Genomic DNA, 57,671 nt, shown 5'->3' with positions numbered 1-57,671 from the left:
CCCGGGTCAGCGCCGCCGGGTCGTCGACGCCGACCACCACCCCCGCACCGGCCTCCGTGAGGTGCACCATGGAGGCCAGCTCGGCCGGACCGAAGCCCAGCACCGGTCGGCCGGCGGCGAGGTACTGCGGGATCTTCGTGGACAGCGAGTAACGGGTGTAGGCGCGGTTGTTCTCGGCGAACGACTCCACATGCACAAGGATGTCGGCGCGGCGCAGCACGGCGGCCACCTCGCTGCTGGCTAGCGACCGGCCGAGGCATACCGCGGGTAGGTCGGCCAGGCGGCTGGCGTACCGGGTGACGTCCTGGGCGGGCGTGTGCACGGTCAGCCGGGCGGACACACCGTCAGGGGCGAGCCGCCCCAGTGCCTCCCCGACCCGCCGCAACGACCGCCAACGCTCCAGGTGCAGGCCGCCTACGTAGACCAGCTCGATCGGCGTCGTGACGGGCCGCGGTTGCGCAGGGTCGACCGGATCGGCGAAGTCCGCAACGTCCACGCAGTTGCCGAAGGCAGCGAACGGTAGCCGGTAGCGCCGCTCGTACTCGCGAGCCATCGGGCCGCTGATGCCCAGTCCGTACGAGGAGTGACGCAGCACCGCGCGCAGTTCGGCGCGGACGGCCCACCGGGCAAGACCCAGCGTCTGCCCCTCCTTGTACAAAGTGGTGGGCCAGTCGTCCATGAAATGCGGCACCAGTGGCACCCGACACTCGCGGGCCGCCGCCACCGCCAGCCGCATCATCCGGATGCTCCCCATTGTCGCGTACAGCACCTCGGGCCGCTGCGCCCGCAGCCAGTCGCGCACCTGGGGCGGCACCCGGATCGGAGCCAGGTCGAGAAAGGCCCGCAGCTCCGACAGCAACCGCGCACGGACGGGCCCTGGATCGGGCTTCGCGGCGGCCGTCCCGTCCGCCCCCGCACCGCCAACCGCCGCCGTCCTTCCCGCACGTCGAGTCCGCGCCCGCAGCCGGTACAGGTGGTGCTCCACCGGGGCGAGTTCCGGACCGACACGCGCAAATGTGGCACAGACGTCCGTCACCGGCTCCCCGTCCTCGGTGTAAAGCTGGGCGAGTCGGTCTCGGGGCCAACCGGCGAACAGGTTCGACAGCGTGATGCCGATGCCGGAGGCGCGACTGAACACCGCCGCTCCGACCACGAGCACCCGGGGATGTTCCTCAGGCAGCAATCCGCTCATCCTTCCCCTCCTGCGCAGCCGGCGCGCGGTGCATCCGCAGTGTCCGGCGGTATCCGTAGAGCGCGGCCGGCAGGACGGTCAGCGCATACCCCGCCGCCCCGGCCCAGGGCACCGCGGCGGTGCCGAACCACCGGGCGCCGTACCACTTGCCGAGGACAGAGAGAGCCAGGAACGCTACCCAGCCCACCAGTTGCGGGACGACCACACCAGCCGCGTTCTGCACCATGAAACGCGGCGAGAGCGCCGCCTGGAGCACCCACCACACCGCCAGACCCGCGAGCAGCCATCGGTCACCGCCGATCGAAACCGGCAGCCACGCGGCGAAGAGCCAGTCCCCGAAGAACACCAGGGCGACCGACGGCACTGCGGCGGCGAGCACGGACAGGGCCGTCATCCGGCGGGTCGTCCGCCGCACCCAGGAGAGCTGTCCCTGGGCCAGCGCGTCCCCGTTGGCCGGCCACAGCGGCACGTTGACCAGGACGACGAGCTGGCCAAGCTGAGCCAGCAGCTTCGCCGGGACCACGAAGCCGGCAACCGCGGACAGCCCGAGCGCGTGCGCGATGATCAGGGTGTCGGTGTTCGTCGCGAATGACATGACGACGGTCAGCATGAAGAACAGCCCGCTGAGGCGGGTCAGTTCCCAGGCCGCGCGGGCATCGACGGCGCCCAGCCGGGGTCTGATCCGGGTCTTTTTCCCGCCGAAGAACCACACCGTGTTGACGAGGTTTACCAGCAGCGGGGCGGAGACCGAGGCTACGATCACGAACATCGGGGACAGGCCCGCACCCACGACGGCAAGCACCAGGACGAGCCCGCTGAGGCTGGCCGTCGCCTGCCAGATGTTGCTGCGTCCCACCTGTTGATAGGCGTACTGCACCCGGGTGATCAGGGAGAGCGGCACGTTCACCAGGAACGCGGTGAGGCAGACGAGCGCGATCAGCCGGGTCTGTCCCGGGGTGACCTCGCCGCTGACGTTGAACACCGACACCCAGGGGATGTCGTCGGCGAGCAGCCAGAGCATGGTGGTCGTGACGGACGCCAGGAGCAGGAGGGCAAGGTAGGCGCTGGAGATATAGCGCTGGGCGCGCTCGTCGTCGCCGTTGGCATGGCAGGGGGCCAGTTTGGTCATCAGGCCGCCGCCCAGTCCGAGGTCGGCGAAGGACGCCATGCCGACCAACGCGGCCACCGCCATCCACAGCCCGTACAGGTCGTTGCCGAAGTAGGGCAGGGTCACCGGGACCAGCACGATCGGTGCAACGAAGCCGGCGGCCCTGCTGACCAGGGCGGTGGCCACGCCGGAGACCAGACGCCGGGTGCGATCCGGCGGGCGGCGGTGGGCGGCGGGCGCGGGCCTGATCTGCTCGGCGAGCCTCGAGGACACGCTCCCGCTCCTACTGGCCGGCAAGCACGCGACCGGCCATCCAGGACAGCGTTTCCCGCAGGCCCTCACGTAACGGGGTCGGCCGCATCGTCGGAAACAACTGGCGCAGCCGGGTGCAGTCCGCCTGAGAGTCGCGGACGTCCCCCGGGCGCGCCGGCTCGTGGACCCGCTCCAGCGGCCGACCGAGCAGCTGTTCCAGTTCACCGATGACCTCGAGCAGCGAGATCCTGGCGCCGAAGGCGAGGTTGACCACGTCCGGGGCGGACACCCGGCGGACCACTGCGTCGACGATCACGGAGGTGACGCTGCCGACGTAGGTGAAGTCGCGGGTCTGCCGCCCGTCGCCGTGCACGCGCAGCGGCTGCCCGGCCAGGGCGGCGGTGGCGAACCGGGGCACCACGGCGGCGTAGGCGTGGTGCGCCGCCTGCCGGGGGCCGAAGACGTTGAAGAAGCGGAGGGGCAACACCGGCAGGCCGTAGCAACTCGCGTAGGCGACGGTGTACGCCTCGGCGGCGAGCTTGGAGACGGCGTACGGGCTGACCGGCCTCGGGCGCAGCCCTTCCTGCCTGGGCAGCACCGGGTTCGCGCCGTAGACGGAGGACGAGGAGGCGATGATCACCTGCCCGACGTCGTGCCGGCGCGCCGCCTCAAGCACCATCAGGGTGCCGGTGGCGTTGGCGTGATGGCTCGGCAACGGCCGGTCGATGGACCGCGGCACCGAGCCGAGCGCGCCCAGGTGCACCACGCTGGCGGCATCGGCAAATGCCTTGTCAAGCAGGTCGGGGTCAAGCACGGTGCCACGCAGCAGCGGCACCGGCAGGCCGTCGAGGTTCTCCAGGAGCCCGGTGGAGAGGTCGTCGACCGCCACGACCGAGGTGACCTCCGGGGTATCCACCAGCGCCCGGACCAAATTGGCGCCGATGAAGCCCGCGCCACCCGTCACCACTACCTTCACGGTCGCCTCCGTCCCATGGTGCGCCGGCCCGACGGCCGGCGCGGCTAACCAACGGGACAACGAGCGCAGCAGGTAATGAGTCACGCGAATCGGGCGACGTGGGTGGGCGTGAACCAAATCGAGGACCTGAAGACGAACGCGGCCCGGCCGTAGAACCTGCTGAGCCCGGGCACACCGGCGGCGTGTCAGGATTTGGGAGCGGCAGCTACCGCAGCGGATCGGTCCGCCGTAGACGCAGTTGGCGGCGTGGCCAGCGCGGCGAGGAACTCGTGGACGCGCCGCCCCTGGGCCGCCGGACTGCGGGTCAGACGGACGAACTCCCGGCCTGCCGCGCCGCGCCTGGCCGCCTCCTCGGACGGAAGCGCCAGCGCGCGGGCGAGGGCGTGGCGCAGCCCCTCGACCGTGTCCGGCTCGGCGAGCATGAGGTGCGGCAGGTAGTCGGCAGGAATGCCGGGCAGTCGCGTACTGACCACGGGCACCCCCGCCGAGAGGTACTCGATGGTCTTGGACGGAAACGAGTAGTGGACGAAGCTCTGCCCGACGGGGCGAGGGTTCACCAGCACCGCCGCCCGGGCGAGACGGCCCGCGAGCACGTCACGGTCGACCAGTTCCGGCGGGGCGATTCGCGGATCAGCCGCAGCCTGCTCCCGCAGCCAGGGCGTCAACTCCCCCCGGCCGAACAGCCGCAGCCGCAGTTCCGGGCCGGGCAGGGCGCGGAACGCCTCCACCAGCCGGTCCACCCCGTACGCTCGGCTGAGTCCTCCGGCGTACACCACGTCGCGAGCGCCGGGGGCGACCTCGACACGCGGGCGAACGCCAGCGGGCGGGTGGAAGATCCCCTCCACCACCAGGTGAGGCCGACCCGGCGCAAAGTCTCCGGCGAGCGGGCCGGTCAGTGCGATGACCCCGGCGCAGCGGCGCAGCGCGGCCCGGACAAGGGCGACGTCGAGCCCGCGCAACAGCCGCACCAGCCGCCCGTCGGTGGGCAGGGCGACACCCGGTGGGTCGGTGAGCACCGGCACCACGCGCACCCCGCGCCGGCGGGCGAGCAGCACGCCGGCCCACAGGAACGGGGTGTGCACTCCGTGCACCAGCAGCACGTCGCCCTCGCCCGGCCCTCGGGCGAGCCGGCGACGGGCCGCCGCAAACCGGGTGAGGTGCTTGAGTCCGAGCACGTTGACAAAACCCAACAGTCGACCGTCCACCCCGTCGTGTCGGAACCGTCCGCCACGGAACAGCAATCGCCGGTTGCGCGGCCAGGTGGAGACCGGCACGACGGAGAGCAACCGCACCCGGCATTCGGCCGCGCGCATCGCGGCGACCAGTGCCCAGCCGAAAGCGTGGGTCTGGTCGGCGTGCATGGCGTCACGGGCCATCACGTCCGCCAGCACCTCGTCGGGCACGGTGAAGCCGAGCAGCGTCACCTCCAGGCCGGTGCGGGGCGTCACGGGCGCACCGCCAGGATCCGGCGGTAGACCGCGTCGAGCGTGCCGAGCATGGCGTCGAGGCTGTAGCGGTCGCGGACCCGACGGCGAGCGCGAGCACCCAGGTCGCCCCGGGCGGCCGGTTCGTTCAACAGGGGCACCAGGGCGTCTGCGAGGGCGCGGGAATCGCCGGCGGGCACGAGAACGCCCGCGCCGTCGCGCAGCACCTCCACGTTACCGCCGACCGCGCTCGCCACCACCGGCAGCCCGTGGGCCATCGCCTCCAGCAGCGCGTTGGATAGGTTCTCGTGCAGCGTCGGAAAGACGAACAGGTCGGCCGCCGCCAGCAGATCCGGCACGTCGGCGCGGGAGCCGAGCATCCGTACGTTGAGCACGTCGGGACCGAAAGGGCCGGCGGCGTCGCGCAGCGCGGCAGCGACGCCAGGTCGGTCCGGCCCGTCCCCGGCCACCAGCAGCACCAGCCGCCCCGGTACGACCGGCAGCTGGCGCAGCGCATCGGCGAGCACCCGGTAGCCCTTTTCCCAGCTCAGCCTTGCGACAGTGATCATCACAACGTCTTCGGGGCGCAGGCCGAGGTCGGCGCGGACCCGCTCGCGGGGCAGCGCCGGGTCGGCCGGCACCGGCACCCCGTTGGGGATCACCCCGACGAAACGGTCCCGGTGGCCGCGCAGGAAGTCGCGTTCGGCGGCGTACTCGCACACGGTGGCGACGTGCGTGGCGGCGCGCAGGGTGAACGGTTCCGCCGCGTGCGCCAGCAAGCCGCGCCGCAGTGGCCAACCGGGGTGGCGCAGGTCCCGGACGGTGCCGTGCACGGTAACCAGGATGCGCGGGCAACGGGCCAGACGTGCGGCGAGGACGCCGTGAAAGCCCTCGTTCTGCAGGCCGCGCACGTGTACGAGGTCAGGACGGACGCGACGCAGCAGCGCCACCCACTCGCGCAGCAGCGGCATGTTGAGGGCGCCGTTGCCCCGCTCCTGGTGCATCCGCACGAAGTCGTACTCGTCGCCGAGCCGGGAAGCGAGCACCCGCTCGACCGCGGTAAGCGGCCCGTTGGCTCCCGGGCTCCCGGCCGAGTGCTGGACCACGACGGGTCGGGCCTCGGCGCCGGGCGGCGTGCGGTCGAGGCCGGCGACGGCGCTGGTCGGGTCCACAGTCCCTCCACTTTCTGTGCACGCCGGAGCGGATGCCGGCGACGGGGGTCCATCGGTGACCTACACTATCGGGCGGAATTTCAGAGGAAATCCACATTTAGTATGAATGAGGTGGACGCATGCCCGAGTCACCAGCGCCAGCGGATCGGGTCGTTCCGGCCGGTTCCGGCCCACCACGCCTGCTCGTGCTGGCCGCGTACCGGTTCCCGAACGGCGATGCCATGTCCAACCGGCTGCTCCACCTGGCTCGATCGGCGACCGCACCGGGCACCACCACCGTCGTGGTCAACGACTGGCCCGCCGATGGGACCCGGTCGCCGGTGGATCCGCGGCTGCCGGAGGGGATCCGGTTGCTGACCCTGCCTCCGATCACCGGGGGCCGGGCGGCCCGCTGGTGGTACCGGCATTGCCGGCCGCTGCGGGTGCTGGCCGCACTGCGCCGGGCCGGCGTACGGCGGGCCGACCTGAGCGCGGTCTGTCTGCCGCTCGGGCTGTGGACCCTGACCACCTGGGCCGTTTTCCGCGTCGCGGTGCGCCGCCCGGTCACCGTCGATGTGCTGGAGCGGCACGACCCGGGGCAGTTCGCCTGGCGCTGGCTCTACCCCTACTTCATCCGGCACCGGTGGAACGCGTTCCTCGCCGCCCGGCTGGCCGACCGGATCATCACCGTCTCCACCACGCTCTGGGACGACTTCGCCCACCGGCGCCCCACCCTGGTCGTGCCGCCGCAGGTCGACTGCGCCGACTACGCGCCGCCCGCGCCGCCTCCGCTGGCCGACGGGCTGCGTCTGCTCTACGCCGGCACCGCTGGCCCCAAGGACCTGCTTGCCGTGGTGGTGGAGGGGATCCGGCGGCTGCCCGAGGCGCAGCGGCACCGGGTCCGCCTGACGATCGCCGGGGTTGCCCGCGAGCAGGCGACCCGCCTGTCCGACCTGGACTCAGCCGGCCTGGCCGATCTCACCGACCAGGTCACGTTCCTCGGCCGGGTGCCGCGTGACCGCGTCCTGGCCGAACTGGGCAGCGCGCACTTTTCGGTCCTGGTCCGTCCGGACGCCGGGTACGCCCGGGCGGGGTTCCCCTCGAAGGTGCCGGAGAGCCTGGCCGCGGGGTGCCCGGTGCTGCTGAACCACACCAGCGACCTCGCCCGGCACGTCACGGACGGCAGGGAGGGGCTGGTGCTGCCTGGTCCGGGCCCGGACGACGTCCGCGACGGCCTGATCCGGGCACTCGCCTTGGGCGACGCCCGTTGGTGGCGGATGAGCCGAGCCGCGCGGGAGCGGGCCAGCGACTTCGACTACCGCTCCTGGGCGTCGGCTGTCAGCGACTTCGTCGTCGGCGCCGGACGCGGCGCCGGCACGGCGAACTCGGCGAGCGTCGCCAGCTCAGCCGGGGGCAGCCGCTGATCCGGGGGGTAGAGGGCGCGTTCGTGGGCGGCGATCGTCTCGACCGGCCAGCGCAGCCGGACGACCCGGGCCGGACTGCCGGCGACGATTACGTACGGCGGCACCGACCGGGTGACCACCGCCCCCGCCCCGATCACCGCGCCCCGCCCGACGGTCACTCCGTGCAGGATGATCGCGCGGGTACCGACCCAGACGTCGTCGCCGATCACGACACCCCGGTCGTGGTCCTCGTCGCCGGGCCCCTTCTCCACGGCGATCATCGGTACGCCGACCCGGTCCACCCGATGGTTGCCGCCCCGGATGGTGACCTCCGGGCCGAACATGACGTTGTCGCCGATCCGGATGCGGGACCGGGCAGCCATGAGGACCGGCCGGTGGCCGAGGTCGACGTTGCGTCCCACCTCGATCGTCTCAAAGGTGTAAACGCCGTCGGGGTCAAAGACGAACCCGTTGCCACGGGCGGCGAACCGGTCCGCCATGGCCAGCCCGCGCACCGCGCGGCGGGCCCGGGAGCCGGTCGTGATGACCCGATCCAGCAATCGGGCCAACGGGCCGAGAATGCGACCGGGCCGGGTCGTGTCCACCTGCATCAGGCTCGCCTCCCGACCGTCACGCGCCGCCGCGTCGGCACCCCGACGGAGACACCGTTGTCCCGAATGTTCCGGAGCATGCTCAACACCTATCGTCCACCTCGGATTCCGCCGTACTCGCCGGGTGCAACGATGCCGCGCCGCCGGAGTGACCGGCACGGTCGGATCCGCCTCGGCTCGGCGCACGACCGAGTGCGGCGGGGCTACCACCTCCACTCGCTGCACTGCTCGACTACGCCGAGCAGGTGGCGGACGCCATCGCGCACTCCGCTGGTCTCGCTGGACATCGGCTTCGACGGCGCCACTTTCACCTCATCGAGTTTCGTTGCCTGCACTTCGGCACGGTGACCGCGAGGAGTCGCCCCACCACCACGTACGCGGCGGCGTGGCGGCGGGTCCCAAGCGGTGCGACATCGAGGCGGTATTCAGCGAGGCGATCATGCGTCACCTGGCGGGTTGCGCATGATCGCTGGCCCACCTGACCGGCCGGCCGTGCCGGTAGCCGACGGGGCCGGGTGCGCCCGCGGTCCCCGGGCCACCAGCGCACCTTCCGGTAAGCCCGCCCGGAAGCCCCCGGATGTGGTGAGCTGTAGGCATGGACCGGAGCCGGCTCGGGCTGGTGCTGCACCCCACCCGGGACGTCTCCGCGGTGGTCGACACCATCGTGACCTGGGCCGACCGGCACCGGATCGCCCTGGCCGTACGCACGGAGGACCGGCACCGGGTGCCGGCCACGGTCGAGCCGCTGCCGGTGGGCGAGGTGGCCGCCCGGTCGGACGCCCTGATCGCCATCGGCGGGGACGGGACGATGCTGGGCGCATTGCGCGCGGCCGTCCACGACCCGAAGCCGGTGCTCGGCGTGCATGTGGGCAAGCTCGGCTTCCTGGTCGAGGTGGAGCCGCCGGAACTGTCGACTGCGCTGGACCGGCTGGTCGCGCGGGACTTCACGGTGGAGAGCCACAGCTGCCTGGTCTGCGACATCTGCGGGGACGACCTCGTCGCGTTCAACGACGTCACACTGATCCGTCAACCCGGCCTGGGCTTCGTCGACGCCTCCCTCGCGGTCGACGGGCAGCAGTACGGCTACTACCGCTGCGACGCGCTGGTGATCAGCACCCCGACCGGCTCGACCGCCTACAGCTACGCCGCCGGCGGCCCGCTGGTCTCGCCGGCCGCCGACGTGGTGGTGGTGACCCCGTCCGCCCCGATGGCCGGCATCTCCCGCGCGGTGGTGCTCTCCCCCGACGAGACGATCCGGCTGGAGCTGCGCGAGGGCTCCGGGCCGATCGCGGTGGAGATGGACGGCCTGGTGATCCGGGACGCGTCGACCCAGGGGTCCGTGCAGGTGCGCTACCGCCGCGACGCCGGCCTGGTCGTCCGCCTGGACCCGCGCCGCTACCAGGAACGCAACCAGCTCAAATTGAGCCTGCTGGACCTGCCGCTGCTACCCGAGCAGCTTCGCGAACTGCTTCCGGAGAGCCTGCGCGACCGGCTCAACCGCCGCGAACTGCCCCCGCCCCGCTGAACCGGCCGCTGCGCCCGCCACACGCCCGCCGCCGTGCCCGCCGCCGTGCCCGCCGCACGCCCCCACATGCCCGCCACGCCCGCCTGTCGGCTCGCAGTCGGCTCCGCGTGCCGGGCTGGATCTGCTGGACGTCAGCGAGGGCGACGGTACGCGATCCGCAGCAGTCGCCCCCTACCGTCAGGGTCCCGCTGCCGGGCACGCCGCGATCGTGCGGACCGGCGTCGGTGGGGGTGGCGTAACGCTGTCGAGCTGCCCCGTGCATGCGACCAGGCCGGTCTCGGCGCCTCCCGCCGCCCGACTGCGCCTGGAATTCCGCCCGCACCCGAGGCGACAGCCGAAGCCGGCCGGCCCCTGCCCCATGCATGGGGCAGCTCGACAGTCGAGCACGGCCCCTCGGCCCGGACCTGGCACCCCGGCCCGGCATCCCCGGCCCAGCACCGCATGGCCCGAGCCTGCACCGCCCAGCCCTGCACCGCACGCCGTGCACCCCGTGCCCAGCACCGCACGGCCCAGCGCCGCACGGTCCAGCGGCAGGCGGTCCCGGCTCTGGGCAGGACGGGAAGGCCGGGCCAGGCGTTCAGGCCCGCTCGAGGACCCCCGAGACCAGGTCCTTCGCCTCCTGCTGGATCCGGGCCAGGTGCTCCGGGCCCTGGAAGGACTCGGCGTAGATCTTGTAGACGTCCTCGGTGCCCGACGGCCGGGCGGCGAACCAGCCGGACTCCGTGGTCACCTTGAGCCCGCCGATCGGCGCGTCGTTGCCCGGAGCGGTGGTGAGGGTCGCGGTGATCGGCTCGCCGGCCAGTTCGGTGGCGGTCACCTGCTCCGGCGAGAGCTTGCCGAGCACGGCCTTCTGCTCCCGGGTCGCCGGCGCGTCGATGCGGGCGTACGCGGGCGCGCCGAAGCGCTCGGCCAGTTCCGCCCAGTGCTGGCTGGGGGTGCGGCCGGTCGTCGCGATGATCTCGGCGGCGAGCAGGCAGAGCAGGATGCCGTCCTTGTCGGTGGTCCAGGTGCCCCCGTCGCGGCGCAGGAAGGACGCGCCGGCGCTCTCCTCGCCACCGAAGCCCACCGCGCCGTCGAGCAGACCCGGGACGAACCACTTGAAGCCGACCGGCACCTCCAGCAGCGGGCGACCCAGGTCGGCGGCGACCCGGTCGATCATCGAGGAGGAGACCAGGGTCTTGCCGACCGCGGCGGCCGGCCCCCACTGCGTCCGGGTGCGGAACAGGTGGGCGATCGCCACCGCGAGGTAGTGGTTGGGGTTCATCAGGCCGCCGTCGGGGGTGACGATGCCGTGCCGGTCGGCGTCGGCGTCGTTGCCGGTGGAGACCTGGTAGTCGGCGCGGGCGGCGATCAGGGAGGCCATCGCGTTCGGCGAGGAGCAGTCCATCCGGATCTTGCCGTCGCCGTCCAGGGTCATGAACCGCCAGGTCGGGTCGACCGTCGGGTTGACCACGGTCAGGTCCAGGCGGTGCCGCTCGGCGATCTCGCCCCAGTAGGCCACGCTCGCGCCGCCGAGCGGGTCGGCGCCGATGCGCACCCCGGCGTCGCGGATCGCGTCGATGTCGATCGCCGCCGGCAGGTCGTCGACGTAGCGGGCCAGGAAGTCGTACGACCCGGTGGTGTCGGCGGCGCGGGCCCGGGCGTACGGGATCCGCCGGACCTCCTTCAGGCCGTCGGCGAGGATGGCGTTGGCGCGGTCCTGGATCCACCTCGTGACGTCGGTGTCCGCCGGGCCGCCGTGGGTGGGGTTGTACTTGAAGCCGCCGTCGTCGGGCGGGTTGTGCGACGGGGTGATGACGATGCCGTCGGCGAGGCCGCTGGTGCGCCCCCGGTTGTGGGCGAGGATGGCGTGCGACACCGCCGGGGTGGGCGTGTAGCCGTCGCGGCCGTCCAGCAGCACGGTGACCTCGTTGGCGGCGAGCACCTCGAGCGCGTCCACGGCGGCCGGGGCGGAGAGCGCGTGGGTGTCGCGGCCGAGGAAGAGCGGGCCGTCCAGGCCCTGCTCACGGCGGTAGTCGCAGAGCGCCTGGGTGACCGCGAGGATGTGGTCGGAGTTGAACGCGTGGCGCAGGCTCGACCCGCGGTGCCCGGACGTGCCGAAGGAGACCTGCTGCACCGGGTCCTGCGGATCCGGGTGCTCGGCGTAGTAGGCGGTCACCAGCCGCGGCACGTCGACCAGGTCGGCGGGCTGGGCGGGCTTGCCGGCCCGGGGATGACTGCTCACGGTTCCACCTTCTGTCCCTTGCCGATCACCACGATGCCGTTGTCGGAGACGGTGTAGCGCTGCCGGTCCTTCTCCAGGTCGACGCCGATCTCGGCCCCCTCGGGCACGATCACGTTCTTGTCGAGGATGGCCCGGCGGACGACCGCGTGCCGCCCGATGTCGACCCCCTCCATCAGCACCGCGCCGTCCACGTGCGCCCAGGAGTGCACCTTCACCTTGGGCGAGACGATCGAGTTCTCCACCAGCGAGCCCGAGATCACCGCGCCGGGCGAGACCATCGAGGCGACCGCCCGGCCGACCCGCTCGCCCCACTGGTGCACGAACTTGGCGGGCGGGTAGGTCAGCTGCCCGGTGTAGATCGGCCACTCGAAGTTGTAGAGGTTGAACACCGGGTGCACGTTGATCAGGTCCATGTGGGCGTCGTAGAAGGAGTCCAGCGTCCCCACGTCGCGCCAGTAGCCGCGGTCCCGGTCGGTGCTGCCGGGCACCTCGTTGTCGCGGAAGTCGTAGACGTTGGCCTCGCCGCGCTCGACGAGCATCGGGATGATGCTGCCGCCCATGTCGTGCTTGCTGGTCTTGTCCTCCGCGTCCCGCTCGACCGCCTCGCAGAGCGCCTTGGTGCTGAACACGTAGTTGCCCATCGAGGCGTAGATCTGGTCGGGGGCGTCGGGCAGGCCGACCGCGTCGGTGGGCTTCTCGCGGAACGCCCGGATCCGCCGGCCGTCCTCGCCGACCTCGATGACGCCGAACTGGTCGGCCATCGACAGCGGCTGCCGGATGCCGGCCACGGTGACGCCGGCGCCGGAGGCGATGTGGTCCTCCACCATCTGCCGGGGGTCCATCCGGTAGATGTGGTCGGCGCCGAAGACGATCACGTGGTCGGGCTGCTCGTCGTGGATGAGGTTGAAGCTCTGGTAGATCGCGTCGGCGGAGCCGGCGAACCACCACGGGCCGCGACGCTGCTGCGCCGGCACCGGGGTGACGTAGTTGCCGAGCAGGGTCGACATCCGCCACGTCTTGGTGATGTGCCGGTCCAGCGAGTGGGACTTGTACTGGGTCAGCACGACGATCTTCAGATAGCCGGCGTTCGCCAGGTTGGACAGGACGAAGTCGACCATGCGGTACATCCCGCCGAACGGGACGGCCGGCTTGGCCCGGTCCGTGGTGAGCGGCATGAGGCGCTTGCCTTCTCCGCCGGCCAGGACGATCGCGAGCACCTTGGCAGCCATGTCCAGACGCTATCCATCCCCGTGGGACTTCACCACTCGTACGGGCACACTTCTGCACTAGGGTCCGTGGGATGACGGAATCCGCACCGCTGCGCGTCGATCTGCTGACCCGGGAGTACCCGCCCGAGGTGTACGGCGGAGCCGGCGTGCACGTCGAGTACCTGGCCCGTGAGCTGCGACGACTCGCCGACGTACGGGTGCACTGCTTCGGCGCGCCGCGCACCGAGCCGGGTGTCACCGCGTACGCCGAACCGGCGGGCCTGACCGGCGCGAACGCCGCGCTGCGGACGATGGGCGTGGACCTGGAGATGGCGGCGGCGTGCGCCGGCACCGACGTGGTGCACAGCCACACCTGGTACGCCAACCTGGCGGGGCACGCCGCGAAGCTGCTGCACGGCGTGCCGCACGTGGTGACCGCGCACAGCCTGGAGCCGCTGCGGCCGTGGAAGGCCGAGCAGCTCGGCGGCGGCTACGCGCTCTCCTCGTGGTGCGAGCGCACGGCGTTCGAGGCCGCCGACGCGGTCATCGCGGTCAGCGAGGGGATGCGGCGCGACGTGCTGACCGCCTACCCGGCGGTGCACCCCGACCGGGTCCGGGTGGTGCACAACGGCATCGACACGGCGCAGTACGCCCCGGACCACGGCACGGACGTGGTGGACCGGCTCGGCATCGACCCGGCCCGGCCGAGCGTGGTGTACGTGGGGCGGATCACCCGGCAGAAGGGCCTGCCCTACCTGCTGCGCGCGGCGCGCGACCTGCCGCCGGACACCCAGCTCGTGCTGCTCGCCGGCGCGCCGGACACCCCGGAGATCGCCGCCGAGGTGGAGGGTCTGGTGGGCGAGCTGCGGGCGAACCGGTCGGGCGTGGTGTGGGTGGCCGAGATGCTGCCGAAGCACGAGGTGATCCAGGTGCTCACCCACGCCACGGTCTTCGTCTGCCCCTCGGTCTACGAGCCGATGGGCATCGTGAACCTGGAGGCGATGGCCTGCGAGACGGCGGTGGTGGCCACCGCCACCGGCGGCATCCCGGAGGTGGTCGCCGACGGCGAGACCGGGCTGCTGGTGCCGATCGCGCAGGCCACCGACGGCTCCGGCCGGCCGCTGGACCCGGGCTGCTTCGTCGCCGACCTCACGGCGCGGATCAACGAGGTGCTCGCCGACCCCGGCCGCGCCAAGGAACTCGGCCTCGCGGGCCGGCGCCGGGCGGTCGAGCACTTCTCCTGGGACGCGCTCGCCAGGCGGACGCTGGAGGTGTACCGGTCGGTGGGCGCCACGGGCTGAGCCGCGCGCGAACCGATCTCGCACAGTAGGTTGGCGGGGTGACTGGACGGTTCCCGATCGAAGACGTCTCCCCCGTCGTCTCCTGCGGTCGCTACCCGGCCAAGGCGGTGGTCGACGAGCTGGTGCCGGTGTCGGCCCGCGCCTACCGGGAGGGGCACGACGCGCTCGGCTGCAACGTGGTCTGGCGGGGCCCCGACGGGCGGGCCCGGCCGTTCACCCGGATGCGCCCCGGCGAGCCCGGGCAGGACCGCTGGCACGCGGTGATCCGCCCCGACGCGGTCGGCGAGTGGGTCTTCACCGTCGAGGCGTTCCAGGATCCGTACCTGACCTGGCAGAACGCGGTCACCAAGAAGATCGCCGCCGGTCAGGGGCCGGAGGACCTGGCCAACGACCTCGCCGAGGGCGCCCGGGTGCTGTCCGCCGCCGCCGGGCTGGTGCCCGCGGCCGACGCCGACCGGGTGACGGCGGCGGTGCGGGCGTTGCGCGACGAGCGGCGGGAGTTGCCCCGGCGGGTCGCCCCGGCGCTGGAGCTGGCCGACCTGCTCTGGGAGCACCCGGTCCGCGAGCTGGTCACCACCGGCGAGGAGCACCGGCTCTGGGTGGACCGCCGGCGGGCGCTCTTCTCCGCCTGGTACGAGTTCTTCCCGCGCTCCGAGGGGGCCATCCCGGCCACGGTCGACGCGCCGGCCCGCTCCGGCACGTTCGCCACCGCCGTCGAGCGGCTGCCGGGCGTCGCGGCGATGGGCTTCGACGTGCTCTACCTGCCGCCCATCCACCCGATCGGCCGGGTCAACCGCAAGGGCCGCAACAACTCGCTCACCGCCGGGCCGGACGACGTCGGTTCGCCGTGGGCGATCGGCGCCGCCGAGGGCGGCCACGACGCGATCCACCCCGACCTGGGTACGCCGGAGGACTTCCGGGACTTCGTCGCCGCCGCCGCCGAGCAGGGCCTGGAGGTGGCGATGGACCTGGCGTTGCAGTGCGCGCCGGACCACCCGTGGGTGACCGAGCACCCGGAGTGGTTCACCACCCGGGCCGACGGCAGCATCGCGTACGCGGAGAACCCGCCGAAGAAGTACCAGGACATCTACCCGCTGAACTTCGACAACGACCCGGAGGGCATCCGGGCGGAGGTCCTGCGGGTGGTGCTGCACTGGGTCGGCGAGGGCATCCGGATCTTCCGGGTGGACAACCCGCACACCAAGCCGTTCGACTTCTGGCACTGGCTGATCGCCGAGGTGAAGCAGGTCGACCCGGACGTGCTCTTCCTCGCCGAGGCGTTCACCCGGCCGGCGATCATGCACGGGCTGGGCAAGATCGGCTTCACGCAGTCGTACACGTACTTCACCTGGCGCACGTCGGCCGCCGAGATGCGGGCGTACTGCGAGGAGCTGGTCGAGGCGGCCGACTACATGCGGCCGAACTTCTGGCCGAACACGCCGGACATCCTGCACGAGTCGTTGCAGCACGGCGGCCCGCCGATGTTCAAGATCCGGGCGGTGCTGGCCGCGCTGCTCTCCCCCTCCTGGGGCATGTACGCCGGCTACGAGCTCTTCGAGCACACCGCCCGCCCCGGCGCGGAGGAGTACCTGGACAACGAGAAGTACGAGCTGCGCCCCCGCGACTGGGCCGGCGCGCAGGCGCAGGGCCGCTCGCTCGCCCCGTTCATCGCCGTGCTCAACCGGGTACGCCGGGAGAACCCGGCCCTGCACCAGCTGCGCAACCTGGTCTTCCACGAGATCGACAACCCGGCGCTGCTCTGCTGGTCCAAGCACGACCCGGACACGGGCAACACGGTCCTCGTGGTCTGCTCGTTCGACCCGCAGGGCGTGCAGTGGGGCAACACCACGCTGGACATGCCCGCGCTCGGGCTGGACTGGCACGACCGGTTCACGGTGCGCGACGAGCTGACCGGCGCCAGCTACGACTGGGGGCAGCGCAACGCCGTGCGCCTCGACCCGTACCTGCAACCGGCGCACGTACTGACCGTGCGCCGGCCGACCCCGGACCCCGCCGCCGGTCCGGCGTCGGCGAACGGGGCGCCGGACCTGACCGTCACGGACGTTCCCGACGACCTCTCGGGCGGCACCGCGCCCACCGCTCCCGCCCAGAAGGACGACGCCCGATGGACAAGCTGATCGCCGGCGCCACGCACGACCCGCACGCCGTCCTCGGCGCGCACCCGGCCGACGGGCGGACGGTCGTCCGGACGCTGCGCCGGGGCGCCACCGACGTCGCCCTCGTCGTCGACGGCGAGCGGCACCGGATGCGGCGGGTGCACGACGTCGGGGTGTTCGAGACGGTGGTCGCGGGCGAGGTGCTCGACTACCGCGTCGAGGTCGACGGCCGGGTCCACGACGACCCGTACCGCTACCCGCCCACCCTCGGCGAGCTGGACCTGCACCTGATCGCCGAGGGCCGGCACGAGCGGCTCTGGGAGGCGCTCGGCGCCCGGGTCTTCGACGAGGGCGTGGCATTCACCGTGTGGGCGCCGAACGCGCGCGGGGTCCGGGTGGTCGGCGACTTCGCGGGCTGGGCCCCGGACGACGGCTGGCCGATGCGCTCGCTCGGCGGCAGCGGGGTGTGGGAGCTGTTCGTCCCGGGCGCGGGGGCGGGCGCCCGCTACAAGTACCGCGTCCTGGGCGCCGACGGGCAGTGGCGGGACAAGGCCGATCCCCTGGCGGCGTACGCCGAGGTGCCGCCGGCCACCGCCTCGGTGGTGCACCATTCGACGTACGAGTGGGGCGACGCCGACTGGCTGTCGCGGCGGGCCCGGCGGCAGCCGCACCAGGAGCCGATGAGCGTCTACGAGGTGCACCTCGGCTCGTGGCGTCCGGGGCTGGGCTACCGGGAGCTGGCCGAGCAGCTGACCGCGTACGTCACCGAGCTGGGCTTCACCCACGTGGAGTTCCTGCCCGTGATGGAGCACCCGTTCGGCGGTTCCTGGGGCTACCAGGTCACCGGCTACTACGCGCCGACGTCCCGGTTCGGCGACCCCGACGAGTTCCGTCACCTCGTGGACGCCCTGCACGCCGCCGGGATCGGCGTGATCCTCGACTGGGTGCCGGCGCACTTCCCGAAGGACGAGTGGGCGCTGGCCCGCTTCGACGGCACCGCCCTCTACGAGCACCCCGACCCGCGCCGGGGCGAGCACCCCGACTGGGGCACGTACGTCTTCGACTTCGGCCGGCCCGAGGTGCGCAACTTCCTGGTCGCCAACGCGCTCTACTGGTGCGAGCAGTTCCACGTCGACGGGCTACGGGTGGACGCGGTGGCCTCGATGCTCTACCTGGACTACTCCCGGCAGGAGGGGCAGTGGCTGCCCAACCGCTACGGCGGCCGGGAGAACCTGGAGGCCATCGCGTTCATGCAGGAGGTGAACGCGACGGTCTACAAGCACCACGCCGGAGTGGTGCTGATCGCCGAGGAGTCCACCGCCTGGCCGGGGGTCACCCGCTCGACCGACGCCGGCGGACTCGGGTACGGGTTCAAGTGGAACATGGGCTGGATGCACGACACCCTGCTCTACGCCTCGAAGGACCCGGTCTACCGGCAGCACCACCACCATCAGCTCACGTTCTCCCTGGCGTACGCCTGGAGCGAGAACTACGTGCTGCCGATCAGCCACGACGAGGTGGTGCACGGCAAGGGCTCCCTCGCGGGCAAGATGCCCGGCGACACGTGGCAGCGGCTGGCCAACGTCCGCGCCCTGCTGGCGTACATGTGGGCGCACCCGGGCAAGCAGCTGATCTTCATGGGCTGCGAGCTGGCAGACGACCGGGAGTGGAGCGAGGAGCGAGGGCTCGACTGGTACCTGCTGCACGACCCGGCCCGGGCCGGGGTGCAACGGCTGGTCGCCGACCTGAACCGCGTCTACCGGGACACGCCGGCGCTGTGGGCGCAGGACACCGAGCCGGCCGGCTTCCGCTGGATCGCCGGCGACGACGTCGCCAACAACACCGTCTCGTTCGTCCGGATCGCCCCCGACGGCGCGACCCTGGTCTGCGTGGCGAACTTCTCCGCCCGGCCGCTGGAGGACTACCGGGTGGGGCTGCCGGCCGGCGGCACGTGGGCGGAGGTACTCAACACCGACGCCCACCACTACGGTGGCTCGGGCGTGGGCAACCTGGGCGCCGTGCACGCCGAGGACGTGCCGTGGCACGGGATGCCAGCCTCGGCTGCGCTGCGGGTGCCGCCGCTCGGCGTGCTCTGGCTGCGCCGCGACTGAGACGGACGGGCCGGTCGGGGACGTACCGGTCCGGCTTGAGGGCCCGGGCGTGAACCTGTGGCACGGTTGGAAAGAGCGGACTAAGCTGCTAGCTAACCGGGGAGGTGGGAGCAATGTCGGCGGAAGCGGTGCACTACAACATGCATGATGCGAAGACTCATTTGTCGCGCATCATCGAGCGCGTGGAACGTGGCGAGGAAATCATCATCGATCGGGCAGGTACCCCGGTGGCGCGAGTCGTTCCGCTGGTGCGTCGGGTCAACCGCACCGCCGTCGGCTCCCTCGCAGGGCAGGTCGACCTGTCGGGCGACTGGGACTCGCCACGCACCAACGCTGAGATCGCTGCGGACTTCGGCCTCGGCGAATGACCCTGCTCCTGGACACCCACGTCGCGCTGTGGGCCATCACCGGCGATGCCACCCTTGCCCAGGACTTCCTCGAGCGGCTGCGCCATGACCCGGACATCTTCCTGTCCCCGGTCAGTCTCTGGGAGATCACCATCAAGCAGACCGCCGGGAAACTCGTGGGACCGGCCGACCTCGCCGAACAGGTACGGGACATGGGCTTCCGCGAACTGCCCGTGACCCACGCCCACGCCATCGCCGCAAGGCGCCTCCCGTTCCATCACCGTGATCCCTTCGACCGGATGCTGGTGGCACAGGCGGTCGTCGAAGGCCTGACACTGGTGACCCGCGACGCGTCGATCGCGCTGTACGACGTGGACGTCCTCAAGGTGTGACAGACCTCTTCGCGACTGGGCCTGGGACCGCGATGACGTGTCCCAGGCCCAGTCCAGGTCTCTTCAGAGCCGGGTGATCCGTACCGCGTCGGCGACGACGTACCCCTGGGTGGTGGTCCAGCGGCTGACCCCGACGACCTGGCGCGTCCCCGCGGCGAGATCGTAGGTGCCCAGCACCCGCCACTGCCCGCCGCCGCTGCGCTGGTCGACCCTGGCCGTCACGGTGCCGTTCGCCGTCGCCACCAGGTGCGGCGTGGCGCTGTTGTAGCCGGGGTCGGCCGGGTACCAGACCTCGACCCGGTACGAGCCGGTGGCGGGCAGCGTCGCGCTGAACCAGGCCGGGTCGCTGACCGCCTCCGGGCTGGCGAACCGGTAGTTGGCGCCGTAGCGCGCCGGGAGGTACGACGACGTGCCCCAGGTGGCGGCGGCGGTGAAGCCGCCGGCGGTGGCGTTGTCCACGATCACGCTGAACGTGCCGCCGGTGCCGGTGACCACCCGCGCGTTGCTGGCCGGGCTCTCGTGGTGCAGCCGGTCGAGGGCGGTCACCAGGTAGCGGTACGTCGAGCCGGCCGCGGCGGTGGCGTCGGTGAACGTCCCGGTCGTGCCCGAGGCGCGGACCGTGCCGAGCAGGTGCCGGGCGTCGGCCAGGTCGCAGGCGTCGACCGCGCCGTCGCCGGGCAGCCGGTACACCGCGTACGCGGCCGTGCTCCCGGTGGCGCCGCGCTGCCAGGTGAGGGTCACGCCGCCGGTGCCGCGTACGGCCGAGGTGAGGCTCGGCGCGGCGGGCGCGACGCCGCCCACCCCGGCCGGTGCCAGCGCCGGGCGGCGGTAGTGGTCGCTCGCCACCCGGGAGACGGCGCCGATGCGGTCGGCGCGGACGTCCTTGGCGCTGAAGTGGATGTCGCCGACGACGCGCGGGTGGGCGCGGTTCAGCGTCAGGTGGTCGGTCAGCTCGGCCGGGTCCTGCCAGGCGGCGTCCTGGCCCGTCGCGCCGGCGCGGTAGGTGGCCTGCCCGACGAGCAGTTGCACGTCGGTGCCGGTCACGGTCTCGGACCACCAGCGCACCAGCTCCGCGTAGTCGGCCGCCGGGTGGCCGATGTGCCAGTAGATCTGCGGGGCGATGTAGTCGACCCAGCCCTGGCGCACCCAGCGGCGGGTGTCGGCGTAGATCGCGTCGTACGACTGGAGGCCGGAGGTGCGCGAGCCGAGCGGGTCGGTGCCGGCGTTGCGCCAGATGCCGAACGGGCTGACGCCGAGCTTGACCCACGGCTTGGCCGCCCGGATCTTGTCGCGCATCTCCCGGACCAGCAGGTTGACGTTGTTGCGCCGCCAGTCGGCGATGGTGCTGAAGCCGGCGCCGTACTGGGCGTAGGTGGCCTGGTCGGGGAAGGCCACCCCGCTGACCGGGTACGGGTAGAAGTAGTCGTCCCAGTGCACCGCGTCGATGTCGTAGCGGCGGACGGCGTCCATCATCGCGTCCTGCACGAAGGCGCGGACGGCGGGGATGCCGGGGTTGTAGTAGAGGTGCCCGCCGTAGGCGACGGTCCAGCCCGGGTTCCTGCGGGCCGGGTGGCTGGTCGCCAGCTTGCTCAGGTCGGTGTGGTTGGCCACCCGGTACGGGTTGAACCAGGCGTGGAACTCCAGGTTGCGGGCGTGCGCCTCGGCCACCATGAAGGCCAGCGGGTCGTAGCCGGGGTTGCCGCCCTGGGTGCCGGTGAGCCACTGCGACCAGGGCTCGTAGGTCGACGGCCAGAACGCGTCGGCGGCGGGGCGGATCTGCACGACGACGGCGTTCATCCGCCGTTGCTGGGCCAGGTCGAGCCAGCCCCGGTACTCCGCCTGCTGGGCGGCCGGGGTGAGCCCGGTGCGGCTGGGCCAGTCGATGTTGGCGACGCTGGCGATCCACATGCCGCGCAGCTGCCGCTTCGGTGTGGCCGGGTCGGTCACACAGGCCGCTTGGACGGCCACCGGCACGGTCTCCGGCGCGGCGGGCCGGGAAGCGGGGGCGCCCGTGGGGACGGCCACGCCGAGCGCCAGCGCCGCTACCAGCGCCAGCCCGGAAAGGTATCGACCATAGTCTCTGCGCACGAAAAGATGTTCAATGTTGCCAGCCCATTGCGCAAGTATTCTTCACAACTTTCCAGCCGGCCGGGTGGCCCCCACCCGCACGAGACCCCGCAACCCCGCGCACCGATCACGGCGAGTAACTCCGAGTCAGGCCGCCCTGCGTCACTCTGCGCGATCGAGGTCTCCTCTGCGGCGAGCCTCCGATCCTGATCTCCACTGCAACAGGCTGACCTGACCAGGCATTTCGCCTCTCCCGCTTGGGCCGCCCCAACGCCCCCGCGATCCCCTTGCTCTGCATCCACACAGGCACCGCTGACGCAGCGTGCCTGGTGCCGATATGGCTGCAGAGCAAAGGAGACGGACCGAGGGCAGTCAGGAGCAGGAATCGGCCACCCTGCGTGACGGCACGGCTGCCACAGGTTCGAAGACCGCGCCTCCCCGAGCGCACCCAGCCCTGGGCGAACCGGCGCGCCCTACCCGCCCGCCCCTCCACCCGCCCCTGCCCGCCCGCCCCTGCCCGCCCGCCCCTGCCCGCCGTCCGCCCCGTCGATCATGCACCTGTGGTGGGCGAAAACTACGTTGCGCCCCTTTGCGGGGCACCACAACTGCATGATCGCCGCAACGCAACGCAACGCAACGCAACGCAACGCGACGCGGCGCGGCGCGGCGCGGCGCGGCGGGCGGGGGCGGACGCGGCGTGGGGGCGGGGCGGGGTGCGAGCCGGGCGTCAGACCAGGCCGGCGTCGCGCAGGAGCTTCCACAGGCCGGCGCCGTCGGGCGCGGAGAGCCACTTCTGCCCCACCGGCCCCGCCGACGACTCGCCGCCCGGGGTGGGCAGGCTACCGGCCAGCACCGCCTGCGTGGGCGAGAGCCGACGGATCGCCACCCCGGCCACGTTCTCCGGGTGGGCGGCGGCGAACTCGCGGTAGATCTCCGGGTCGTGCTGCCCGTCGTCGCCGACCAGCAGCCACTTCACGTCGGGGAACTCCCTGGCCAGCCGGGCCAGGGTGACCCGCTTGTGCTCCCGCCCGCTGCGGAACCAGCGGTCGGCGGTCGGTCCCCAGTCGGTCAGCAGCAGCGGCCCGGCCGGGTAGAGGTGCCGGGACAGGAACCGGGTCAGCGTCGGCGCCACGTTCCAGGCGCCGGTGGAGAGGTAGAAGACCGGGGCGCCCGGGTGCGCGGTGACCAGCCGCTCGTAGAGCACCGCCATGCCGGGCACGGCGTTGCGGGCGTGCTCGTCGAGGACGAACGTGTTCCAGGCGGCGAGCAGCGGGCGGGGCAGCGCGGTGACCATGACCGTGTCGTCGATGTCGGAGAGGATGCCGAAGCGCACCTCCGGGTCGAGGATGCGCACCGGGGCCTCGACCGGCTCGGCGTCCGGCAGGCTGATCCGCACCGAGCCCCAGCCGGGCGGCAGGGCCGCCTCGACCACGGCGTCGACGAACCCGCTGCGGTCGGCCCGCGCCTCGTGCCGCGCCCCGCCGGCCTCGATGGTCACCGTGACGTGCTTGGCCGGCAGCGTGGTGAAGCTGCGCCACCCGCGCACCTTCTCCAGCCGGCCCCGCTGGCGGGTGTCCGGCCGGCCCAGCAGCACCCGGCACATCACCCGCACCCAGCCGGGCGCGCCGTAGCCGGTGTACGCGATGACGTTCGTCCGCCAGCCGGTACGCCGCAGCCGGCGCTCGACCAGCGAATGCACGGCGTCCTCGATCCGCGCGGCCCGGTGCAGGTTCGGTACGGCCAACTGGCCGGCGGGAGTGGGTGGCACGCCAGCAACCCTGCCACAACCCGGCCAGCTCGGCCACGCGAGGCGATCTTCCCGGACCGCCCGGAAGCTCGCCGCCACGCCCGCCGCGGTCCAGCGGGTCGTCCGCGCTGCGCCGATCCGCCCCGCCCGGCCCCGGCGGCGTGAAACACTCCGGTCGGGACGACGACGGGGGCGTTGGTCGTGTCGCAACCAGTGCGCAAGCGTGGGCGGTGGTGCCCGCAGCTCGACCGGCCGGCGCTCGTCGCGCTGCTGTTCGGGCTCGCCGGGGTCGGCTACCGGCTGGTCCTGACCCTGCACACGGTGCCCGTCTCCAACAGCGACGAGGCGACGTTCGGGCTGGCCGCGCTGCACATCGCGCAGGGCCGCGAGCTGCCGGTCTTCCTCTACGGGCAGCGCTACATGGGGGTGCTGGAGTCGTACCTGGCCGCGCCGCTGATCGCGGTGGCCGGGCCGGGCTGGCCGCTGCTGCGCCTGCCGCTGCTGCTGCTCTACGCCCTCTTCCTCTGGCTGATCCACCGGCTGACCCGGCGGATCTGCTCGCCGTGGTTCGCCGCGTTCGTCGTCGGCCTGCTGGCCCTCGGCGGGGAGCGGGTCGTCCGGGACCAGCTGACCGTGGTCGGCGGCCGCCCGGAGGTCAAGGTCGCGGTGCTGCTGATGCTGCTGATCTCGGTGGGCCTGGCCCGGCGGACGGTGCGGCACCGCCGGCTGGCCGTCGGCCTCTTCGGCGTGCTCGCCGGGGTGGCCGCGTGGTCGGACTGGCTGATCCTGCCCTACCTGGCGGTGGCCGCGCTGGCGCTGCTCTGGGTGGCCCGCCGGGAGCTGCTCGGCTGGGCGGGGGTGCTGCTGCTGGCCGGGTTCGCCGTCGGGATCGCGCCGATGATCCGGGACAACCTCCTCGCCCCGCCCGGCGAGGACTCGCTGTCGGTGTTCCGCGAGATCAGCACCAAGGCCGGGCCGACGCCGTCGTGGTCGCGGCGGCTGGACGGCGGGCTACTGGAGGGGGTGCCGCTGGCCGCCGGCCTCTGCCCGGTCGACGGCTGCGCCCGCTGGCAGGGCTGGTTCGGGCTGCTCTACCCGGTGCTGCTGGCGGTCGCCGCCGCGCTCGCCGTCCTCGCGTACCGCCGGGCCGCGGGCGCCCCGCGCGGCGAGCGGGTCGGCCCGGTGGTGCACCTCGCGCTGGTCGTCGGCGCGGCGCTGACCCTGCTGTCGTACGTGCGCAGCCCGCTCGCCGCGACCAGCCCGCTGGACAACGCCCGCTACCTGTCGGTGCTCCAGCTCTCCCTGCCGGCGGTGCTCTGGCCGCTCTGGGTGGCGGCGCTCGCCTGCTGGCGGGGCACGGTCGGCGCGCTCGGCCGGCTGGCCGGCGCGCTGGCCACCGCCGTGCTCGCCGCGCTGACCGCGACCACGCTGGTGGTCACCGTGCTGTTCGCCGCCACCGGCACCGAGGCGTCCCGGGTCGAGGAGCGGCAGGCCCGCGAGCTGGCCGACAGGCTGCGCGCGGGCGGCCCCCGCGAGGTGTACGGGGACTACTGGACCTGCAACCGGCTGATCTTCAACACGGCCGAGGCGGTGGTGTGCGCGGTGCTCGACGGCGATCTCACCCCCGGGCAGAACCGCTATCCGGCGTACTGGCGGCAGGTGGGGCGGGCCGACCGGCCCGGGTACGTGCTGGCGGCCGGCTCGGCGGCGGAGCGGCGGCTGCGCCGGCTGCTGGGCGACCGGGCCGACGCCGCGCTGGTCGCCGAGGTCGCCGGGTATCGCGTGTACCACCCGGAGACGCCGGTGCGGCCGTGGCGGTAGGAGCGGCCCGTACGCTGGCCGGACCGGCGCGCGGACGCCGCGCCGAGCCGAGGAGTCCACCGATGCTCATCCTGCTGCCGCCCTCCGAGGGGAAGGCCGACGCCGGCACCGGCCGGCGGCTGGACCTCGCCCGGCTCTCCCTGCCGGAGCTGACCGGCGCCCGGGAGGAGGTGCTGACGGCGCTGGTCGCGCTCAGCGCCGACGGCGACGAGGAGGCGGCCCGGGCGGCGCTGGGGCTCAGCGAGGGCCAGCGCGGCGAGCTGCGCCGCAACGCCCGGCTGCGGGCGGCGGCCACCGCGCCCGCCGGCAGCGTCTACACCGGGGTGCTCTACGAGGCGCTCGGCCTCGCCACGCTGCCGGCGACCGCGCAGCGGGCCGCCCGCCGGTCGGTGCTGATCAGCTCGGGGCTCTGGGGCGCGGTACGCCTCACCGACCGGATCCCGCCCTACCGGTGCCCGATCGGGGCGCGGCTGCCGGGGGTCGGCGCGCTGTCGGCGTACTGGCGGCGGGCGCTCGCCCCGGCGATGGCCACGGCGGCCGGCGACGGGCCGGTGCTCGACCTGCGCTCCGGCGCGTACGCGGCCACCTGGGCGCCCCGCGGCGAGGTGGCCGACCGCACGGTGACCGTCCGGGTGCTGCACGAACGGGAGGTCGACGGCGTGCCCGTCCGGTCGGTGGTGAGCCACTTCAACAAGGCGACCAAGGGCCGGCTGGTGCGTGACCTGCTGACGGCGGGCGCCCGGCCGCGCACCGTCGACGGGCTGCTGACCGCGCTGCGCGACCTGAAGTACCCGGTGCTGGAGCAGGCCGTCGCAACCGGCCGGCCACGCCAGGTCGACGTGGTCGTCACGGAGCTGTAGGACTGCCGCAAGATTTCCTCAAGGCTGGGGCCGATCGGTTTCCCCGGCAACGTCGACGGGCCACGGTATAGGGACCCCCGACGCCGACAAGGAGTGCCTGAGTTGGCTCCCGAACAGATCCTGCTCGACCGGCCGCGCCTGCCCTCGACCCCGCCGCCGCTGGACTGGTCCACCCTGGCCGACGCGTTCGAGGCCGCCTGCCTGCTGCGCTGCACACCCCCGCCGGCCGTCGTCGGCCCCCGCCACTCGGTGCCGGAGCACCGCCCCCCGTCGGTGGAGTTCAACCGGGAGGAGGCGGCGCACCGGATGCGGCAGCTGCTCGGCCGGCTGGACGTCCCCATCGAGCACGAGGTGACCGTCGGCGGGCTGCGCCGCCGCTACGAGCTGCACCGGCTCTCCGTGCCGCACCAGCACCGGCCGGCGTACGCCAGGACGCTGGAGACCGGCTGGCGGCAGGGCCGGCGCGAGCTGCTGGGCGGGCCGGTCCCGGGCGCGTCGACCGTACGGCGGGCGTGGCGGCCCCGGCTGGCCGCGGCGGCCTGGCGGGCCGCCCTGCTCGCCGGTGGGCGGCACGTGCGCCGGCACATCCTCGGCGTCCGGATCACCGACCGGGAACTGGCCGCCATCCTGGTGCGCGGGGCCGCCCTGCTGGACGTCCCGGCGCTGCTGCGCCCCGGCACCGGCTGTTACCTGGTCTGCGTCGCCGACGGCCCGGACCGCCAGCGGATCCTGCACAGCACCGCCCTGGGCCCCGCCCACGTGCCCGATCGGTCATGATCGGCGGATGAACGGACCGGTCCGCGTCCGGCGGGGCGCCGGCGAGCCGACCGACGGCGTCGCTCCGGCCTCGGTCGCGTACCGCAGCGAACTGACCATCATCGTCGACCCGCCGCCGGGGCCCTAGCCCGACGGGTGGGTAGCGGGTTGCGGCGACGGCCCGCACGGCGCAGAGTGCAGCCCGTGAGTCGTACCCGGTTCCGCCGTGTCCGCCCGCGCCCGGTCCGCCCGCCGGCGCTGCTGGCGCTGCTGCTGGTGGTGGCGTTGCCCGGCGTGGCCGGCTGCCAGGACGCTCCCGACCCACCGGTGCGGATCCGGATCGCGACCGGCAGCCCGACGGCGGTCTACCACGCCTTCGGGCAGTCGCTGGCCGCCGTGCTCAACCGGGAGTTGCCGGACGTCCGGGCCAGCGTGGTGGTGACGGCCGCCTCGGCGGAGAACGTCCGGCTGGTCGGCGCCGGCGAGGCCGAACTGGGTTTCACCCAGGCCGACGTGCTGCCGGCGGCGCCGGCGGCGCACCCGTCCGTGGTCGCGGTCGCCCGGGTGTACGACGACCTGCTGCACCTGGTCACCACCGCCGGCGGTCCCGTCCGCACGCTGGCCGACCTGCGCGGGCGGCGGGTGTCCGTGGGCGCGCCCGGCTCCGGCACCGAGGTCACCGCCATCCGGCTGCTGGAGGTGGCGCGCCTGGGCGGCGACCGAGTACGCCAGGAGCGGCTCGGCCTCGACGACTCGGTCGCGGCGCTGCGGGCCGGCACGATCGACGCGTTCTTCTTCTCCGGCGGGCTGCCGGTCCGGGCGGTGGAGCAGCTCACGGACGACAGCGCGACCCGGATCGTCGACCTCGGCGAGTGGACCGGGCCGCTGCGCGAGAGCAACCCGGAGGTCTACGTCTCCCGGGACATCCCCCGCTCGGTGTACGGCACGGACCCGGTGACCACGGTGGCCAACCCGAACTTCCTGATCGTCCGGGCCGACCTGCCCACGCCGCTGATCCGGGAGGTGACCCGGCTGTTGATGGAACGCCGCCAGGAGCTGGCCGCCGCGCACCCGGCCGCCGGTCGGATGAGCCCCCGCTCGGCCATCGCCACCGCCCCGCTGCCACTGCACCCCGGCGCCGCCGACTGGTACCGCGCCGCCAAGCCCTGACCCGCCGCCGCTACACCCCGACGCCCCTGTCGAGCTGCCCCGTGGCGCGGGGCGACGCGGGAGCGTCGTCGCGGCCCGGCGCGGCGGGAGCGGGGTCGCCGGGAGCAGCGTCGCCGGGAGCGGGGAACCAGAGGCCCGCGGCCAGGCCGCGCGGCTCGGCCCCGCGCATGGTGAGCCGCCCGTCCGAGGCGTCGACCAGCACGGCGACGATGGTGAGGCCGAGCCCGGCCCCGTCGACGTTCTGCACCTCGGGGGCCCGCCAGAACCGCTCGGTCGCCTGGTCGAGCTGGCTCGCCGTCATGCCCGGACCGGTGTCCCGGACCTCCAGCGCGGTGCCGTCGTCGTGGTGCCGGACGGTCACCGTCACCTCCCCACCGGCGTCGCTGAACTTGACCGCGTTGTCGATCAGCGCGTCCAGGGCCTGGTCGATGGCGGTCGGCACGGTCCGTGCGTACGCCGGGGCGTCCTCGACCACCAGCCTCAGGGCGATGCGGCGGTGCCGGGCGAGCGGCTCCCAGGCGGCGACCCGGGACGCGGCGACGGCCGCCGCGTCGACGGTGACCCGCTGGTTCTCCCGCCGTTCGGCGCGGGCCAGGGTCAGCAGCGCGTCCAGCACGAGGGCCAGCCGGTCGGTCTCCTCCAGGGCCAGTTGGTGCTCGGCGCGCCCGTCCGCGTCGGTCAGGCTCGGCCCCAGCTCCTCCACCCGCAGCCGCAGCGCGGTCAGCGGGTTGCGCAGCTGGTGGCTGGCGTGCGCAACGAACGCCCGCTGCCGGTCCATCACGTCGGAGACGACGTCGGCCATGTGGTTGAAGCTGGTCGCCAGGCGGCGCAGCTCCGGCGGGCCGAGCCGGTGCTGGACCCGCGCGCCGCCGTCGCCCTCGGCGATCTCGTGGGTGACCGCGTCCAGCTCGGTGACCGGGCGCAGCACCCAACCGGCCAGCCCGAACGCGGTCAGCACGCAGGCCAGCACGGCGAGCAGACCCGTGCCGGCCAGCGCCAGCCACCAGACGGTGACGGCCCGCCGGACCGCGTCGGCCGGGGTGGTGATGACCACCGCCCCGAGCACCTCACCGCCGTCGTTGATCGGCACCGCCACCACGATCGGCCCGTCGACCCAGGGCCAGACCGCGTCCGGCCCGCTGGCCTGCTGGCCGGAGAGCGCGGTGTCCAGCGCCTCGCGGGAACCGGGGGCCGGCTGCCAGCTCTCCGAGGCCGCCACCGTCCGATGGTCCCGGTCGACCACCGCCGCGCCGATGCCGTACAGGGCGTCGTAGCTGCGCAGCTCGTTGTCGAGCGGGCCGGGCGTGCCGCCCCGCAGCGCCGGGCCGGCCAGCGAGGCGAACCGGGTGGCGTCGGCGAGCCGGTCGGCGCGTACCCGGTCGGTCTCCCGGGTGGCCAGGGTGGCCGCCAGCGGGGTCTCCAGCGCGATCAGCACCAGCACCATCAACAGCAGGTAGCTGATCACCAACCGACGTCGCACGGGGTCCCCTCACTCGCCGCGCAGCCGGTAGCCGACGCCGCGCACGGTCTCCACCAGGCCGGGGTCGCCCAGCTTGCCGCGCAGCGACCCGACGTGCACCTCGACCGTGTGCCCGTCGCCCCAGGTGGTGCCCCAGGCGTCGAGCAGGATCCGCTCCCGGGCCACCGCCACGCCGGGCTGCCGGGCCAGGGAGAGCAGAACGTCGAACTCCTTGCGGGTCAGCGCCACCGGCCGGCCTGCGACGGTGACCGTCCGGGCGGACACGTCGACGCGTACGGGCCCCACCTCGATCAGGTTGCGCTCCGGCACGGCGTGCGCCGCGCGGCGCAGCACCGCCTCGATGCGCGCCTGGAGCTCGGTCATGGAGAAGGGCTTGACCACGTAGTCGTCGGCGCCCAGCCGCAGGCCGAGCACCCGGTCCCGTTCCTCGCCCCGGGCGGTCACCGCGATGATGCCGAGCTGGCTGCTGCGCCGCCGCAGCTCCCGGCACAGGTCGGTGCCGTCCCCGTCGGGCAGGGTCAGGTCCAGCAGCACCAGGTCGCAGGGGGCGGCGGAGAGGGCAGCGGCGACGGTCGCGGCGTGCTCCACCTCGTACCCCCGGCGGGTGAGGGCGGAGGAGAGCGCGGCGGCCACCCGGCGGTCGTCCTCGACCAGCAGGATGCGCACCCCGGGCCCCCATTCGTCGGTCTGTCGACCCGAATGGTGGCAGAAGTACGCGCGCGACGGGAGGGCCGGTACCGCACCGACCGGTCCCCGGCCGCGCCGGCGGTGCGGCGCCGGGCCGCCGGCGGCGGGTCGGCCGGCAGGTCAGAGGCCGAAGACCTCGTCCGCCGTGGCGTCGCGGACCCCGTCGACGAAGCCCCGGAAGCCGGGGTCGTGGTGGCTGGCGGGCACGCTGGTGACGATCTCGCCGGTGGCCTGGGTGACCGCGTCGACCAGGGGCGGATAGTCGATCTCGGCGTCCGGGAGGGTGTCGTCGTCCGCCTGGCCGAGGTTGATCACGTGCTGCACGTCCTCGGCCGGCGTGTCCGGGTCGTCCGCCCACTCGCCGCCCGCCCGGTGGCACTCGTCGTAGAGCGCCCGCTGGCTGTCGGTCCAGTCCTCGTCGTAGTTCTCCATCGCCATCCCTCCGCGACCCGCTGCCCAGAGCATGCCGGCCGGCGGCGGGCACCGGGGCGGTACGGGGAAACCGGGGCGGCCGTCGGCCGGACCGGCCGCGCGTAGGCTGCCGGGGTGATCTACAAGCTGCTGACCACCATCGAGTGGGACGACGCGCTGGCCGCCGGCCACTTCGACGGTACGGCAATGGACCGGCAGTCCGGGTTCATCCACCTCTCCGGCGCCGACCAGGTGGTCGGGACGGCCCGGCGGTACTTCGCCGGCGCCACCGGGCTGACCATGCTGACGGTGGACCCCGACCGGTTGGGCGACGCGCTGCGCTGGGAGCCGTCGCGCGACGGCGCGCTCTTCCCGCACCTGTACGGATTGCTGCCGGTGCCGGCCGTGGTGGCCGCCGACGCGCTGCCGGCGGACCTGCCGGCCGCCGAGGCGGTGGCGGCGCTGCTCGACTGACGGCTGGCTATGCTACGCCGAGCCCGTCCCGCCCCGGCCGTGCTGCGCGTACCGGGCGGTACGGCGGATCCGCACCGCGCGGCGGGGGCCGGCTGCGTGGCCGCCGAGGCGCGGCACCGACGGCGCCCGGCACGCGCCCCGAACCGAACGAGTTGACACATGACTGACAGCAGTTCCACGCCCCCCTCGGTCTTCGTCCACCCGACGGCCGACGTCGAGGAGGGCGCCCGCGTCGGCGACGGCACCAAGGTCTGGCACCTGGCCCACGTCCGGTCCTCGGCGCAGATCGGCGCCGGCTGTGTCATCGGCCGCAACGTGTACGTCGACGCCGGCGTGACGGTCGGCGACCTGGTCAAGATCCAGAACAACGTCTCGGTCTACCAGGGCGTGACCATCGAAGACGAGGTCTTCGTCGGCCCGTGCGCGGTCTTCACCAACGACTTCCGGCCCCGGGCGCAGAATCCGGACTGGACGATCACCCCGACCCTCGTCCGCCGGGGCGCCTCGATCGGCGCCAACGCCACCCTCGTCTGCGGCATCGAGGTCGGCGAGTACGCGATGATCGCGGCCGGGTCCGTGGTGACCCGGGACGTGGCGCCGTACCAGCTCGTCGCCGGCAACCCGGCGCGCCCGAAGGGCTGGGTCGACGAGCGCGGCGAGGTGGTCTCGCGCGACGTGGACAACCCGCCGCAGCGGGGCTGAACGGACGCGGGGGCGGCGACCGGCACCGCCCGGACACCGCCCCCGCGTCGACGCGTCAGCCGCAGAGCCGGTCGACCTCAGCCCGGAACCGCTCCATCGGGTTCGGCTCGTCCGGGCCCAGCAGGTACGTCTTCAGCTCCCGCCGCGCCTCGGTCATCGGGTCGTCACCGGCGCGGGCCACCGCGACGATCTTCGCCAGCTCGCCGCAGTCCGCACCGAGCAGGTACGCGGCCCGCGCCGTCGGGTACCGGCGGCGGAACTCGTCCTCCGGCAGCCCGGCCGGGTTCGCCACGACGTACGGCCGCTGGCTCTGCATGAAGTCCGAGACCACGCTGGAGATGTCGCTGACCAGCAGGTCGGTCTGGTTGAAGCAGTCGAACAGGCCCGGCGTCCGGCCGGTGACCACGAGGTGCGCGTCGCCGGCCAGCGAGGTCGCGTCGGTCTGCCCGCCGGCGGCGCGGATCAGCCGGACGATCCGGTCGTTGGCCGACCGCGCCTTGGCCGACCGGCTGCCGGTGAGCGGGTGCGGCTTGTAGATGACCCGCACCCCGGGGGTGGCCAGCAGGCCGGCGACGATCCGCTCGCCCATCAGCACCACGGAGGTGTGGTAGACCTCCTCCTCCAGCCACCCCTCCCAGGTCGGGGCGTACAGCACCGTGAACGGCCGGCCGGTGGCCGCCGAGCCGAAGGTCTGCACGCCGGCCAGCTGCGGCCGGCCGATCTCGACGATGTCGCGGTCGAGTACGCCGACCCCGCTCAGGGCGTACCGCTCCCGCCCGGCCGGACCGGCCACCCAGACCTCGTCGTAGACCTTGCTGTACGGGTTGACGCTGGCCTGCTTGTCGCTGTCGCCGTGGCCGACGAAGACGTGCTTCACGCCCGGCTCGCGCAGCAGGTGGATGTTGGCGCCCACGTTCGCCACGTAGAGGGCGGCCCGGAGGCTGCCCAGTTCGAGGTTCATGAAGTCGGTGCCGGCGGGTACGCAGATCACCGGCAGGCGGGTGTCGGCGAGCGCCCGGAACGCTTCCTCCTGGCGCACCAGCACCACCGCCCGGCGGCCCGTCGCCTCGACCGGGGCGAGCCACATGTTGGCCTGGTAGACGTCCTTGACCGGGCCGGCGAAGTAGAGCGCCAGATCCGGCTGCTCCCGGACGAGCCAGTTCTGCGCCGCCGGCAGCGCCGAGGTGGCCCGGCCGCGCCCGCGCAGCCAGGCCAGCGCGAGCACGGCGGCGACCAGCGCCCCCGCCACCAGCGTGACCGCCGCGGTGAGCACCACCGGCGTCACCTCGTCGACCAGCGCCGCTACCACGGCCGCCGGCACCAGCAGCAGGTTGAGCAGCGGCAGCCGGTCCCCCTCGACGGCGACGGCCCAGGCCGGCGGCCTGGGCGCCCCGGAGGACCGCCCGAGGTCGACGTTGCGGACGAAGGCGACGGTGGCGCCACGCTCGCCGAGCCGCGCCAGCACCCCCGTGCCGAGGCCGAGCGCCAGCAGCGCCGCGGGCAGCAGCAGGACCAGGACCAGCCCCGTCGGGCCGGGACGGACCGTCGTCACGATCAGCAGGACGACCGACAGGTCCCGGGCCAGGTGCCGGTGGAGCTGTCCGATCCCGGCCTTCGCCAGCAGCGCCTCGCCGCCCGGCCGGCGCAGCAGGGTGAGCTCACCGGCGGCGGCGGCCAGGCCGGCGACCGCGAAGGGGATCATCCAGCCGAGGGCCCCGGCCAGCACCATGACGGCGTACGACAGCAGTAGCGCGCCAATGAGGCCGGCATCCGGCTGCCTGCGCAGTTTGCTGAACAAAGACAACTCCCCTATCGATCACCGGCGAATCCGGGCAGGTGCGACCTTAACGTGGCATGTCCTTCGAGTATTGCCGGGGTGTCGCGTGGCCCACCGGCGGGCCGCGCCCGGCCACGACGCGACGGGCCCCGGCCGTTCCCGGTCGGGGCCCCGTGACGCGCGTCGGCGGTCAGCCGCCGATGACCACCCGCCGCACGCCGGCCCAGCGGGCCGGGTCGGTGACCCGGCGGCCGTCCACCAGGACGGTCACGCCGGGCAGGTCGGACGGGCTGAGGGTGCGGTACTCCGCGTGGTCCGCCTGCACCACGGCCGCGCCGAGCGGCTCACCGGCGTACGGCGGCAGGCCGTGCGCGGCGAGTTCCTCGTCGGTGTACATCGGATCCGAGACGTACGGCCGGGCACCACGCCGCCGCAGCGCGTCCACGGTCGGGAAGACACCGGAGAAGGCGGTCTCCTTGACCCCGCCCCGGTAGGCGGCGCCCAGCACCAGCACCCCGACGTCGGTCAGGTCGCCGTACGCGGCGGCGAGCAGGTCGACCGCGTACTCGGGCATCGCCGCGTTGGCCTCACGGGCCGAGCGGACGACGGTGGCCGCCGGGTCGTTCCACAGGTACATCCGGGGGTAGATCGGGATGCAGTGCCCGCCGACCGCGATGCCCGGCTGGTGGATGTGGCTGTACGGCTGGGTGTTGCAGGCCGCGATGACCTTGGTGACGTCCACGCCGACGGTGTCGGCGAACCGGGCGAACTGGTTGGCCAGCCCGATGTTGACGTCCCGGTAGGTGGTCTCGGCCAGCTTGGCCAGCTCGGACGCCTCGGCGGAGCCGAGGTCCCAGACGCCGTTGGGGAGGTCGAGGTCGGGCCGCTCGTCGAAGTCCAGCACCGCCTCGTAGAAGCGGACGCCGTGCGCCGCCGACGTCTCGTCGATGCCGCCGACCAGCTTCGGGTAGCGGCGCAGGTCGGCGAAGACCCGGCCGGTGAGCACCCGCTCGGGGCTGAAGACGAGGTGGAAGTCCTTGCCCGCGGTCAGCCCCGAGCCCTCCTGGAGCATCGGCGCCCAGCGGTTGCGGGTGGTGCCGACCGGCAGGGTGGTCTCGTAGCTGACCAGGGTGCCCGGCTTCAGCCCGGCGGCGATGGCGCGGGTCGCGTCGTCCATCCAGCCGAAGTCCGGCACGCCCTCGGCGTCCACGAAGAGCGGCACGACCACCACGACCGCCTCGGACTCGGCGACCGCGGCGGCGGTGTCGGTGGTGGCGCTCAGCAGCCCGGCGGCCACCGTCTCCTTGAGCTTGACGTCCAGGTCGGTCTCACCGGGGAAGGGCACCGCCCCGTCGTTGACCAGCCCGACGACCCGCTCGGAGACGTCGGCACCGATCACCCGGTGGCCCTTCGTGGCGAACTGCACGGCGAGCGGCAGACCGATCTTCCCCAGCGCGACGACGCAGATGTTCATGGAACTACTTTCCTCCTGAGGGCCAGATACGGCGCAGACGGGCGATGAGCCGACGCGGAGTCACCGGAGTGACCGCGACGATCACCTGGCCCTTGTGGTTGACGGTGGGCGTGACGAGATACAACCGGACCCCCTGTCGGACGACGACGCGCGGCGCGGACAGCCGCCGCTCGGCGCGGACGGGAACCGGGCGGGACCCGCTGCCCTCGGCCCTGGCCCGCACCACCTGGCGCCCGCTGCCCACGGCCCGCACCAGTTCGTCCGCCGGAAGGTCCGCCCGCACGACGGTACCGTCCCGGCCGCCCGAGACCACGCCGTCGACGGTCAGCTCTCCCACGCCGATCCGGAGCGGCCCGCACGCCTCCGTGCCGGGGCCCGTCCACGGGGGCCGGGCGGTGACGGTCAGCACCCGGTTTCCGGCGGGGTCGTGCCGCCAGGTGAGGTCCGTCGCGGTGAGCCGCGCCATGATCTCGCCGGCGCGGTGGGTGACGTCGTAGAGGTCGTCCGGCAGCGACAGCTGCGGATCGCGGAAGCCGACGTACCCGGCGTACCACCGGCCGTCCTCGACCGTCACGGGGGGCAGTTCGCTGCCGGCCTGCTGCCGGACCAGGTCGAGCAGCTGGGCGAGGTCGCCGTGCTGGGCGATGGCCAGCCGCAGCCGGACGTCGGCCGGAAGCCGGTCCCGGATGCCGTCGGTGAGGTACTGGTCGGCCAGCTTGCGGATCCGCGTGTGCACCTGCTGCTGGGCATCCTCCGGCAGGTCGAGGAAGTCCTTGCGAAGCAGCTTCGCGACCTCCCAGGTGAAGTGCCGCACCAGCACCGCGTCGCGCCGCTGACCGGGTTCGATCAGGCTGGCGACGAAATCGACGATCTCCTCCGCGCAGCGCAGCCGCTCCTCGTGCCGGCTGCGATAGGTGATGTTCTGCGCGTTCTCCCGGCGCACGGCGAAGTAGTAGTCGTAGTCGGCGAGCACCGAGATCCGCCGGGCGCGGTAGCAGGCCTCCAGCGTGAACGGCTGGTCGCTGCCCATGGGCATGTCCTCGCGGAAGCGCAGGTGGTGCCGCTCGACGAGATCGCGACGGAACAGCTTGGTGTTCGACAGGGACCAGGGCAGCTCGCTGTCGAACAGGTCGACGTCGGGCGCGCTGCTGGCGTAGACCGCCTGGTGAACGTACCGCTTGTTGGTGCCCACCATCCGGCCGAGCACGACGTCGGACTCCCACCGGTCCGCCGCGGTGACGAGTCGCTCCAGGGCCTCCGGCCCGAGGTGGTCGTCGGAGCCGATGAAGAAGACGTACCGCCCGGTGGCCCGCTCCAACGCCCGGTTGCTCGGCGCGGCCGGCCCGCCCGAGTTCGCCTGGTGCAGCACGGTGAAGGTCTCCGGATACCGCGCCGCGAAACGGTCGAGCTCCTCGCCGCTGCCGTCGGTCGAGCCGTCGTCCACCGCCACCACCTGCAGCCGATGCCGGCCGATGGTCTGCTCGACCAGCGAGGTCAGGCAGGTGGTCAGGTAGGGCATCGTGTTGTAGACCGCGACGACGACGCTGACGTCCGGCGCGCTCGTCCGGCCGCTCTCCCCGTCGAACCTCATCGTCTGCCTCTCGCTGTGGCGGCGGCCCGGGCGGAACCTCGGCGAGTGTACGGCACACAGGTGCACGGTCGGTGACACCTGACCGCCCCCGGTGAGGCGCGCGGCCGGGCCGGCCGCCGGTGGCTCCATCCGGACTGGTGGGGGCCCTTGGCCGGCGTCCGGGCCGCCCCGCCGGACCGCCGCGTCGCTGCCGTCCCTCGCCCGCAGCGCCTGATAGTCTGCCGCGGGCGCAATTCGATCACCGGAGCACTGGGCCTGGGCTGCGGTTCGCCCGGCGGTCGACGCGGGGGACGGTCGTCGAGAAGGCATGGTCATGGACGTCAGAACCGACCCTGATCGGGAGACAACGGCTGTCGGCGCCACCGCGGCCGCCGGGCCCGGTGGCATGATCCGCCGGCTGCGAAGCGCCCTGCTCCTCGCCTGGCCGGCTCTCGTCGGCTACACCGCGGTACGGGCCGTCGGACTGGTCACTCTGGCGGTGTGGGCGGACGCGAGGGACGCCCGGTTCGGCCGGCTCATCGGCATCAGGGCGGACGCCGGCTGGTACCTCCGGATCGCCGAGCGGGGCTACGACTCCGGCGAGCGGTTGCAGAGCGACATGGCGTTCTTCCCGCTCTACCCGTACGTGGTCTCCTGGCTGGAGCCGCTGTCGCCGCTGGCCATGCGGAACACCGCCATCGCGGTCGCCTGGGTCGCGTCGCTGGCGGCCGCCTGGGGGCTGTTCGCCGTGGGCAACCATCTGCACGGGCGGCGCACGGGCGTCCTGCTCGCGGTGGTGTGGGGCCTGCTGCCGCACGCGATGGTCCAGTCGATGGCGTACACCGAGTCGCTCTTCACCGCCCTCGCCGCCTGGTCGCTGTACGCCGTGCTGACCCGACGCTGGCTGACCGCCGGCGTGCTGTGCCTGCTCGCCGGCCTGACCCGGCCGACCGCCTCCGCCCTGATCCCCGTGGTGATGCTCGCCGCGCTGATCGCTCTGGTTCGCCGGTACGGCGGTTGGCGGGCGGCGGTCGCCCTCGTGCTGGCTCCGCTGGGGTGGGTGGGGTACCTCTCCTGGGTGGGCTGGCGCACCGGCCGGCCCGACGGTTGGTTCCACATCCAGTCCGCCGGCTGGGGTTCCACCTTCGACGCCGGCGCGGCCTCGGTCGAGGCGCTGGGGAAGGCACTCGACGAGCCCTCGTCCCTGCAGTGGTACATGGTGGCGACGGTGGCGCTGGTGTCCGTCGCCCTGTTCGTGCTGAGCTGCCTCGACCGGCAGCCGTGGCCGCTGCTGATGTTCAGCGGCCTGTTGCTGCTGACCACGCTGGGCTCGTCCGGCTACTTCTACTCCAAGGCCCGGTTCCTGCTGCCGGCGTTCGCCCTCCTCCTGCCGGTGGCACGGTGGCTGGCCGGGACCACCGGGCCACGGATGGCGGTCGTGCTGGTCACCATGACCGTCATCTCCGCCTACTTCGGCTCCTACCTGCTGCTGATCTGGACCGCCTCGCCCTGACCGGCGACCCGCCGGGCGCCCGAGGCCGGTGGCGGTGCACCTAGCGGGTCAGCGGCCGCACGTCCCAGACCCACACGTCCTGGACGCGCTGGCCCGGGCCGAAGCAGGCGTCGAGGACGGTCTTCAGCTCGGCCTCCCTCGGATGCGACGGCAGCACCACCGCGTCGGCCTTCCACCACCGCACGTCGGCCACGGCCTGCTCCCGCTCCGGGCCCGTGACGGTGGGCTGCCGGGTGCCCGCCCCGACGCCGGTGAGCAGGACCGCGGTCGGCCGGGGCGCCACACCCCATCGGCCGGTGTCGTCGGTCGGCGAGGTGGGACCGAGGAAGTAGCCCTGCGGGACGGCGAACCCGGTCAGGCTCGCCGCACCCCAGTAGATCGAGGTCATGTTGTGCACGGGCACGGGCACCAGGGTCCTGCCCTCGGCGACGTGGTCCCGCCACGCCCCCGAGGTGACGAAGGACGGCACCTCGGTGCGGCCCTTCGCCTCCAGCGGCGTCGGCAGCATCGGCAGCAGCGCCGCCGCCAGCGCCGCGCCGGCCAGCACCCGCAGCGGCCGGCCGACGTGGCCGTCCGACCGCTTCGCCAGGGCCGTCACACGGTCCAGGCCGAACGCCAGCAGCAGCCCGATGACGACGGTGGTGATCAGCGCGAACCGGGCGATCACCATCGCGTCGATGATCGGCAGGCCGTTGATGAGCGCGAACGGGGCGGGGATGTCGGTCTTCCGCGCGCCCCAGCTCAGCGTCGACCCGAGGGCGAACAGACCGGAGGCGATGCCGACCAGGGCGAGCACGCGCACCCCCAGCTCCCGTCGGAGCGCGGCAACCGCGACGGCCACCAGCACCAGGACGGGCCAGCCGTAGAAACTGGCCTCCTCGGTGGTGTTGGCGGAGAGGCCCTTCGCGCTGTCCGGCCCTCCCCCGATTGACTCGGTGGCGTAGGCGACGAACGACCCGAGCCTGAGCGAGTAGACGTCCGGGTTGCCGGGGTGGCCGACGCGGTGCTGCGGGCCGACGAACTGCATCCACAGCGGGTAGGCGGTGACCGCGAGCACGAGCGCGCCGGCGATCCCCAGGGCGGCGAGTGCGGACGGCGCGCGGCGCAGCGCCTCCCGCGGCCGGAGCAGCACGTAGGCGATCGTCGCCATCGCGGCACCGAGCGCGACCAGGAAGAGGATCTCCAGGCCGACGTAGAACTGGGCGGCGACCAGCGCGCCCAGGACCAGCCCGTTGCGAACCGCCGCGCCGGGCCGGGCCAGCAGGACGATGCGCCAGACGATGAACGGCACCAGCCACTGGGCGGTGATGTGCGGATGTCCGTTGCTGTGCGCCACCATCGCCGGCGCGAAGGCGCAGAACAGGCCGCCGACGAAGGCCGCCGCCCGGGACTCCACCAGGTGACGGGACAGCACCCAGTACCAGGCGAACCCGGTGCCGAGGAGGTTCAGGGTGAGCAGCAGCAGGAACGACAGCGAGGGGCCGCCCAGCACCGTGACCGGGGTGAGCAGGATGCCGGTCAGTTGCATGCCCACGTTGGCCACGAGGTTGACGCCTTCGGGGGCGTTCTGCAGCGTGGTGAAGAAGGGGTTCTTCAGGTGCGTCGTCGCGTGCGCGGCGTGCGCCAGCATCCACTCGTTGAAGCCCTGGTCGTCGGGCCGGGTACCGAGCAGGCGGCCGTCCGGGTCGCGCCAGCCCCGCACGGTCAGCATGAGCGCGCCGAGGAGGTAGACCGCCGCTGCGAGCAGGTCGGCCAGCCGCGAGCGGGTCAGCCACGCCGGGCCGGACCACGCGTACCGCCGGGTCGCGGTCGCGGGGGCGGTCTGGCCCTCCCGGACCGCCGCGTCCCCGTGGCCGGCGGATGTGCCCGGTTCGGCGAGCCGGGTGGCCGCCGGGTCCGCCCGGGACCCGTCGGGCGTCGATCTGCTGCTCGCCACTTGTTCCGTAGGCCCTGTCGTCACGACCGCGGATCTTAGCCGCGCCCGGCCGACCGCGAGTCGCCCGGCGCGCGGACAGCGGATCGCGACCGGCCACAGGTGGGCCCCATCCGGGCGGCGCGGGTCAACAGGCGGCGGGCCTATCCGGACGGCCGCCAATAAACAGGGCCAAACAGTGCCGTCGGGACGATCCGTGCCATCCCGGCACCGCGATGACGCACCGATGTCGCCCATCGGCGGTTTCGGCGGACCCGGCGTAGATTTGGAACGGCCTGTTCGGCTGAGGCAGAATTCGTCGACATCCAGGGACCGTGCCGGGGCACGCCGGCTGCCCTTCACGAAACCACTCGGAGGAGCCACCCAAGTGAAGGTCATCAGCGTGGTCGGGGCCCGTCCCCAGCTGATCAAGCTCGCACCCATCGCCGCAGCCTTCGCCCGCACGGAGCACGAGCACGTCATCGTGCACACCGGGCAGCACTACGACGCCGACCTCTCCGACGTCTTCTTCTCCGGGCTCGGCATCCCCGACCCGGACGTGCACCTGGGCATCGGCTCGGCGTCGCACGGCGTGCAGACCGGCAAGGCCCTCGCCGCGCTGGACCCGGTGTTCCTGGCCGAGAAGCCCGACTGGGTCCTGGTCTACGGCGACACCAACTCGACCCTCGCCGGCGCCGTCTCCGCGGTCAAGCTGCACCTGCCGGTCGCGCACCTCGAGGCCGGGCTGCGCTCGTTCAACCGGCGGATGCCGGAGGAGCACAACCGGATCCTCACCGACCACGCCGCGGACCTGCTCCTCGCACCGACGGAGGAGGCCATGCGGCACCTCGCCGCGGAAGGGCTCGCCGACCGGTCAGTTCTCGCCGGCGACGTGATGGTCGACGTCTGCCTCGGCGTACGCGACGCGGTGCTGGCCGGCCGGCACCCGGCCCCCGCGCTGCCGGAGGGCATCGAGCCCGGCGAGCCGTACCTGCTGGCCACCGTGCACCGCGCCGAGAACACCGACTCCGCCGAGCGGCTGGCCGCCCTGGTCGACGCGCTGGCCGACCTGCCCGTGCCGGTCGCGCTGCTGGCGCATCCGCGCCTCGTGGCCAAGGCCGAGGAGCACGGCGTCAAGCTCGCCCGGGGCGCGGTGCACGTCGGGCGGCCGCTGCCGTACGCCGGCATGGTCGCCGCCGTCATCGGTTCCGCCGGTGTGGTCACCGACTCCGGCGGGCTGCAGAAGGAAGCTCACCTGCTGGCCCGGCCGTGCACCACGCTGCGCCCGGAGACGGAGTGGATCGAGACCCTCGAGGGTGACTGGAACCGTCTGGTGCCCGAGCCGTCCGCGCTGAGCCGGGCGGAGTGGATCGACGTGGCCACCCGGCCGGCACCCACCGCCGACCGTGGCACCCCGTACGGCGACGGTCGGGCCGCCGAGCGCGTCGTCTCCATCCTGGAGTCGAGGTGAACATGCCGGACAACGCGAAGACGGACGCAGCTCACCTGCCCGTGCTAGCTTCTCCCTCCGTGTCAGCATCCTCTGGAAACGGACGTTCGTCGTACTCCGCCCGCTCGGGCCGGCGCGACGAGCGGGTCCGGCCCCACCTGATCTACCTCGCCATCGGGTTCCCTCCGGCGGCCAAGAGCTGCGCATACCGGATGCGGGAGACCGCCAACCAGTTCCGTCGGCTCGGCTGGGACGTCACCGTCGTGACGATCGCCGCCGCGTCGTGGGAGCGGGACTCGGGGCTGGACTACACCCTCTCGGAGAATGTCGATCCGGGCATCGAGATCGTGGAGCTCCCGCTCGCCCGGGAGGACCTCGAGACCGACATCCGCAAGTTCAGCGAGGAGCGCGCGCTGCGCCCGGACAAGTGGCTGACCAGGCTGCGCAAGCGGGAGCAGAAGCAGTTCCCGGAGCCGGTCTTCGGCGGCTGGCGCGGCACCCTCGAGCGGGCGGTGCTCGACGTCCACCGCCGGCACCCGGCCGACCTGCTGCTCGCCAGCTGCGTCCCCTACGTCAACCTGGCCGCCGCCTGGAAGCTGTGGGAGGAGTGCGGTGTCCCCTACGCCGTCGACTTCCGCGACGGCTGGTCCATCGACGTGGTCAACGGCGGGGAGGCGTTCACCCCGGACTCCGAGGCGGGCGCCTGGGAACGCAAGATCATGGATCACTGCCTCTCGCTGTGGGTGGTCAACGACCCCATCGCGGAGCACTACCGGGCCCGCTACCCGCACGTCGCCGACCGGGTCCACGTGGTGCGCAACGGCTACGACAAGGACAGCGTTCCGGCCCAGCCGCGCAAGGCCGACCTCGACGCCGGTCTCACCTTCGGCTACCTGGGCACGGTGAACTACTCCCGGCAGCAGCTGGGTGTCGTGCTGAACGCCTGGCGGGCCGCGCGGCAACAGGACCCGTTGCTGCGCAACGCGAAGCTCGACATCCGGGGCCACATCGGCGCCGGGGCGAACCGGGAGGCGAACAGCCTCACCGAGCTGATCCGCGACGCCGAGCAGGACGGCGTGTCCTTCGGCGGGCCGGTGCGCAAGGCGGAGGTGGCCGACACCTACGCCCGTTGGGACGCCCTGGTGCTGATCCTCATCGGCGGTCGCTACGTCACCTCCGGCAAGGTCTACGAGTACATGGCGACCGGCCTGCCGATCGTGTCGGTGCACGAGGTCGACCATGACGCGTCCCGGGTGCTGACCGGGCACCCGCTCTGGAGCGGCGCGTTCGGGCTCGACGAGATGAAGCTCACCAACGCCTTCCGGGAGGCCGCGCGGGCGACCCTCGAGGCCACCGACACCGAACGGGCCGCGGTGCGCGCCCACGCCGACCCCTTCACCCGGGAGGGACTGATGACCAGGGCCGTACGGCAACTGGCCGAGTACGCGCTGAGTGATCCGCACGATCTGCCGGTCAACGGCGCTGCCGTCCATCCGTCGGGCGCAACCCCGACCACCGGTGCGGCCGAGTCCGTCCGGGCGGGCGGTGTGAGCGCATGACCGAGGTGTTGCTGGTCGCGGGCACGCCGCCCCAGCCCGGAATCCTGTCCGGCGCGGTGCGCCGGCTCCGGGAGCAGGGCGCACGCGTCTACCTGGTGGGCGCGCTCAACCCGGACGAACTCCCCGCCGACCTGGGGGTGGACGGCCTGTGCGCGTTGCCCGAGGCGATCGCCAAGACCGCACCCAGCAGGACCGCGCTGCGCGCGGGGCCCGGCGAGCGGGTGTGGGCGCGGATCCGCCGTGAGCCGTGGCTGCGGGAGCGGTACCGCAGCGCCGACGTGCTGGTGGCGATGGACGCGCACGCCATCTACACGGTCTGGCGGCTCGCCCAGCGCAACCGCACCGCCGACGCCCGCTACGGGGTGGCGGCCGCGGTGCAGGCCATCGCGGAGCGGAAGATGCGTCCCGCGCCGAGCCCGCTGCAACGGCTGGCGAACGGGCTTCCGTCGTCCGACGTCGTCCGGCAGGGCGTGAGCCGGCTGGTGCACGCCGCTCCCCACGCGGCGGTGTCGGCCGTCACCGCCCGACCCCTGATGCGCAGCAAGATCGGCACCCAGCTGTGGCTCACCGCCGTGCAGGCACCGCGGATGCCCGACTCGCTACGGGCAAAGGTCGCCCGCCAGGTGGCGGACAGCATGGCGTGGGCGGGCCGTCCCGACGGCGAGGCGCTCATCCTCAACGCCACGGCGGGCAAGCTCAGCCAGCCCGCCGCGCGGGCGCGGATGCTGGCTGACGCCGCCAGCCGGCAACTCAAGGCCGGCATCGCCCCCCGCGACCTCAAGCCCGCGGTGGAGGCGCTGCTCTCCGTGGCCGACCAGCGGCACCGGGTCGACGAGAACGCCGCCGCCGCCAACCTGCTCAACCGGGCCATGACGCTGGCCTTCGACCGGGTGCTGCACATCGACCAGCTCAGCTCGCCGCTGGCGCAGGACCCGGAGGGCTTCATCGCGCCGTTCCGGCGGTCGCTCACGGCGACCACCGTGGCCGCACCCCGCGGGCGGCTGCAGCCGGCGGCGCCGCCGCCCACCGGGCGGCCGTTGCGGCTGCTCATCGCCACCAGCGCCAACGACAACTTCCTGAAGCTGATCCGGGCGCACTACGAGGCGCACCCGGACGTCGAGGTCCGTTTCCTCGACCTCGCGGCGAACGCCGCGCTGAAGAGCGTGACCTGGGCCGCCAAGTCGATGCTCGAGCACCGGCTGTCGGCGGACCAGACGGCCTACGGCGCGAAGGTCGAGGATCGGCTGCGCCCGCACCTCGACTGGGCCGACACCGTGTTCGTCGACTGGTGCGTCGCGCCGGCCGCGCTGTTCACCATGATCGATCCGGGCACCACCCGGATCATCGCGCGGCTGCACAGCTACGAGGCGATCTCCCGCTGGCCGCACATGGTCGACTTCTCGCGCATCGACGACCTCGTCTTCGTCGCGGACCACATCAAGGACCTGACCACCACCCTGGTCCCGCAGTTGCAGGGCGCCGACGCGCCTCGGATGCACGTGCTGGACAACGCGATGGACCTGCGCGGTTTCCAGATCGACAAGGCTCCGGAGGCCCGCTTCCAGCTCGGCATGGTGGGCATCAACCAGGTCGCCAAGGACCCGCGGTGGGCGATCGAGGTGCTCCGGCTCCTGCGCCGGCGGGACGACCGCTACCGGCTGCTCCTGGTCGGCGGGGAGATGAACCCCGACGTGAGCATCGCCACCCGCGAGTACCTGGAAGCGTTCCACCGGGACCTCGCCGAGCTGGAGCCGTCGGGCGCGGTCCGCCGGCTCGGTCCGACCAACGACGTGCCGAAGATGCTCACCGACATCGGCGTCATCATCAGCTCCTCGGTCCGCGAGGGGTGCCACTGCGGCCTCATGGAGGGGGCGGCGAGCGCCGCCGTCCCGGTAGTACGGGACTGGCCGTTCTTCGCGGGCCGTCCGCACAGCGCCCGCACGCTGTACCCCGAGGGGTGGGTCATCGGCACCCCGGAGGAGGCGGTCGAGCGGATCCTCGCCACCACGGCCACCGAGGAGACCTGGCGGGCCACCGGTCGGGCGGCGTCCGAGCACGCCCTGCGGGAATGGGACTGGTCCGTCGTGAAGCACCGCTTCGACCGGATGATCCTCGACGGCGGGCAGAGCTAGCCAGGCCGGAACGTACGACGAGGCCCCACACCGGATGCGGTGTGGGGCCTCGTCGGTGTCTCGGCTGTCCGTCGTCAGGCGGACCGCGGGGACGGGGTCAGGGCAGGCCGGTGGCCGTCCGCTCCGGAAACGGCGGCGGACAGCTCCTGGTCGGGAGCGCCGAGTCGGCTGTCGCGCAGCTCCGCCCACTGCAACGAGTGCCGGATGCCGTCCTCCAGGGACAGCCTCGGCTGCCACCCGAGCAGTTCCCGGGCTCGCTCACTGCGGGTGTACGTGCCGGCCGAGTCGCCCGGCCGCCGGGGCGACAGGCGGGTCTCGATCGGCCGGCCCAGCACGTTGGTGAACGCGGTCAGCAACTCGCGGACCGTGGTGCCGTTGCCCGTGCCCAGGTTGACGACCTCGTAGCCGGCGCGGCCCGGGGCGAGGACGGTGTCGAACCGGCGCAACGCCTCGACGTGCGCCTCGGCGAGGTCCCACACGTGCACGTAGTCCCGGATGCCCGAGCCGTCGCGGGTCGGCCAGTCGGTGCCGGTGACCTGGAACGGCTCCCCGGTCCGCGTCGCCTCGATCATCTTGCCGAGCACGTGCGACGGGCGGGCCAGTTGCAGGCCCGTCCGCATCCGGGGGTCGGCGCCGACCGGGTTGAAGTAGCGCAACGAGATGACCCGCAGCGCGTACGCCCGGGCGCTGTCCTGGAGCACCTGCTCCACCATGGCCTTGCTGTGCGCGTACGGGCTGGTGCCGGCGACCGGGGACGTCTCGTCGACGGCGAAGTCGTCACCGGGCTGGTAGATGGCCGCCGAGGAGCTGAACAGGAACCGGTCGCACCCGTTGGCGACGAGCGCGTCGAGGAACTCGACCGTCTTGCCGACGTTCTCCCGGTAGTAGCGCAGCGGGTGCGCGACCGAGTCCGGCACCACGATCAGCGCGGCGCAGTGGACGGCCGCCTCGATGTCCGGGTGCTCGGCGAAGATGCGGTCGACCAGCTGCCGGTCGGCGATGTCACCCCGGTAGAAGATCCGGTCCCGCACGAACTCGGCCCGGCCCGTGCTGAGATCGTCCAGGATCACGGGCGTGAGGCCCGCGTCCAGGCAGGCGGAGGCGATGGTGCTGCCGATGAAACCGGCGCCCCCGGCGATCAGGACCTTCATGCGTCGACCTTCCCGGTGGCGGAGTCGATCGGCACGGTGACGCCGTCGCTGGCGGAACGGAGGACGGCCCCGGCCACCTCGACCGTGCGCAGGCCCTGCCGGAGCGTCACGATGTCGCTCTCCTTGCCCTCGACGGCGTCGCGGAAGCGCTCGTGCTCGACCAGCAGCGGCTCCCGCTTCGGGATCGCGTAGCGCACCATGTCGCCCTCGGCGACGCCCCGGAACGCGCGCAGCGCCTCCCACTCGGTGTCGATGGCGCCGTTGGCGTAGAAGGTGAGGTCGGCGGTGAGGGTGTCGGCGACGAAGCAGCCCCGGTCACCGGTGATCACCGTGGACCGCTCCTTGAGCGGGCTCAGCCAGTTGACCAGGTGGTTGACCATGGTGCCGTCGGCGAGCTGCCCCACCACGGCGACCATGTCCTCGTGCAGCCGGCCGCTGCGCGAGACCGTCCGGGCCGACACCGAGGTGTACTCCTGGCCGGTCACCCAGCTGGTCAGGTCGATGTCGTGGGTGGCCAGGTCCATCACCACGCCGACGTCGGCGATGCGGTGCGGGAAGGGGCCCTGCCGGCGGGTGACGACCTGGTAGACCTCGCCCAGCTCGCCCGCCTCCAGGCGGGTGCGCAGGTTCTGCAGGGCGGGGTTGTACCGCTCGATGTGCCCCACCCCGGCCACCAGGCCGGCGGCCTCGAAGGCCTCCACGAGTCGCAGCGCCGCGTCGACGCTCTGCGCGAGGGGCTTCTCGATCAGGGCGCTGACGCCGTTGGCGGCCAGTTCCAGGCCGATCCGCTCGTGCAGCGCGGTCGGGCAGGCCACCACCGCGTAGTCGACGCCGAGGGCGAGCAGGTCGCCGAGCTCGGGCACCACCGGCGCCCGCAGCGTGCCGGTGGTGTCGCCAGCCGGGTCCACGATGCCGACCAGCTCGACGCCGTCCAGTCCGGCGAGCACCCGGGCGTGGTTGCGGCCCATCGCGCCGAGGCCGATCAGGCCGGCGCGCAGCTTGCGTCCGGCGCTCACCGGGCACCTCCGGCCAGGTTCGCGCCCTCGGCGATGCGCTCCAGCTCGGCCTCGGTCAGCGAGGGGTGGACCGGCAGGGAGACGACCTCGGCGGCGGCGCGCTCGGTCTCCGGCAGGTCCCACGGGCCGGGCTTGCCGTCCGCGGTGAGGTACGGCTTGAGCCGGTGGATCGGGGTCGGGTAGTAGACCGCGTTGCCGATGCCCAGCTCCGTCAGGCGCTGCTGGGCGGCGTCCCGGTCGCCGCGCACCCGCACGGTGTACTGGTGGTAGACGTGTCGGGCGGCGTCGGCCACCGGCGGGGTCACCATCCCGGTGATCTTCGAGTCGAGGAACTTGGCGTTGGCCCGGCGCTGCTCGGTCCACTCGCCGAGCTGGCCCAGCTGGACCCGGCCGATGGCCGCGGCGACGTCGGTCATCCGCATGTTCGCGCCGACGATCTCGTTGGCGTACCGCTGCTCCATGCCCTGGTTGCGCAGCAGCCGCAGGGTGCGGGCGAGCTCGGCGTCGGCGGTGCTGACCATGCCGCCCTCCAGGGCGTGCATGTTCTTGGTGGGGTAGAAGCTGAAGCAGCCGGCGGTGCCGAAGGCGCCCACCGGGGTGCCGTGCAGCGCGGCGCCGTGCGCCTGGGCGGCGTCCTCGACGACGGCCAGGCCGTGCCGCTCGGCGATCGCCATGATCCGGTCCATCGCGGCGGGGTGGCCGTAGAGGTGCACCGGCATGATCGCCACGGTGCGCGGGGTGACCGCCGCGGCGACCGCCTCCGGGTCGACGCAGAAGCTGCCCGGCTCGATGTCCACGAAGACCGGCTCGGCGCCGACCAGCCGGACGGCGTTCGCGCTGGCCGCGAAGGAGAACGACGGCACGATGACCTCGTCGCCCGGGCCGAAGCCGAGCGCCATGAGGGTGAGCTGCAGGGCGGACGTGCCCGAGTTCACCGCGACGCAGTGCCGCCCGGCGACCAGCTCACCGAACTCCTCCTCGAAGGCCGCGACCTCGGGCCCCTGCACCACCCGGCCGCTGCGCAGCACCCGCACGGCCGCTTCGATCTCGGCTTCCCCGATGATCGGCCGTGCCGGGGGGATGAACTCTGGGTGCGGCCCAGCCATGGGGATTCCTCCTGTGTCGAACGGGCGCGGGGGTCTCGGGGTGCGATACTAGTCCGCTGGGCCACGGGTGGGGCCAGCCGATGGCGTCGTCAGGCGACGGCCCGACAGGGTTCAGATCAGATCCGCGAGCGGGGCGTCGAGGACCTCGGGCGCTGCGTCGACCTGACCACCGCATGCTACCCGCAGCCCCGCCACGATCGCCGATGCCATCCTGGCGAGCTCGGCGGTGTCGAGCGATCCCCGGGAGATGGCCAGCCGCCAGTAGACGGGCCCGACGATCAGGTCTGCCGCGGCCCGCGGGTGCACGGCGGCCGGCAGCTCGCCCCGACCGACCGCGCGGCCGATGACGATCTCGCCGACCCGGTCCTGGTAGTCGTTGAGCGCCCGCTGGAGGGTCTCGGCGATCTGCGGGTTGCGCGCCGCCTCGGCGAGCAGGTCCGGGATGATCTGCGACGCCAGCGGGTGGCGCAGCGCCCCGGACACCACCAGGAGCAGCAACTCGACGTCGCCGTCCAGGCTGCCGGTGTCCAGCAGGGGGAGCTTGCGGCCGGCGACGGCGGACACCATGTCGAGCACCAGGTCGATCTTGGAGCGCCAACGACGGTAGATTGCGGTCTTGCTCACCCCGGCCCGGCGAGCCACCGCCTCGATGGAGAGCCGACCGTAACCGACCTCGGCCAGCTCCTGCATGACCGCGCGGCGGATGGCCGTGGTGATCTCGCCTCGGAGAACCGCCGCGCCGGCCGGCACCCGTCTCTTATCGGTCTTCACGTGCAACAATGTAGCGCAGCGACGGTACGGTTGCGTCCCGACGTGTTTTCCACTACGGTTCGCGCTGCGACGAGGCGGCGCTCCGCGCACTGGCCACGCTCTTCACGTCGTCGCGCGCACCCCGTCGGTACGAAAGATCGGAGCGCCAGATAATGGCCAACACCACGGTGGCCGACCCCGATTCCGGCCTCACCGGGGCCGAGCTCGCACACCGGTACGGGCTCCGGGTCGCCGGGGAGCGACCGTCGCTGCCCGAGTACGCCCGGAAGCTGTGGGCGTACCGGCACTTCATGACAGCGTATTCCCGGGCGAAGGTCGCCTCCTCGTTCAGCAATACGCAGCTCGGCCAGCTCTGGCAGGTACTGACCCCGCTGACCAACGCGGCGGTCTACTACCTGATCTTCGGCGTGATCATGTCCCAGGGTCGGAACGTCCCGAACTTCATCGCGTACCTGTGCACGGGCGTGTTCATCTTCATGTTCACCCAGAGCGCGGTGCTCAACGGCACCAGCTCGATCACGTCCAACCTGGGGCTGATCCGGGCGTTGCAGTTCCCCCGGGCCGCGCTGCCGATCACCGCCACGCTCATCCAGCTCCAGCAGCTGCTCATGGCGATGGTGGTACTGGCCGGCATCGTGCTCGTCACCGGGGAGCCGATCACCTTCAAGTGGCTGATGATCGTGCCCGCCCTGATCCTCCAGTCGGTCTTCAACGTCGGCCTCACCATGATCATGGCTCGCCTCGGCTCGAAGATCACCGACCTGAAGCAGGTCATGCCGTTCGTGCTGCGCACCTGGATGTACGCCTCCGGGGTGCTCTACAGCGTGACCCTCTTCCGGGACCACCTGCCCGGCTGGGCGGCGACCGCCCTGGAGTGCAACCCCGTCCTCATCTACATCGAGCTGGCCCGGTACTCGCTGCTGGAGTCGGCCCACCCGGAGCACATCACGTCCTCGCCGACGCAGCTCTGGCTGCTCGGCGTCGGCTGGGCGGTGCTGTTCGGGATCGGCGGGTTCATCTACTTCTGGCGCGGAGAAGAGGAGTACGGCCGTGGCTGACCAGATCCAGCCTGCGGGCAGCGCCGTCGCGGAGCAGCGGCGCATCCCGACCGTCGTGGTGGACGACGTGCACGTCATCTACCGGATCCACAAGGGCGCCACCGGTGGCACCAGTCCGGTCGCCGCGCTGAAGCGCATCGCCTCCCGGACCAACGCCCCGAACATCCGCGAGGTGCACGCGGTCAAGGGCGTGAGCTTCACCGCCTACCAGGGCGAGGCGATCGGGCTGATCGGCAGCAACGGCTCCGGCAAGTCCACCCTGCTGCGGGCCATCGCCGGGCTGCTGCCCGTGAACCGGGGCGCCGTCTACACCCTGGGTCAGCCGTCGCTGCTCGGCGTGAACGCCGCGCTGCTCAACGACCTCTCCGGCGAACGCAACGTGGTGATCGGCTGCCTGGCCATGGGCATGTCCCCGGAGGAGGTCAAGCGCCTCACCCCGGAGATCATCGAGTTCTCCGGCATCAACGAGCGCGGAGACTTCGCCTCACTGCCGATGCGCACCTACTCCTCCGGCATGGGGGCCCGGCTCCGCTTCGCCATCGCCGCCGCGAAGAAGCACGACGTGCTGCTGATCGACGAGGCGCTGGCCACCGGCGACCGGAAGTTCCGGGCCCGCAGCGAGCAGCGGGTCCGGGAGCTGCGCGCGAGCGCCGGCACCGTCTTCCTCGTCAGCCACTCCATCGGCTCGATCCGCGACACCTGTGAGCGGACGATCTGGCTGGAGGGGGGCGTGCTGAGGATGGACGGGCCCACCGACGAGGTCGTCCGGGCGTACGAGGCACACAAGTAGCATCCCCGGGCGCAGCGACCACGGTCGCTGCGCCCGGTGGCAGCCCACAGCGACGCGCTAGGGTTTTTCCGGTCACCGGTGGCGCCCCGCCACCCGCCGCCCACCCCGCGCCACCCCGAGAAGCGAGGACCGACACATGACGCAGGACCACACCGTCGCCCCGGCCACCGCGAAGGCGGGCCCGGCGCCGTGGCGGCCCTCGCGGACGGTGGCGGTGGTGCTGGCCGGCGGCACCGGGACCCGGCTGGGCCTCGGCATCCCGAAGCAGCTGCTGAAGATCGCCGGCAAGCCGATCATCGAGCACACCCTGGCGGTCTTCGAGGCGGCGCCCGAGATCGACGAGATCGTCGTCCTGATGGCCACCGGCCACGTCGCCGACGCCCAGCAGATCGTCGACAAGGCCGGCTTCCGGAAGGTCACCAAGGTGATCGAGGGCGGCGACACCCGCAACGCCACCACCCGGATCGCGCTCGACGCCGTCGGCGAGGGCGACTGCAACATCCTCTTCCACGACGCGGTGCGGCCCCTGGTCAGCGGCCGGATCGTCCGGGAGTGCGTGAACGCGCTCTGGACGTACTCGGCGGTCGACGTGGCCATCCCCTCGGCCGACACGATCGTCCAGGTCGACGAGGACGACTGCATCACCGACATCCCGGTGCGCTCCTCGCTGCGCCGGGGCCAGACCCCGCAGGCCTTCCGCTCGGGCACCATCCGCGAGGCCTACCGGCTCGCCGAGGGCGACCCGCACTTCGCCGCCACCGACGACTGCGGGGTGGTGCTGCGCTACCTGCCCGGCACGCCGATCAAGGTCATCGACGGCTCCGACGAGAACATCAAGGTCACCCACCCGGTCGACGTGCACCTGGCGGACAAGCTCTTCCAGCTCGCCGCCGCGCAGGCGCCCCGGGTGACCGACGAGCGCAGCTACACCGAGGAGCTGACCGGCCGGACCATCGTGATCTTCGGCGGCAGCTACGGCATCGGCCACGACCTCGCCGAGCTGGCCCGCCGCTACGGCGCACAGGTCTTCCCGTTCAGCCGCTCCAGCACCGGCACCCACGTCGAGCGCGCCGAGGACGTCGAGGCGGCGCTGAAGACCGCCTTCGAGGCCACCGGCCGGATCGACCATGTGGTGGTCACCGCCGGCATCCTGGAGAAGGGCGCCCTCGCCGAGATGGACCAGGAGACCATGGACCGGGTGCTCCAGGTCAACTTCGTGGGGCCGGTCATCGTCGCCCGCCAGTCGCTGCCCTACCTCCAGCAGACCAAGGGTCAGCTGCTGCTCTACACCTCCAGCTCCTACACCCGGGGCCGGGCCCGGTACGCGCTCTACTCCTCGACCAAGGCGGCCCTGGTCAACCTCACCCAGGCGCTCTCCGACGAGTGGGCGGAGTTCGGCGTACGGGTCAACTGCGTCAACCCCGAGCGGACCGCGACCCCGATGCGCACCAAGGCGTTCGGCGAGGAGCCGGAGCACACCCTGCTCGCCGCCGAGACCGTCGCCCAGTCGTCGCTGGACGTGCTGATCTCGGACCTGACCGGTCAGGTCATCGACGTGCGCCGCGCGCCGGGCGAGGTGCCGACCCAGCCGGGGCCGGCACGGGCCGAGCGCGACGCCAGCTGCGCCGACGCCGGCTGACGCGGTTCTCGGGCACGGCGGGAGACGGAGCCGACATGCGTGGTGACCTGGTTCGGAAGCTGCTCGCCCGCGCGCTGGCCACCGGCCTGGCGGTGCTGGCGTTCCTCGTCGTCGCGCTGACCGGCGCGACCGGCTGGGGCCTGGGGCTGGCCGTGGCCGCCCTCGCGGCGACCACCTGGGAGCGGCGGGTGCGGCCGGGCGCCGACAACGCGGCGGAGACCGCGCTGGTCGCGGCGGCGATCCTGGTCGGGTACGCCCGCCGCCTCGACGCCGGGTTCGACCCCGCGCTGGCCGTGACCGCACTGGCCCTGCTGGGGCTGGTACTGCTGGTCAATCCGCTCCGCGACGCCGGCGGCCTGGAGGTGCGCGCCGCGAACCTGCCGGTGCGCACCTGGACGCCGCTGGTCGCCGCCCGCCTCGGCGAGGCGCTGGCGGGGCTGCTCGCCCTGCTGGCGCTGGCGGCCGTCGCGGGTCTGCCGGCCGGCGTCGCGCTGGCGGCCGTCGCCGTGGTCGCCGCCGGCGCCGCCGCGGTCGGGCTGGACCTGGCCAGGCGCCGGTTCAGGCCGGGGGCCGGCGGCTCGGCGGTGTCCCGCGCGCTGCGCGGGCACCAGCCCGAGTTCCTGCTCCACTTCTCCGCGCCGCCCGGCTCGGAGTACCAGGTCACCATGTGGCTGCCGTACCTGGAGCGGATCGGCCGGCCGTTCCTGGTGATGGTGCGCGAGCCGGAGTTCCTGCCCGTGGTCGCGGCGGCCACCCGCGCGCCGGTTGTCTACTGCCCCACCACCAAGGCGATGGACGAGGCGCTGGTGCCGAGCCTGCGGGTGGCGTTCTACGTCAACCACGGCGCGAAGAACAGCCACTGCATCCGCTTCACCCAGCTGACCCACGTCCAACTGCACCACGGCGACAGCGACAAGGCCCCCAGCGCCAACCCCGTCTCGGCGATCTTCGACCGGATCTTCGTCGCCGGCCAGGCCGCCATCGACCGGTACGCCCGCGCCGGGGTGGACATCCCGGCGGAGAAGTTCGTCGTCGTCGGCCGCCCGCAGGTCGAGGCGATCGAGGTACGCCCGGAGCCGGCGCACGGCCGGGGCAACCCGACCGTGCTCTACACGCCGACCTGGACCGGGCACCACGCGGACGCCAACTACTGCTCCCTGCCGGTGGCCGAGACCCTGCTGCGCCGGCTGCTCGACCGGGGCGCGACGGTGATCCTGCGGGCCCACCCGTACGCCTCGCAGAACCCGGCCTCCGCCCGGCAGCTGGGCCGGCTCGCCGAACTGCTGGCGGCGGACCGGGCCCGCAGCGGCCGGCAGCACGTCTTCGGCGCCGCCGCGAGCCGGGAGCTGACCCTGACCGAGTGCGTGAACCGCTCGGACGCGCTCATCTCCGACGTGTCCGGGGTGATCTCCGACTACCTCTACTCCGGCAAGCCGTACGCGGTGACCGACATGGTGGACTCCGGCGACCGGTTCTGCGAGCAGTTCCCGCTCGCCGGGTCGGGCTACGTGCTGCGCCGCGACATGTCCAACGTGGACGAGGTGCTGACCGCGCTGCTGGACACCGACCCGCTGGCCTCGGCCCGGTGGGCCACCCGCAGCCGCTACCTGGGCGACTTCCCCGCCGAGGCGTACGCCGAGGCGTTCCTGGAGGCCGCGCGGCGGCAGCTCGACGGGGGCTGGAACCCGCCGGCCCCGCGCGCCGCGGGCGGGGCCGGCCTGCCGCTCGACCCGGACGACGCGACGCTCTCCCCCACCGCCTGACATCCTGCTCGGGCGGCCCTCTCCGGGTCAGGCTCCCGCCGCTGCGGCACGCGACGGTCATCCGCACCCGGAATCCTCGACGCCGCGCCTCGGGGCGGGGCAGCTGTCAGCGGTACGGGTCGACGAGGTCCAGGACCGCCTCGGGGGCCTCGACGTGGGCGTTGTGCCCGAGGCCGGGCAGGGTGGCGACCGGCACGCCCAGCTCCTTGAGCTGGGCGTCGGTGACCATGGGGTCGTGCTCGCCGCGGGCCAGCAGCACGGGCACGTCGGTCGCCGCCAGCAGGGCGGGCAGGTCCGGCTCGCCCACCCCGAACGCGGCCGGGTCCATCGCCAGCCGCCAGCGGCCGTCGACCTGCCGCAGCCCGGCCTCCACGACGGGATGGTCGGGGGCGAAGAGCCCGGTCAGGCCGGCCACCCGCAGGTAGCGGCGGGCCGCCTCGTCCCGGCTCGCGAACCAGGTCACCGGCCGGGCGGCCAACTCCCCCGCCTTCGCCAGCTCCGCCGGCGACCAGACGGCCTTGATGCCGAGCCCCACCACGGCGTCGACCGGCAGCCCGGCGCTCCGGGCGGCCAGCGCCAGGCCGACCACCCCGCCGAGGGAGTGCCCCAGCACGACGAGCCGGTCCCCCGCCGCGAGCCCCGTGGCGATCCGCGCGGCCAACCCCGGGAACGAGTACTCCGGCAGCGGCGGCGACCAGCCGTGGCCGGCGAGGTCCGGCGCCAGCCACCGCCCCGCCCAGCGATGCTCCAGCAGCGGCGCCCAGGGCAGCCACACCTCGCCGGTGGCGCCCATCCCGTGCAGCAGCAGGAGCACCCGCCGGCCGTCCCGGTCACCCGATTCATCGACCATGGGGCGCAGTGTGCCACCACGGGACGCCGCGGGCGAGGGCCCTGACCCGGACACGACAACGGGCGCCGACCCCCGGGACGGGGAGCCGACGCCCGACGGTGTCGCTCAGGCGGAGTAGCCGCGGGTGGCCGCCCAGTTGGCCAGGGCGATGGTGCTCATCCAGTACGACGCGGTCGCCGGGTTCGCCGAGTCGGCGATCTTCACCAGCCGCCCCTCGTCCTGGTAGCCGACCACGGCGATGTAGTGGCCGCCGGGGAAGGAGTGCCAGCCGCCGTCGGTGTCCGTGGCGCTGCCGGCGACGTTCACCACGACGCCCCGCCCGTCGCCGATGGCCGCGACCACGTCGGCCTGGAGCCGGTCCATCTGGGCCGGGGTGGCGGCGCCGCCCGGGATCATCCGGGTCCGGTACGGGTCGCCCTTCACCGTCGCGTTCAGCACGCGGGTGGTGTCCTGGGCCGAGTCGGTGCCCATCTGGTCGGTGCCCAGCTGGGCACCGAGGGCGTCCTGGCTGCGCGCGATGCCGGCGGCGCTGAGGGCGTGCCGGACGGCCGCCGGACCGCAGTTGTAGAAGGTGGTCTGGGCCTGGTAGTCGTAGTCCAGGGTCTTGTCGGCCGGGGGCTTCGGCGGGGCCGGCTTGCGGGTCACGTCCGGGTCAGGGGCGGCGCTGGTGGCGCTGGCCGACGGGGCGGCGCTGGACGCGGCCGGGGCGGCGCTGGACGGGGCGGTCGCGACCCGGGCCTGGCTGCGCGAGGCCGCGGTGTCGTCCCGCAGTTCGGTCGCGGCCGCCGGGGCCTGCGCGGCGGCGGGGGCCTCGTCGGTGCCGGCCAGCAGCGCGCCGGAGCCCGACGCCAGCACGAGCGCCGCGGCCGACGCGGCGGCCAGCTGGTACGGACGCTCGGAGGTGAGGCGACGCAGCTGTCGCTTGAGGTGGTGCTTCACGGTTTCCTCCACGGGCTCGGGGGTGAGCGGTCGTCGGTCCGCGCGCCGAGGGCAGGGCGGACCGCCGCGCGGACGGACGTCCGGGCGGGTCGTGGACCACTCAGGGGATGCGCCCGGGATGCCGGGCGACGGACGGTGACCGGTGGGTCAGCTCGCGACCGGCGGGCGGACGAGCACGGGCACCGCGGCGCCGTGGAGACGGCGGAACAACCGTGGGGTGGACGGGTGTGGCATGAGGATGGAACTCCTTCCGACACCGCCGACCGGGTTAGCTGACGGATTCGGGCGGGAAGAACGCCCTACCACGGGCCCACGGCCCACGGATTCACCCCAACAAGCACTGGGTCCCCGGTTCGTCGTTCACGATTAGGCGGGTCAGCGCGGCGTCGCCTCTGGCGATCGGGTACCGCACCGGACGCGCCGACATTACTGGCCGACCCGGGCCCTGCCAACCCCGTCCCACCTGCTTAAACCTTGATCTAGGGGCAATTTTTGCGGGCACTTTGCCACTGACGTGACTCAATGGGACGACCGTTTCCGAGCACACCTTGGGGCGACAAAGGGACGAGTGGCGGACATCGGCGTCGAAACCCCGGCGGGAATCGACCGCGCCGCGCCGGATGACCGGTTCGTCGGCATGGTGACCGGCGTCACCGAAACGGACGGGATTCCTCGGCGACGCGGGGACGGCGCGCGGACGTGTCAGCCCACCCGGGCGGGCCGCCAGCGCGCCGCGGGCACGGGACGGGGCGCGGCGGACGCCGCCCGCGGCGCGGGGAGCCGGCCCGGCCGGAGCCGGGCCGCCGCGGCGTACGCCTCCACGGCCAGCACCCGCGCCGCCTCGGCGGCCAGGTCGGCGTCGCGCCACGCCGCCCGTTCCCGTTCGGCGGCGGCGCGGTGGCGGGCGCGCTTCGCGTCGCGTACCGCGCGGGCCAGCACGATCTCCTGCTCGGCCGGGTGCCGCCGGGGATCCCAGCCCGCCCGGCGGGCGAAGACGTCGCTGAGTTGACGGGCGGAGAGGTCCCCACGCCAGTGGGCGGCCATCGCGGCGTGGTGCAGCCAGCGCTCCCGGGCGGCGTACTCGGCGGGCGTGCGCGGGGTGCGCGGGGCGGGCAGGAGGGCGGCTGCGGTCAACCGGCGGGCGGCCGTCTCCGCCTCGTCGTACGCCTGCCAGGCCCGGTCGGCCTCCTCCTGCGCGGCGAGCCAGTCGGCCCGCCGCCGCCGGGCGGTCCGGGCGGCCCGGGCCGCCGCGACCGCCACCTCCTCGGCGTAGCGGCGCAGGTCGGCCGCGTCGGCCACCTCCGTCGCGGGATCGTCGGCCGGCGGCGCGCCCGGATCGTCGGCGGGACGGACCCGCTCGGGGCGGGCGACCAGCACGGCGAGCACGGTCAGGGCCAGCAGGAGCAGGACCGACCAGATGACGGCGGCCTGCGGCACCTCGATCAGGAACTGGTAGAGGACGGTCTCCATGGTCGGCACCTCACGGACGAGTGCGGCGGCGGGGCGTACGCGCCGCCCGGGCGACCGGCGTGGTGACGCCACGGGCCGCCGTCGGGCGGTGCGGGGACGAGGTTCGGTGGGCGCGGGCCCGTGCGGGTGATGCGGCTCAGCCGCGCGGCGGCGCCCGGGGGCCGGCTCCTGCGGTCCGAGAGGATCCGCGTCCACGGCACGTACCTGTCGACGA

The 57,671-nt window shown here is 73.3% G+C and carries 45 protein-coding genes and 1 riboswitch (1 of these 46 running past the window's edge); of the genes, 21 read left to right on the top strand and 24 right to left on the bottom strand.

The features are described 5' to 3' along the window. The 5 genes from AB0G13_RS10110 to AB0G13_RS10090 all read right to left on the bottom strand — a co-directional run. Positions 1 to 1,192, bottom strand: partial view of a glycosyltransferase gene (locus tag AB0G13_RS10110; RefSeq protein WP_357871667.1) — the 5' portion only. The gene continues 206 nt to the left of window position 1, outside the view; the window shows 1,192 of its 1,398 coding nt (coding positions 1-1,192); it begins with the start codon at positions 1,190 to 1,192; its stop codon lies beyond the left edge, outside the window. Beyond that, positions 1,173 to 2,573, bottom strand: coding sequence for a lipopolysaccharide biosynthesis protein (locus AB0G13_RS10105; RefSeq protein WP_357871665.1), 1,401 nt, complete (start codon positions 2,571 to 2,573; stop codon positions 1,173 to 1,175). The genes AB0G13_RS10110 and AB0G13_RS10105 overlap by 20 nt, the downstream gene beginning before the upstream one ends. A 10-nt stretch (positions 2,574 to 2,583) precedes the next feature. Next, complete coding sequence (locus AB0G13_RS10100) at positions 2,584 to 3,528, bottom strand: NAD-dependent epimerase/dehydratase family protein (RefSeq protein WP_357871664.1); 945 nt, start codon at positions 3,526 to 3,528, stop codon at positions 2,584 to 2,586. 185 nt (positions 3,529 to 3,713) lie between these two features. Then, entirely contained in the window at positions 3,714 to 4,976 is a 1,263-nt protein-coding gene (locus tag AB0G13_RS10095) for a glycosyltransferase family 4 protein (RefSeq protein WP_357871663.1), read from the bottom strand. Continuing rightward, on the bottom strand, positions 4,973 to 6,124 hold the full coding sequence (locus tag AB0G13_RS10090) for a glycosyltransferase family 4 protein (protein ID WP_357871662.1): 1,152 nt from the start codon (positions 6,122 to 6,124) through the stop codon (positions 4,973 to 4,975). Before AB0G13_RS10090 ends, AB0G13_RS10095 begins: the two co-directional genes overlap by 4 nt. 119 nt (positions 6,125 to 6,243) lie before the next feature. Between AB0G13_RS10090 and AB0G13_RS10085 the strand changes: the two genes are divergently transcribed. Further along, entirely contained in the window at positions 6,244 to 7,527 is a 1,284-nt protein-coding gene (locus AB0G13_RS10085) for a glycosyltransferase (protein ID WP_357871659.1), read from the top strand. Here the strand turns inward: AB0G13_RS10085 and AB0G13_RS10080 are convergent. Next, positions 7,419 to 8,117 (bottom strand): acyltransferase, encoded by a 699-nt coding sequence (locus tag AB0G13_RS10080; RefSeq protein WP_357871656.1) that lies wholly within the window; start codon positions 8,115 to 8,117, stop codon positions 7,419 to 7,421. The genes AB0G13_RS10085 and AB0G13_RS10080 overlap by 109 nt on opposite strands. A 595-nt stretch (positions 8,118 to 8,712) precedes the next feature. Here AB0G13_RS10080 and AB0G13_RS10075 point away from each other — a divergent pair. Then, the gene (locus AB0G13_RS10075; protein ID WP_357871654.1) at positions 8,713 to 9,642 is read left to right on the top strand and encodes an NAD(+)/NADH kinase; all 930 of its coding nucleotides are present in this window, start codon (positions 8,713 to 8,715) and stop codon (positions 9,640 to 9,642) included. A gap of 577 nt (positions 9,643 to 10,219) precedes the next feature. Here AB0G13_RS10075 and pgm read toward each other — a convergent pair. Together pgm and glgC are read right to left on the bottom strand one after the other, a co-directional pair. Next, positions 10,220 to 11,866 (bottom strand): phosphoglucomutase (alpha-D-glucose-1,6-bisphosphate-dependent), encoded by a 1,647-nt coding sequence (gene pgm, locus AB0G13_RS10070; protein WP_357871651.1) that lies wholly within the window; start codon positions 11,864 to 11,866, stop codon positions 10,220 to 10,222. Continuing rightward, positions 11,863 to 13,095, bottom strand: a complete 1,233-nt coding sequence (glgC, locus tag AB0G13_RS10065; RefSeq protein WP_357871648.1) for a glucose-1-phosphate adenylyltransferase — start codon at positions 13,093 to 13,095, stop codon at positions 11,863 to 11,865. The genes pgm and glgC overlap by 4 nt, the downstream gene beginning before the upstream one ends. Before the next feature lie 71 nt (positions 13,096 to 13,166). On the opposite strand from glgC, the gene glgA reads away from it, so the two are divergent. The 5 genes from glgA to AB0G13_RS10040 all read left to right on the top strand — a co-directional run bounded on the left by glgA (position 13,167) and on the right by AB0G13_RS10040 (position 19,342). After that, positions 13,167 to 14,375: a glycogen synthase gene (gene glgA, locus AB0G13_RS10060; RefSeq protein WP_357871646.1), complete on the top strand. Its 1,209-nt coding sequence runs from the start codon at positions 13,167 to 13,169 to the stop codon at positions 14,373 to 14,375. A 38-nt stretch (positions 14,376 to 14,413) separates the two neighbouring features. Continuing rightward, positions 14,414 to 16,513 (top strand): maltotransferase domain-containing protein, encoded by a 2,100-nt coding sequence (locus AB0G13_RS10055; RefSeq protein ID WP_357871642.1) that lies wholly within the window; start codon positions 14,414 to 14,416, stop codon positions 16,511 to 16,513. Continuing rightward, complete coding sequence (gene glgB, locus AB0G13_RS10050; RefSeq protein ID WP_357871640.1) at positions 16,501 to 18,603, top strand: 1,4-alpha-glucan branching protein GlgB; 2,103 nt, start codon at positions 16,501 to 16,503, stop codon at positions 18,601 to 18,603. Before AB0G13_RS10055 ends, glgB begins: the two co-directional genes overlap by 13 nt. A 113-nt stretch (positions 18,604 to 18,716) precedes the next feature. Then, positions 18,717 to 18,971: a type II toxin-antitoxin system prevent-host-death family antitoxin gene (locus AB0G13_RS10045; protein ID WP_357871637.1), complete on the top strand. Its 255-nt coding sequence runs from the start codon at positions 18,717 to 18,719 to the stop codon at positions 18,969 to 18,971. Then, the gene (locus tag AB0G13_RS10040; protein ID WP_357871634.1) at positions 18,968 to 19,342 is read left to right on the top strand and encodes a type II toxin-antitoxin system VapC family toxin; all 375 of its coding nucleotides are present in this window, start codon (positions 18,968 to 18,970) and stop codon (positions 19,340 to 19,342) included. Before AB0G13_RS10045 ends, AB0G13_RS10040 begins: the two co-directional genes overlap by 4 nt. 63 nt (positions 19,343 to 19,405) lie before the next feature. Here AB0G13_RS10040 and AB0G13_RS10035 read toward each other — a convergent pair whose 3' ends face one another. Then, the gene (locus AB0G13_RS10035; RefSeq protein WP_357871631.1) at positions 19,406 to 21,430 is read right to left on the bottom strand and encodes a family 10 glycosylhydrolase; all 2,025 of its coding nucleotides are present in this window, start codon (positions 21,428 to 21,430) and stop codon (positions 19,406 to 19,408) included. 706 nt (positions 21,431 to 22,136) lie between these two features. Continuing rightward, positions 22,137 to 23,177, bottom strand: coding sequence for a phosphatase domain-containing protein (locus AB0G13_RS10030; protein WP_357871628.1), 1,041 nt, complete (start codon positions 23,175 to 23,177; stop codon positions 22,137 to 22,139). A gap of 180 nt (positions 23,178 to 23,357) precedes the next feature. On the opposite strand from AB0G13_RS10030, the gene AB0G13_RS10025 reads away from it, so the two are divergent. The 4 genes from AB0G13_RS10025 to AB0G13_RS10010 all read left to right on the top strand — a co-directional run bounded on the left by AB0G13_RS10025 (position 23,358) and on the right by AB0G13_RS10010 (position 27,763). Further along, positions 23,358 to 24,977: a hypothetical protein gene (locus AB0G13_RS10025; protein ID WP_357871625.1), complete on the top strand. Its 1,620-nt coding sequence runs from the start codon at positions 23,358 to 23,360 to the stop codon at positions 24,975 to 24,977. A 62-nt stretch (positions 24,978 to 25,039) separates the two neighbouring features. Continuing rightward, the gene (gene yaaA / locus AB0G13_RS10020) at positions 25,040 to 25,837 is read left to right on the top strand and encodes a peroxide stress protein YaaA (protein WP_357871621.1); all 798 of its coding nucleotides are present in this window, start codon (positions 25,040 to 25,042) and stop codon (positions 25,835 to 25,837) included. A gap of 102 nt (positions 25,838 to 25,939) precedes the next feature. Beyond that, positions 25,940 to 26,614, top strand: a complete 675-nt coding sequence (locus AB0G13_RS10015; RefSeq protein WP_357871618.1) for a hypothetical protein — start codon at positions 25,940 to 25,942, stop codon at positions 26,612 to 26,614. A gap of 183 nt (positions 26,615 to 26,797) precedes the next feature. Then, positions 26,798 to 27,763 carry a TAXI family TRAP transporter solute-binding subunit gene (locus AB0G13_RS10010; protein WP_357871615.1) on the top strand — a complete coding sequence of 322 codons (966 nt, stop codon included), beginning with the start codon at positions 26,798 to 26,800 and terminating at the stop codon, positions 27,761 to 27,763. 10 nt (positions 27,764 to 27,773) lie between these two features. Here AB0G13_RS10010 and AB0G13_RS10005 read toward each other — a convergent pair whose 3' ends face one another. The 3 genes from AB0G13_RS10005 to AB0G13_RS09995 all read right to left on the bottom strand — a co-directional run bounded on the left by AB0G13_RS10005 (position 27,774) and on the right by AB0G13_RS09995 (position 30,362). Continuing rightward, positions 27,774 to 29,243 carry an ATP-binding protein gene (locus AB0G13_RS10005; RefSeq protein WP_357871612.1) on the bottom strand — a complete coding sequence of 490 codons (1,470 nt, stop codon included), beginning with the start codon at positions 29,241 to 29,243 and terminating at the stop codon, positions 27,774 to 27,776. 9 nt (positions 29,244 to 29,252) lie between these two features. Next, complete coding sequence (locus AB0G13_RS10000) at positions 29,253 to 29,909, bottom strand: response regulator transcription factor (protein WP_357871610.1); 657 nt, start codon at positions 29,907 to 29,909, stop codon at positions 29,253 to 29,255. Positions 29,910 to 30,050: 141 nt separating this feature from the next. After that, the gene (locus tag AB0G13_RS09995) at positions 30,051 to 30,362 is read right to left on the bottom strand and encodes a hypothetical protein (protein ID WP_357871607.1); all 312 of its coding nucleotides are present in this window, start codon (positions 30,360 to 30,362) and stop codon (positions 30,051 to 30,053) included. Positions 30,363 to 30,476: 114 nt separating this feature from the next. Here AB0G13_RS09995 and AB0G13_RS09990 point away from each other — a divergent pair, with 114 nt between their 5' ends. Beyond that, entirely contained in the window at positions 30,477 to 30,815 is a 339-nt protein-coding gene (locus tag AB0G13_RS09990) for a DUF952 domain-containing protein (RefSeq protein ID WP_357871604.1), read from the top strand. A gap of 159 nt (positions 30,816 to 30,974) precedes the next feature. Continuing rightward, the gene (locus AB0G13_RS09985) at positions 30,975 to 31,517 is read left to right on the top strand and encodes an acyltransferase (RefSeq protein ID WP_357871601.1); all 543 of its coding nucleotides are present in this window, start codon (positions 30,975 to 30,977) and stop codon (positions 31,515 to 31,517) included. Between the two features lie 55 nt (positions 31,518 to 31,572). On the opposite strand, the gene AB0G13_RS09980 is transcribed toward AB0G13_RS09985, so the two are convergent. From AB0G13_RS09980 to AB0G13_RS09970, 3 genes are all read right to left on the bottom strand, one after another. Then, positions 31,573 to 33,315: a CDP-glycerol glycerophosphotransferase family protein gene (locus tag AB0G13_RS09980; RefSeq protein WP_357871598.1), complete on the bottom strand. Its 1,743-nt coding sequence runs from the start codon at positions 33,313 to 33,315 to the stop codon at positions 31,573 to 31,575. A gap of 169 nt (positions 33,316 to 33,484) precedes the next feature. Beyond that, positions 33,485 to 34,768, bottom strand: coding sequence for a nucleotide sugar dehydrogenase (locus tag AB0G13_RS09975; RefSeq protein ID WP_357871595.1), 1,284 nt, complete (start codon positions 34,766 to 34,768; stop codon positions 33,485 to 33,487). 4 nt (positions 34,769 to 34,772) lie between these two features. Then, positions 34,773 to 36,359 (bottom strand): glycosyltransferase, encoded by a 1,587-nt coding sequence (locus AB0G13_RS09970; RefSeq protein WP_357871592.1) that lies wholly within the window; start codon positions 36,357 to 36,359, stop codon positions 34,773 to 34,775. A 313-nt stretch (positions 36,360 to 36,672) separates the two neighbouring features. Here AB0G13_RS09970 and AB0G13_RS09965 point away from each other — a divergent pair, with 313 nt between their 5' ends. Next, positions 36,673 to 37,851 carry a hypothetical protein gene (locus AB0G13_RS09965; RefSeq protein ID WP_357871589.1) on the top strand — a complete coding sequence of 393 codons (1,179 nt, stop codon included), beginning with the start codon at positions 36,673 to 36,675 and terminating at the stop codon, positions 37,849 to 37,851. A 40-nt stretch (positions 37,852 to 37,891) separates the two neighbouring features. Here the strand turns inward: AB0G13_RS09965 and AB0G13_RS09960 are convergent, their stop codons facing one another. Next, on the bottom strand, positions 37,892 to 39,787 hold the full coding sequence (locus AB0G13_RS09960) for a hypothetical protein (RefSeq protein ID WP_357871586.1): 1,896 nt from the start codon (positions 39,785 to 39,787) through the stop codon (positions 37,892 to 37,894). 364 nt (positions 39,788 to 40,151) lie between these two features. Between AB0G13_RS09960 and wecB the strand changes: the two genes are divergently transcribed. Genes wecB through AB0G13_RS09945 form a run of 3 tightly spaced genes read left to right on the top strand, consistent with a single transcriptional unit; the run spans position 40,152 to position 44,904 of the window. Beyond that, positions 40,152 to 41,234, top strand: coding sequence for a UDP-N-acetylglucosamine 2-epimerase (non-hydrolyzing) (gene wecB, locus AB0G13_RS09955; protein ID WP_357871583.1), 1,083 nt, complete (start codon positions 40,152 to 40,154; stop codon positions 41,232 to 41,234). A 59-nt stretch (positions 41,235 to 41,293) separates the two neighbouring features. Beyond that, positions 41,294 to 42,772 (top strand): glycosyltransferase, encoded by a 1,479-nt coding sequence (locus AB0G13_RS09950; RefSeq protein ID WP_357871580.1) that lies wholly within the window; start codon positions 41,294 to 41,296, stop codon positions 42,770 to 42,772. After that, entirely contained in the window at positions 42,769 to 44,904 is a 2,136-nt protein-coding gene (locus AB0G13_RS09945; protein WP_357871577.1) for a glycosyltransferase family 1 protein, read from the top strand. The genes AB0G13_RS09950 and AB0G13_RS09945 overlap by 4 nt, the downstream gene beginning before the upstream one ends. Positions 44,905 to 44,978: 74 nt before the next feature. On the opposite strand, the gene galE is transcribed toward AB0G13_RS09945, so the two are convergent. The 4 genes from galE to AB0G13_RS09925 all read right to left on the bottom strand — a co-directional run bounded on the left by galE (position 44,979) and on the right by AB0G13_RS09925 (position 48,948). After that, positions 44,979 to 46,055, bottom strand: a complete 1,077-nt coding sequence (galE, locus tag AB0G13_RS09940) for a UDP-glucose 4-epimerase GalE (protein WP_357871574.1) — start codon at positions 46,053 to 46,055, stop codon at positions 44,979 to 44,981. Then, the gene (locus AB0G13_RS09935; RefSeq protein ID WP_357871571.1) at positions 46,052 to 47,071 is read right to left on the bottom strand and encodes a Gfo/Idh/MocA family oxidoreductase; all 1,020 of its coding nucleotides are present in this window, start codon (positions 47,069 to 47,071) and stop codon (positions 46,052 to 46,054) included. The genes galE and AB0G13_RS09935 overlap by 4 nt, the downstream gene beginning before the upstream one ends. Further along, the gene (locus tag AB0G13_RS09930) at positions 47,068 to 48,177 is read right to left on the bottom strand and encodes a DegT/DnrJ/EryC1/StrS family aminotransferase (RefSeq protein WP_357871569.1); all 1,110 of its coding nucleotides are present in this window, start codon (positions 48,175 to 48,177) and stop codon (positions 47,068 to 47,070) included. The genes AB0G13_RS09935 and AB0G13_RS09930 overlap by 4 nt, the downstream gene beginning before the upstream one ends. Positions 48,178 to 48,288: 111 nt before the next feature. Next, positions 48,289 to 48,948: a TetR/AcrR family transcriptional regulator gene (locus tag AB0G13_RS09925; protein ID WP_357871566.1), complete on the bottom strand. Its 660-nt coding sequence runs from the start codon at positions 48,946 to 48,948 to the stop codon at positions 48,289 to 48,291. Positions 48,949 to 49,100: 152 nt separating this feature from the next. Between AB0G13_RS09925 and AB0G13_RS09920 the strand changes: the two genes are divergently transcribed. The 4 genes from AB0G13_RS09920 (at position 49,101) to AB0G13_RS09905 (ending at position 54,198) form a co-directional block, all read left to right on the top strand. Next, a complete protein-coding gene (locus tag AB0G13_RS09920; protein ID WP_357871563.1) occupies positions 49,101 to 50,006 on the top strand; it encodes an ABC transporter permease in 906 nt (301 codons plus the stop codon). Beyond that, positions 49,999 to 50,796, top strand: a complete 798-nt coding sequence (locus AB0G13_RS09915) for an ABC transporter ATP-binding protein (RefSeq protein WP_357871560.1) — start codon at positions 49,999 to 50,001, stop codon at positions 50,794 to 50,796. Before AB0G13_RS09920 ends, AB0G13_RS09915 begins: the two co-directional genes overlap by 8 nt. Before the next feature lie 136 nt (positions 50,797 to 50,932). Next, positions 50,933 to 52,435, top strand: coding sequence for a bifunctional cytidylyltransferase/SDR family oxidoreductase (locus AB0G13_RS09910; protein WP_357871557.1), 1,503 nt, complete (start codon positions 50,933 to 50,935; stop codon positions 52,433 to 52,435). Positions 52,436 to 52,470: 35 nt separating this feature from the next. Continuing rightward, complete coding sequence (locus AB0G13_RS09905) at positions 52,471 to 54,198, top strand: CDP-glycerol glycerophosphotransferase family protein (protein WP_357871554.1); 1,728 nt, start codon at positions 52,471 to 52,473, stop codon at positions 54,196 to 54,198. 106 nt (positions 54,199 to 54,304) lie between these two features. Here AB0G13_RS09905 and AB0G13_RS09900 read toward each other — a convergent pair whose 3' ends face one another. The 3 genes from AB0G13_RS09900 to AB0G13_RS09890 form a co-directional block, all read right to left on the bottom strand. Further along, a complete protein-coding gene (locus AB0G13_RS09900; RefSeq protein ID WP_357871551.1) occupies positions 54,305 to 55,048 on the bottom strand; it encodes an alpha/beta hydrolase in 744 nt (247 codons plus the stop codon). Between the two features lie 105 nt (positions 55,049 to 55,153). Continuing rightward, positions 55,154 to 55,999 carry a C39 family peptidase gene (locus AB0G13_RS09895; RefSeq protein WP_357871549.1) on the bottom strand — a complete coding sequence of 282 codons (846 nt, stop codon included), beginning with the start codon at positions 55,997 to 55,999 and terminating at the stop codon, positions 55,154 to 55,156. Between the two features lie 230 nt (positions 56,000 to 56,229). Beyond that, positions 56,230 to 56,370, bottom strand: a riboswitch (cyclic di-AMP (ydaO/yuaA leader). 319 nt (positions 56,371 to 56,689) lie between these two features. Continuing rightward, positions 56,690 to 57,457 carry a hypothetical protein gene (locus AB0G13_RS09890; RefSeq protein ID WP_357871546.1) on the bottom strand — a complete coding sequence of 256 codons (768 nt, stop codon included), beginning with the start codon at positions 57,455 to 57,457 and terminating at the stop codon, positions 56,690 to 56,692. Positions 57,458 to 57,671 lie beyond the last annotated feature (214 nt).

The organism is Micromonospora sp. NPDC023633 (genome assembly GCF_040640035.1).
Lineage (GTDB): Bacteria > Actinomycetota > Actinomycetes > Mycobacteriales > Micromonosporaceae > Micromonospora.
The sequence above is the reverse complement of the archived record's forward strand: the minus strand, read 5'-3'. Positions and strand labels throughout refer to the sequence as shown.

Excerpts from the sequence above, each read along its gene's own strand:
- AB0G13_RS10085 (WP_357871659.1), top strand. The coding sequence starts at position 6,244 with ATGCCCGAGTCACCAGCGCCAGCGGATCGGGTCGTTCCGGCCGGTTCC.
- AB0G13_RS10080 (WP_357871656.1), bottom strand. The coding sequence starts at position 8,117 with ATGCAGGTGGACACGACCCGGCCCGGTCGCATTCTCGGCCCGTTGGCC.
- AB0G13_RS10075 (WP_357871654.1), top strand. The coding sequence starts at position 8,713 with ATGGACCGGAGCCGGCTCGGGCTGGTGCTGCACCCCACCCGGGACGTC.
- glgC (WP_357871648.1), bottom strand. The coding sequence starts at position 13,095 with ATGGCTGCCAAGGTGCTCGCGATCGTCCTGGCCGGCGGAGAAGGCAAG.
- glgA (WP_357871646.1), top strand. The coding sequence starts at position 13,167 with ATGACGGAATCCGCACCGCTGCGCGTCGATCTGCTGACCCGGGAGTAC.
- glgB (WP_357871640.1), top strand. The coding sequence starts at position 16,501 with ATGGACAAGCTGATCGCCGGCGCCACGCACGACCCGCACGCCGTCCTC.
- AB0G13_RS10045 (WP_357871637.1), top strand. The coding sequence starts at position 18,717 with ATGTCGGCGGAAGCGGTGCACTACAACATGCATGATGCGAAGACTCAT.
- AB0G13_RS10040 (WP_357871634.1), top strand. The coding sequence starts at position 18,968 with ATGACCCTGCTCCTGGACACCCACGTCGCGCTGTGGGCCATCACCGGC.
- yaaA (WP_357871621.1), top strand. The coding sequence starts at position 25,040 with ATGCTCATCCTGCTGCCGCCCTCCGAGGGGAAGGCCGACGCCGGCACC.
- AB0G13_RS09995 (WP_357871607.1), bottom strand. The coding sequence starts at position 30,362 with ATGGAGAACTACGACGAGGACTGGACCGACAGCCAGCGGGCGCTCTAC.
- AB0G13_RS09985 (WP_357871601.1), top strand. The coding sequence starts at position 30,975 with ATGACTGACAGCAGTTCCACGCCCCCCTCGGTCTTCGTCCACCCGACG.
- AB0G13_RS09975 (WP_357871595.1), bottom strand. The coding sequence starts at position 34,768 with ATGAACATCTGCGTCGTCGCGCTGGGGAAGATCGGTCTGCCGCTCGCC.
- AB0G13_RS09970 (WP_357871592.1), bottom strand. The coding sequence starts at position 36,359 with ATGAGGTTCGACGGGGAGAGCGGCCGGACGAGCGCGCCGGACGTCAGC.
- AB0G13_RS09965 (WP_357871589.1), top strand. The coding sequence starts at position 36,673 with ATGGACGTCAGAACCGACCCTGATCGGGAGACAACGGCTGTCGGCGCC.
- AB0G13_RS09945 (WP_357871577.1), top strand. The coding sequence starts at position 42,769 with ATGACCGAGGTGTTGCTGGTCGCGGGCACGCCGCCCCAGCCCGGAATC.
- galE (WP_357871574.1), bottom strand. The coding sequence starts at position 46,055 with ATGAAGGTCCTGATCGCCGGGGGCGCCGGTTTCATCGGCAGCACCATC.
- AB0G13_RS09930 (WP_357871569.1), bottom strand. The coding sequence starts at position 48,177 with ATGGCTGGGCCGCACCCAGAGTTCATCCCCCCGGCACGGCCGATCATC.
- AB0G13_RS09920 (WP_357871563.1), top strand. The coding sequence starts at position 49,101 with ATGGCCAACACCACGGTGGCCGACCCCGATTCCGGCCTCACCGGGGCC.
- AB0G13_RS09910 (WP_357871557.1), top strand. The coding sequence starts at position 50,933 with ATGACGCAGGACCACACCGTCGCCCCGGCCACCGCGAAGGCGGGCCCG.
- AB0G13_RS09905 (WP_357871554.1), top strand. The coding sequence starts at position 52,471 with ATGCGTGGTGACCTGGTTCGGAAGCTGCTCGCCCGCGCGCTGGCCACC.
- AB0G13_RS09900 (WP_357871551.1), bottom strand. The coding sequence starts at position 55,048 with ATGGTCGATGAATCGGGTGACCGGGACGGCCGGCGGGTGCTCCTGCTG.
- AB0G13_RS09890 (WP_357871546.1), bottom strand. The coding sequence starts at position 57,457 with ATGGAGACCGTCCTCTACCAGTTCCTGATCGAGGTGCCGCAGGCCGCC.